The sequence below is a fragment of the Marinomonas lutimaris genome (assembly GCF_019426345.1).
Taxonomy (GTDB): Bacteria; Pseudomonadota; Gammaproteobacteria; order Pseudomonadales; family Marinomonadaceae; genus Marinomonas; species Marinomonas lutimaris.
Genome location: NZ_JAHLLW010000006.1, coordinates 1 through 57,671 on the forward strand (window position 1 = coordinate 1; position 57,671 = coordinate 57,671).

Genomic DNA, 57,671 nt, shown 5'->3' on the forward strand with positions numbered 1-57,671 from the left:
ACTGAGCCTAAAGGCTCAAGCAGAGATTCCAAGTTGAAACCGTAGTACCATCTAGAATAACACTTGCCTGTTCATCAGATCCGTCCCAACGCTCCGGTGGACATTGTTCCTCTAACCATAAAACAACCGTTGCTATTATCTTGCCTGCTGGCTCTTTACTGGTATTTTCTTTGGTATCTTCATCGTTCTTGGAACACTCCTCCATCAATATCGTTTAAATTTTTAATTCATCGCTGATTTCCATTTTCTACATTTTGAATCAATACACTTTGGGTAACTCATCCCACCTGGTCGTATACGCTGGAGATAAGTGTTCTCTTTTCATTGACCATTGTGGTGATACGCCTTGCGAGGCGAAGAAGACGTTGCCGAGGCCGCTGTGGTTGATTTTGTCCACGACGTTCATTAGGGCTTTTGAATTAATTTTCGTGTTGTCGGGTCGGAATAAATCTTGTTGGAATGCACCATGTTCGTAGAAGTCCGCCAACATCACGCCGCCTTTGGCGTAGCGGTAACCTTCACGATAAATGCGACGAAACAACACATCCGCCACTTCGAGCAAGTCTCGCGTGTCGTCGGTTGGGTTGGGCAGTTCTGCAGACAGGGTTTTCGAGTACTGCGGTTTGTTTGGAATGAACGGACTGGTACGAACGAATACACTCACTACACGGCAAAGGCGTTTTTCTCCGCGTAGTTTCTCAGCCGCTCTAGTTGTGTATTTGGCGATGGCTTCCCGCAGTTCTTGCTTGTCTGTCACTTTATGACCAAATGACCGACTGCAAATGATTTGCTGTTTGGTTGGCCTGACCAATTCCAAATCCAAACACGACACGCCATTCAACTCTCGAATGGTTCGCTCTAACAACACAGAAAACTCACTCCGAATAGATTTAGGGTCGGCATTCGCGAGATCCAACGCTGTGTTGATTCCCCTCGCCTTTAACTTCGCCGTTGTTCGACGGCCAACACCCCATACGTCACTCACATCCAACAAAGCCAGCAAACGCTTTTGTCGATCCGGGTCCATCAAATCCACCACCGAACCGGTGGCTGGGTATTTCTTCGCCGCATGGTTGGCTAGCTTCGCCAGCGTCTTGGTTGGCGCGATGCCCACGCCTACCGTAATGCCTGTCCATTGATCGACCTTCGCCTTTACCCGTTTGCCAAACGCCAGCAAATCCGTCACATGATCGACACCGGTTAAATCCATAAACGCCTCATCGATGGAATACACTTCCAGCCGTGGCGCTTCCTCTTCTAAGATGGTCATTACCCGATTCGACAGATCCGCATACAGCGCATAATTCGACGAAAAGCAGACAATGCCGTGCTTTCTGATCTCGTCCTGAACCTGAAACATCGGCACGCCCATCTTAATGCCCAGCGCCTTTACCTCTTTGGAGCGCGCGACAATACAGCCATCGTTATTCGACAACACCGCAACAGGCGTGTGTTTTAAATCTGGCCGGAACAGTTTCTCGCAACTGGCGTAAAAGTTATTGCAATCGACTAAGGCAAAAACCGTCTTAATCAACCGCGCTCGTACTTGCGAACCACACCCGTCACTACGCCGAAGATTTCCAATTCAGACTCTTCGGTAATCTGGATAGCCTTGTAGGCTTTATTCTTCGGACGAAGCAACACATTGGGCTTCAGCTCCAACGTCTTAACGGTCATTTCCCCATGAATGCAGGCAATGACGATATCCCCATGACGCGCGGTTAACGAACGATCCACCACCAACACATCACCCGAATAAATGCCTACATCGATCATCGAATCTCCCTGAGCGCGCACGTAAAATGTCGCGTTCGGGTGAGCGACACAGAACTCATTTAAGTCCAAGGATTTTTCAACAAAGTCCTGAGCGGGCGACGGAAACCCCGCCGACACCGAATCCACATACAAAGGGATTCGCACACTATTGGCCGCGATAAACGCCGCCGACTCAGACACACCAAGATAAGTCACACGCATGACCAACACCAATACACTGTATGGATATACAGTATAGTTTTAAGCAGTGGGAATGACCAAGTTGATTTTTTTATATTAATACGAATTAAGCAGCGTTTTTTGCTATTAAATGTAGAAAAACTGCTCAATTTTGTCCTTACAATAGGAACCTCATAAAATTAGTTTGAGGAAAAATAAATGATGCGTCGCCTAAAATTTTATCTAATCGTTATAGTGTGTATTCTAGCTATTGCAGCTACGCTATTTATAAAATCCGGTGGTTTGAATTGGATTAATAGCCACTGCTATAAAAACCATGCAGCGGTTGAGGCAATTGTGAAAAACAGAGGGCCACTCTGCATCTAACTGAACCAAGGGGCTTTTGCCCCTTATGTGTTCTTACCTAGATATAAAAATAGGAAAAGTTTCTTTACGGATTTTACTCAGGTTCTTGTTGAGCTATACAAAAATGAGTTGATGAGACATGACCGAGACTCAAATACTAAAAACGCGATGATCTCATGACAATGACTTATTCGCATGCTCCGTGAGTACACTCCATAGCAGATAAAGCGCAATAAAAAGCCCGCAAAAGCGAGCTATAAAACACTATTGTGCATCTCTAAACTCTTGACTCAAAGGAATCAACGAATCAACAAATTTGGTTGCATTCTCAAACTTAGCAAAAATATCATCCGCAGTAAGAGTTAACTGGAATGTAGCATAGTTTCCGTGTACCAATTTATTTCTTGTTGAGCCTAAATCCATAAAATCACGGATACTATTATTAAGGTCAGTGTCTGTAGTCAATTTTATTTTCATGAAGTCTTTAAAATCAGAACCAAATAATGAAAAAAACTGATTAGCGTTGTTTTGATCCCAGTTAAAAAGTGTATGGTACTGTCGCTTTAGTGCTTTCGTTTCCATAAAACCATGGGTTATTGAACATGAGTTCGGATTCAATATCTCAAGCATAATTTGAATAACCCTATTTTCAAAGTAGCTTGCAGTAGACAACAACATTACTTTGGAGTATTGCGATTTATAATCATTGGCAATACTGATTTGTTTTCTTTCAATCAGGAATGCATAGTTCTCGCCGTAATCTTTGAAGAGTGCGGAAATTGCTTTGCGTCCTGAGTCATTAAGCGACATTGGTAAATTCCTGTAGCAACTCCCTTGCACGGTCAGTTCTTGTTAATACACTTTCTCGACGGGTTGTTTTACCTGTACTTGCTTCTATAAAAATCTGGTCAGTCTTTAACAAAGCTAAATATTCTGAAGTTATAGTAGTTATATTTACTACTCTTTGCTCAACAGATGAGCGACATGCAGCATAAAATACAGACTCGAATAAAGTGATACTTAATCGATTTGCACCAGTTCTAAAGTCTTCTACTTTCAGACCGTCACAAGCAAGCATAAAGCCATACCAAAGCTCTTTGAAGAAGTCGGTATCTTCTTGAGAAAACGATTTAGTTGCGTTAGAAAACATATTAAGAAAACCAGAGATTGTGGTTTTGTAGTTTTCTCGACTGTTAACCATTGCTAACGTACGAAGTATAGCTTCAACATCATTAAGTCTCATATCAACGATGTCTTTGCCCAAAATAGTTTTACGCCAAACTTCATCTTCGTTTAGTTTAATTAAGCTGACATTAAACCTAGAATGATACAAACTCATTCTAATCTCTTGTGGAGTAAGATTCATACCACCACTATTTAGGCGGTTAAATATCTCAAACATAGCGCCATCTTCTTCATCATCATTTGCAACTGGCTTAATGATCATGTTTCTAATCGTCGCTAGGTTTAAAGCCATTTGGCTGTCACCTAACGTCTTGTAGTTTTTACCATTAAAACGATTAGCCTGGCCATCAACTAATCCATCTAACTTTAAGTTAAACCTTTGAAAATAATCATCATCCTGCATGATATCGTCAGGGATATGGCCATGATCATCAAAAATCGCTCTTAACTCTGAGCGCTTCTCTTTTCTAGGAAAACGACCGTTAAAAAAGTAATATAAAGTCATCAACCTCTGTTGACCATCTATAACTAAAAACTCATTCTTATCACTCTCATATAAGAATATTTGAGGGATTGGAAGACCAATCAAAAGAGACTCTATTAGCTTTGATGCCCTTTTTATGTCCCATACATAATGTCTTTGAAACGCGGGAATTTTAAAAACTTTCGAACTGATAAAAGAAATGATTGTAGATATGTTGAAGTCATTTGGTGTCGTTGTTAGTTGAAACTCGTTTATCGGATACGATTCATTTTCTTGATCTGTTATATCGTTCACATCGTTCACATCGTTCACATCGTTCATACTGAAGCTCTATAAATTGGTTTAATTTAGTTTTTGCATAATACGCTGAATTTTAATACTGACAAAGCCAAAAACCTTATCATATCCAATTTTCTTTCCAATGCAGCAAACGAAGTTACATTGTAATGGATGAGGAAAACTGAGCACTGCTTTACATGCAATTAAAATATACGTTGTTCTGAAGACAATCATACAAAAAACCAAACTCTCAGTCAGGAATCAGTAGTTTCGTTGATATCTCCATTGAGGCAGCGATATCCCACAGAGCTTTTAACGTAACATTGACTTCTCCTCGCTCTATTCGTCCCATATAACTGCGGTCTATCTTAGATTTTGCCGCTAAAGCTTCTTGAGAGATACCTCGCGCTTTGCGCTGACTCCGAATCAGCTCTCCAACCTCTTTTGCTATGTTTCTCATTTTTATATCTCAAAAATGAAATACAATCGCTAATTGCGGACTATACCTCCACGGACTATAATCCGTATTTTTTACAAATCGAGATAGTTATTTTGAGATCTAAGCCCATCGCTCACGTTGTCGAGGAGTTTTTCCAAGCAACTGTACAAAAAAAAGTCACTATAAATGAAGTACTCAAACACTATGTTGAAAAATACGGCGAAAACAACCCTATTGAAATGAAAAAAGCACGACATGCTATTTATCTGAAAATTCATCGTTTAGTTAAATCAGGTGTATTAGTCGTTGCCTCAAAGAGTGGTAAGAGTACTCATTATGCCCAAGCGAAAATTTTGCAGGAAACCAAGAATCAAAAAACTATACCCATTACCGCTGTAGCGAGTGAGAAAGAGATGCTCTTTAAACGGAAGGCTGAACTTGAGTATGAACTTGAACTATGCATTGCAGAAGCTCAAGGTTATGAAGAGATGAAATCTATATTGCCCACTCAACTTGATTTGTTGATATCTAAAAAAAGTGAAGCGAAAAAGCGAGCGATAACACTAAACGGCTTACTAACCAGCACTCAAAACATATTACATGCGCTCTCATGAAGAAAATGCAAAATCTCTCTTTACGAACTTGGCAAAAGAACTGTTTATCCAAAGCATTAGAGGTATATCAAACCGGTCAACAAAATTTCATGTGTGTTGCTGCACCAGGTGCGGGCAAAACAAGATTTTCTGCATCACTAGCAAAACACTTATTGGATGCTAGCCACATAGATTTCGTTCTTTGCTTTGCTCCCTCTGTAAGTGTACAGAACAGTATTCAAAAAACCTTCAGCAATGTATTAAATGATCGCTTTGATGGCCGCATAGGCGCAAAAGGCTTGGTTATTACCTATCAAGGAATCCAATACGCCTACCAAGAACTTGCACATGTCATTAAGAACTACCGGGTTCTAATAATCTCTGATGAAATTCATCACTGTGCTTCTGGTGTAAGTAGCACGTCTAATCAATGGGGACAGCTGTTAGTTTCTTTAATATCAGAAGGCAATCCCCTGACTCTAACTTTGAGCGGTACTCCTTGGCGATCAGACAGCACAAAGATAGCGCTCCAGAGCTATTCAGGGGAGCCTCAAGAGCTTGATACAGACTTTGTGTATGGGTTAGGCGATGCTGTTAGAGATAAGGTTTGCAGGAGGCCTAGCTTAATATTGCTCGATAACAGCTCGATTGATGTTCAGAAGAGTGATGAAACTCATAAATTTAGTAGTATTCGCCAGGCGATTGAGGCTGAAAAATTAAAATATAGCGAACTACTGACTCATCAAGACTCACTAAGTCAACTCATGACTTATTCCCATGAGGAACTAATTAGAATTAGAGAAAAACACCCTCGTGCAGCAGGGTTAGTTGTTGCATCATCAATTGATCAAGCACGGCGGATATCTCAGTTTATTACCACTAACTTTAATGAGAGCTCTATCGTAGTTAGTTATGATCAAATTGATGCTCACGATAACATCAGAGACTTTCAAGGTTCAGAAGTTGATTGGATTGTATCTATCGGCATGGTAAGTGAAGGTACAGATATTCCACGCTTACAGGTCTGTGCTTATCTTAGCAATGTTAGAACTGAGCTTTACTTTCGCCAAGTGCTTGGACGGATTCTAAGGATTAATAAAGAACCTGATGAGCCATGCTCCATGATAGCGTTTGCTGAACCAAAGCTAATTGAATATTCAGAACGAATAAACCAAGACTTACCAGAAGATTCGATGAAAATAAAAGTCATCGAAGAGCAGGCTTTAGTAAAAAAAACGGTCTCAAACACACTAGTTCGAGGCTCAGAAAAAAACAACATTATTACGATGAAAACAACGTCATCAAGCCATACAAACTCGTTTGCTAGGCTTCACGAAATAGCAACAGAAGCTTCTTACCCTGTTAAAGTGGCTTTCTGTAAAGACTCTTATAGGACAACAATTCTATCTTTATAAAATAAAGGGGAAGCCAAAAAATACTATTTTTCAAAAGTCGATTTCAGTTTTACCTTGTGATTTTTAATTTCCATACTATTGTTTAATTAATGAACAAAATTAATTTTCTAAGAGGTAGTGTACCAATGGAAACAATGCAGGAACTTTTTGAAAAAATTAAGTTAGTTTTAGTTGAGCATCCACATAGTGATTCAAGTACTTTAATTGCTAAGGCTTTAGCTTCTGCATGCAACAGCTCTTATAGTGTTAGCATGCTAGATATCGCGATTAAACTTGATAGTAAGAACAAAATCCTTATTAACTCACTTACTCATATTTACTCATTTAAAGATTATAGCAACTCTCTACAAGATGAAACTTTGCACTGGCTAAGAGAAAAGAAATATATTAAATAGATAATTTTCTAGGGTAAAATGAGAAGCTAAGTATTAGTTGCAGTCAGCTTCTCATGAAAAAATAAAAGACTATTTTTAGTATAAGAAACCAAAAGACAAGATAAAACCTTCACACTTTTTCCGTGATTAGTTTTTTTGTTTTCTATTAAAGTAGAACTATATTTTATAAAATTTATCGTTTAACTTATAATTTTATATATTACCTAAAATCTTTAAAATTGAATATTAATAAATATACCTATCCAAAGCTGCTCGCTGAGCACTACTGAGTTCGGCCAAATCATCAACAAAAATAATTCCATTTTCATCAATATGACTAACATACTTCCTGATCCATTCAGTATCCTCTGGATCAAATCCGTATTTCAATAGCCAAATTTCTACTTCATCATTAGTGCCATAGCGAATGTAGTTCTTTAAGACATTAGCCCTATCATCCTTTGTCTGATCATAATAAATATCTAAAGCTGCACAAAGTGGATCAGCTAAAGATAAACTAATAACCTTATCTAAATAATCGTATGTATCATATATTAACAAATCATAATCAAAAGCATTTACCGATGTATTACGAGGAAATAAGGGAAAGGCTCTGGCCTTAATATTCGGAAGACTTTCAGCTCGTGCTGAATATTTTATTTTTATCTTTTCAAATTCCTTATTGAAAACTTTCAAAGTTATTTTTTTATCTCTTAAATCTCTTATTAGGGTTCGTCTTACATCTCGATGTGTAAGGTATGAGTGCCTAAGAGATAAGGTTTCGCTGAATGATCTACCTTGAGCCTTCCATAATAATAGAGGAATTGAAGCACTTAAAATTGTTTGTTCTTCTTTCGTCAATGATGTTCTTCTAAGGTGAGATATGTAAACAAACTTCAATTTGTTTTTAATTTTTCTACGTTCGGAAGGGATAATTTCGTAATACTGTTGACCTCCAATTGTTCTATTACCATCAATAAGCTTGTCCAATATAAATTTAATTTTTAGTTTTAAATTCGCTTCCTTTAATCGATCAACTTGCGTATCAGTAAGGTGCAAATCATCATTAAATGTATCTGTTTTAATTGCTGTTACCAAATCAGAAAAATCTTCGGGTATATTATTTAAATCATCATCTAACTTTGAATCCGTGCTCAAAATTATTGGAGAGCTAATTCTTAAAGTAAAGGTTTCTACGTTAACTCTGTTGATAATTGTAAAGCCATAGTCAAAAGAACCTTTTAGCGAAGTTGTTCTCCCGGCTCGACCAATTAAGTTCTTTAGTGTTAACTCTTGCATGTTATGGAAATTATCAATCCAAACACAATCAAATGGCATGTTTATACCTTGAACTAAAGTCGCTGTTGCAAAACAAATTTTCGCATACCCATCACGCACAAACTGCTCAATTAGAAGCCTTGCCTTAAGTGGCATTGATCCATGATGAACTACAACACCTCGCTCCATTAAGGCAATAAAAGAGGATTGCTTTCCAAATTGTTCATCTGAAGCCCCTATGTATTTTTTCAATAATTCAATACTCACAAGGGCTTTTTTATCTTTGATTAGTGGGCATAGTTCAATATATTGACCAAAACCTTCAATGTGACCGCCTCTAAAAATTTTGCTCTTCGAAATGTAAATCAGAGCAGTCCCACCATTAAGAAGAACTTGCTTGAGCATATCTGAACTGCAAGAAACCGGATTTGATTTAAAATTTGGAGAAAAATAATTTAAGGATCCATCTTCACTTCTTGATAAATAAACCTTGCCAACATTATTCTGCTTAAAACTTTTATACTCTGACTTTTCTTTAAAATTATGTTTCAAAAGCTGGGCTTCAGGATTGGAAACAAATGGATGTGCGAATACTTTTTTAGCATCAGGAAATGATTTTTCACTACGTCTAACAAATGCATCAAACGAAATACCTCTTATAGGCTCTTCAGATATTTGAGCCTCATCGAACAGAAACATACCAATATCAAACTCATTAACATATTTAAATAGCTCTACACCTCTTTCAGGAGTAATAATAAAAATTCTTCTAGCTGCATGATGTTGGTTTATATTCTCAATAAACTGTAAAACTAAAACTTCTTTATTAACTAATTCAATAATTGACGAATAAAACTCAGCGATCAATGCACGAGACGGTACGACAATCACTATGTCTCGACTTTCTCCACTTATTAAATCTCGGAATAAATGTGATTTTCCCGTGCTAGTAGGTGCCGAAAATGAATAGAATTTCTTGCTAGATATAGACTGAAAAGCACTTGCTTGAATAGGTGAGAATGGTTTACCAAACTTATCCTCTATTGAATCACCAAAATTATGATAAATTGATTCTAGTAATGATTTCGGCTTTTCTAGTTTATAAAACAGACCCATGACGCTTAATATTTTGGACTCATATTCCGAGAATACGTCTGGATGATGAATTTTTATTAGGGTGATTTTCTCTAAAACACCCATATCAACAGGACCATTTGCATGAAAATCCTTTATAGCCCTCTCCAAAATATCCCTAATTCCTTCTCCTTGGATAATGCTACTAAGCATTTACTTTTACTCCTATCAAATACACAGCTTCAAATTCCATCAAAGCCTTTATAAATTTTGAATTTAAAGCATTATCCATTATCTCACTTACATCGTCAGACGTTATAGAGAAAGCGGCACTATAAGATTTATAACCATTAACAGCATTCTGTATTGCAGCTTCCGAAACAAATTTTCGGATATCAGGAAACTCCTGAATATCTTTTTTTCCTTCAATAAATTCTTTGATTTGTTTCAATGCACGGCCATGTGAACTAGTTACCCCACTGTACTTAGCTTCGCCAAATGCAATTAATTCTGTGGGTGCTTCTGTATGAAAGTCAAAACCTGGGTTACCCGAAATTTTTTCTTTAATGAATTCCGCCAATGGAAGACGAATATGATTTAAGTGTTCCTTTAGGGCTGTTTGCGCCACATCAGAAACCATATATTCACCAAATTCTACAGTGATATTCGAAGCCTCAACATTGGTCAAAATTTCACTAGAAATCTTTTCTATCGTTCTTTCAGATCTAGCTCTATATCCAGGTCTATCAATAACATCCAGTGGATCCAACCAACTAGTATCTAAAGCAGTGACTAGCATTTCTGCAACGCGCTGTTGAATATCAGATATTTCTAAAGCTAGTAAGAATATTTTTCCTGTTGCTGACGGCTCATAGTCCGACATGTTTTTTTCAGCGAAGTGTAATAGTTTCAAAACTATACTCCACCATAACATGTGTCTAAAAAACCTATAAACTGATTTGTTAGCCTTATTCTCATATTCCTTTGCTGGTTAACCATCATGGTTAATATCCTAGTTAAGTTAGCGCCCTGTAGTTAAAGAAAAGTGATGAGATCTAAATATTCTTGCTCTGTCAGAACTTTTACTCCCTTATTCTTCGCAGCATTTATTTTAGTTTCACCTACCTTTTCACCAGTTACTAAATAAGTTGTATTTCCTGTTACAGATTTAGCAACTTTCGCACCTAAAGATTTAGCTTGTTTCTCCATATCTCCTCGATTACCAAGCTGCATAGAGCCGGTAAAAACGACAACCGCCCCTGTAATTGGCGAGTCTGAATTTTTACTATCTGATTCTTTAGGAGTTGTAGACAGATTAAAGCCGAGTTCATAAACCTTGAAAAACTCTTCTTTAATATTTGCTAACCCTTCCACGATAGCGTCTGCACTAACCTGAGCAAAACCATCAATCTTGATCATTTCTTCAGCGGATAAGTCAAACAGTTCAACAAGAGTATGATGCTGAAGTAATTTTTCGCAATTTCCGCCACCTAAGCGACTTACACCAAAAGCCGAAAGAAAACGCCAATCTTCCACTTCAATCTCTCGACTAGCCTGCAATTGGTCAGATAAGTTCAGAGCCGTTTTGTCGCCAAATCCATAAATAACAAACTGATGGACTTTAATGCCATATATCTCATGTATGCGTTTCATACCAAAGTTACTGAGTTTTTCAATCACCTTTGGACCGAACCCGTCATTATTCCCTAAGGTTTTAAAAAAATGAATTAAGGTATTTTCAGTTTGTGCTGGGCAATCCGTTTTATTTGGACAGATTAAATGGTCTGATTCCCATAAAAGCGGCGTCTGACAGCTCGGGCACGATTCAGGTAATGTCACCTCTACTGGCTTTAAGACTTTTTCAATTTTTGGTATCACCAAACCACTTCTAACGATTTGCACAATGGCCCCAGGACCAACTCCATTAGTTTTCACCATATTGTAATGATGCACAGTCACTCGACTGATCGTTGCGCCACTTATTCTTGTTGGCACCAACTCCGCCACAGGTGAAATTCGCCCTGTTCTTGAGGTTTGAGGAATGACATTAATTACTTCAACGTCCACAGACTCTTCATTTACTTTAAATGCAATCTGCCATCTATGATTACGTCTTGTTGCACCCATGTGTTGTTTAATAGCGTCATGAGTGGTTTCTAAAATAACGCCATCAATATCAAAATCAACGGCATTCCAAATTTCTTCAATTATGACTTCAAAGTTTTCAATAACTCCTGAAAAACCAATGACTTTATTCGGGAGTAATGCAAATGGATAAAAGACACAAGCACCTTCATTGATCGCTTTCTGTACGTCCTCATCTACTTTTTTTTCTGCAATAATCGCAGCTTGCAGATTTCTTGAATTCTCAAATATGTCACTAAGCACGTCGTCAAAATAACTCTTCTTAATGACTATTTCACCTGGGCCTAAACCACGGCCACCAGATGCAGCGACTTTTAAGCCGCGCTTAAAAGCTCTCGTGATATCTTGCCCTCTAAAACCATCCCCCCTGGTGTAAAGCGTCTCTCCATCATCATATGCTGCGTACCCATCTAACTTAGGCGTAATACGTATTTGTATATCTTGTTCAGACACTTCAATTTCTTGAGCCGCTTTTGAAATTCTTTTGAGCCACTTTTCAATATCTTTAATGGAATAAGCTTTTTCTGTCGATAGCATCCTTTGTGGTAATTCGACAGTCTTTGCTTCAGCTAGTACTTCTGGCTCTACTTTATTTAAATACGGATGAAGATGATTAATATTTCTTAACATGGAAATGTAAAGGTCATATTGATTATCACTGATAACTGGTGCACCAGACCTATAAAGTGCATTGGCAGCACCTAATACTGAAACTAAATCTTGCTCTTCTAACTCTGGCTCATTAAATAAACAAACCAATTTCTGAGGATCAATTTTATCATTCCAATCATTGAGAGCTAACAATTGCTCATTAGTAAAAGAAACATTTACCATTTAAAACCACCTCAACTAGCAAAAGCAGAACAAGCATTTACGAAATATTTGGAATTAGAGCAATGTTGTTCAACCAACCTATCAGTGACAGATTTCCTATTTGAAACATTAGCTTTTAAGGTGACACCCACGTCGCCAGCACGATGCACAATCACGAAATCATTCACTTTCACACCTAAACGAGCAATCTCGTCTTTGTTGTGCAAGGTAGCATTAGAAACCGTCACACCGCCGACAAACACGGGCTCTAGTCGTGCAACCGGCGTAATAGCGCCAGTTCGACCTACTTGGAAATCAACGCCCAATACTCTGGTCATTTCTTCCTGAGCAGGAAATTTTCTGGCGATGGCCCAACGCGGCGCTCGGGCAATAAAACCCAGTTGATTCTGCAAGGCAATTTGATCAACTTTATAAACAATACCGTCGATGTCATAAGACAAACTGGCACGCTTTTCATTGAGCATTTCGTAATAATCAATACAACCTTGCGCGCCTTCAGCTGTTGCCATTAGATCATTGGTACGAAAGCCCCACTCGCTTAATTGCAACAAACCTTCGTAATGACTTTTAGGCTGATCCCAACCCTCGACATAACCAATTGAATAAGCACACATAACCAAAGGACGAGTCGCGGTAATTTTTGGATCAAGCTGACGTAAGCTGCCTGCTGCCGCATTACGAGGGTTAACAAAGGTCTTTTCACCTTGCTCAATCGCCAAGGCATTCAGTTTTTCAAAACCATCTTTTGGCATATAGATTTCACCACGAACTTCTAACACTGCTGGCGGTGTTTGAGTGCGCAGTTTCAGCGGTACAGAGTAGATCGTTTTAATATTCGACGTAATGTCTTCACCAGACAAACCATCACCGCGGGTGACACCTCGCACCAAGCGACCATCTTCATAACGCAAACTGATCGCTAAGCCATCAAGTTTCGGCTCACAGCAATATGTCACATGATCGGTATTAAGCAATTTCCGAACACGTTGATCAAAATCAGATAAGGACTCGTTATCAAAGGCATTGTCCAACGATAACATAGGGACAGTATGGGCAACGTTAGCAAAACCACTGTCAGGTTTCTCCCCAACTCGCTGGGTTGGTGAATCAGCCTGAATCCAATCTGGGTGCTTGGCTTCTATAGCTTGAAGCTGGCGATAATCACGGTCGTAAACTGCGTCAGGAACGATTGGTTCGTCTTTTACATGATAAGCATAGCTGTAATCGTTAAGCAGCTGAATCAGGTCCAGCATCTGCTGATGCGTCATGTTTGTCTCTTGGCTCATATATAAATTAACTCGAATTGAATTCTTCTAGCGGGTCTAAAGCAACCAAGGCCCCTTAGGGCCTTGGTTCGTATTACTGTTTGTTGCGCATTAACCGACGGCGCTCAAAATCGCGTATTCGCTGACGACAATGAGCAATGGTTTGATCGCTCATTGGGGTTCGACGCTCATCACGCAACTCTCCACCTAAGTTACGCACTAGAGTCTGAGCGGTCTCAAGCATGAAATCGAACGCTTTCATGCTATTCTTTGGGCCAGGCAAGCCCATGAAAAAACTCACACCAGGACAATCAGTTTCGCCCATGGTATCTAGATCGAAAGTTCCCGGCTCAATAGCATTCGCCATACTGAACTGCACTCGACCACGGTCGAAGCCATCTTCATGACGATGGAAAATATCCATTTCGCCATAGCGCATACCGCAATTCAAAATAAGCTGAAGCAACTCCATACCCGAGAAATTTTGCTCTTTAGGCGCAAAAATATTAATGACAATAACTTCTTCTATTTCAGCAACACTGTTGTCTTCTTGCTCGTCTTCATCGATAACACCATTTGGTGTCACTTGATCGATATCGATTTCAGAATAACTACGTTCATAGTCTTCGTCGATTTGAGCATCATATTGGTTCGTAGTGTCAGCAGCAAAATCTAAGTCAAGGTCATCCTGCTCATAAAAACCATCATCTGAGTAGTTTTGCTCAGAGACCGCAGAATCACCAAAATCACGTTCAGGTACCAAAGAAGCTAACTCATCAAGGTGCATTTCTTCACCTCGATCCAATGCCGGACCTGAATCTACTTTATGAGGAACATCGGCTAACGGCGCTTTGGCTGTTTTCCTAGCATTCTCGAAAGCATTAACAATAGGATCTTGTGACGATTTTACTCGTTCACTTGAAGAGACTTTGCTATACCCAACGGCAGAGCTTTGACGCACTAGTGCATCATCTGATTCATCTATATCAGAAAAGTCATTATCTGCTTGGGCATATTCCTGCCCTTTTTTGTACCGACGAAATCCATCTATGAGGATAACGACAATAATGACGACCCCAATCAAGATTAGCCACTCACGCAAGCTAAATTCCATTACTTATTCCGAATTGCATCAATTAATGTTGATCGTATTATCAAACGAAGCGGCCTAGGATTCAATTACAAGGCGACCTTGATTACGAAAATCTCTTTACGATTTGTAAGTAAACCATGCTTTGTACCGATAATTCGACCTTTTGTAAGATCATTGTCATTAATATTCGCTAATTTAACCACTAAATCAACTTTATCCGCTTCCGCCAAGGTCACAGTTGGCATTAATGAATCGAGATTGGTTAGCAAAATTGGCTGCCCCAAATCCTCTGGAAATACTCTCTGTATAGCAATTGGCATTTTTTGTCCCTTAACCACAGCATAAACCAGCAAAATATCGTCCTTTTGCCATGTCAGCTCTCTTGCATCCCACTCGATTTTCACCGCAAGCTGATCGGTAATAATAGGTGCGATTTGCTGATAATCAATTTGGCCTAATTCTCGAGCTTTCGTTATCGCTGACAATAACGCCAAGCGTTCTGTTGAATGTACGCTGTAGCGAATCGCCTCTTGCCAAGCTAATACAGCGCCTAAATAATTTTGTTGTGCAAAATCAGCCACGCCTTTCAAATCCAATGCTGTGGCTTGAGTCGGTGCAACTTGTAGAATCGCATCAACGACTTTTAGCATTTTTTCCGAACTTTGGCCGCCATTTGCATAAAAAAGAGCCTGTGCGTATTCAACCAACAAGTTGACACGATTTTCGGCATTTCTTGGTAGTTTTTCTAAGGCTGTTTCAAACGCTAAAACGGCCTCTTGATACTTTTCAGCACTGACATAATCCGTCGCTAAATAATACCAATCCTCAACTCTGTCATATCGCGCACTGCGATATTTCAAAAAATCACTCACTTTCTGCGGAGTCAGCTTCTGTGTTTGCAAATCTTGTGTAAAAGCCACTTCTTTCGCATAACCAATCCACTGGTAAAGACTCACACTCCCCAAAACCGCAACAGCAACCACACTAAGCATGATCCAACGAGCAAAGAAAATATCGTTATGAAAAAAACGCTTTTGTCGACCATCAATAGAATTCGCTTCAGAATCCACATCAAGTAATAGCTGGGAAGATTCGCTAGCAGTCAATCGTCCAGCTTCCTCTTCTTCCACGATTTCTTTTCGACGAACCTTAGAAAACGCTGACACACTTTGCTTGTCTTTATTATTTGGATGTTTATCCAAATGGTGAGTAATTGAGCCAAAAAGATAGACGAGGCTCAGCACTATCATGACGGTCATCACAAAATACGCGGTCATCATAAATCTCGCCCTCGTCGTTTACGATTAGCCACCACCACAGCAACGAAAGCTAGAAGCCCTACTCCAAGCAAAATAAATGGGCCATACCAAAGTAAAAATGTGGCCGTTGAATGCTGCGGACGATATAAAACAAAAGAGCCATAACGCGCAACCATATAATCGACAATCTCCTGATCCGTTTTACCCTGCTCTATCATTTGATGGACAAGCTCACGAAGGTCGACGGCAATACCAGAGCCAGAGTCTGCTAAGTTTTGATTTTGACATTTCGGGCAACGTAGTTCTTCGACTAAGCTTTGATAACGTGTTTTATTCAACTCTGAACTGAAGGCCATTTGCTCTTGAGCAAAAGTAGACAAGGAAAAAAGCACAGCAATAAATAAGAAAAAACCTCTAAAAAGCATCATTTCATGTAGCCTTTTATTTCAGGCCAATTTTCGGCATTAATCACACCTTGATGCCGATAAACCACAACACCAGAACGATCAACAACAAAGGTTTCAGGTGCGCCTGTGACCCCCATATCAACGCCAAAGTTGCCTATCTCATCCATCAATATGGCTTGATAAGGATTCCCCTTTTGCTCTAACCATTGCACCGCAAGATCTTTTTGATCTTTATAATCAATACCAATAATAGGCACACCAGAGTTTGCCAGTTCCATTAAAAAAGGGTGCTCAACATGACAGGCAGGACACCAGGTTCCCCAAAAATTAATCAAATAAGGCGTATTTGGTAAATCCTTGTGCGTATAAGCCTGGTCGTCTTGCAATGACACCAAGGTAAACTCAGGTACTTTTTTTCCAACTAAAGCCGAAGGCATATACTGAGCGTCTTTGCCAAGCTGCAAATAAAATACCACGCCTAGCACCAAAAAAACTGCCAACGGCATGAAAAACAGTAACTTCCGCATGGTTAAACACCTGCTCGTTTTCGATAGCGTTTATCTAGCGCAGCCAACAAACCACCAGCCATCATCATCAAACCTCCAAGCCAAATCCAACGCACAAAAGATTTCACGTAAATTCGTACGCCCCATGCGGAATCATCCAGTCGCTCCCCCAAGGAAACGTACAAATCACGAGTAAAACCAGCATCTAATGCTGCTTCCGTCATGACTTGCTGGCGAGTTGAAAAAAAACGTTTTTCTGGATGAAGAACAGCTACGGCTTTACCCGCTTTATAAGCCGTGAATTGCCCTTTGCTTGCTACGTAATTTGGCCCTTTCACTTGCTCCATTTGATCAAATTGAAATTCATAGCCTGCAATAGTTGCTCGATCCCCGGGAGATAACCGCAACATAGACTCATGGCTATTGACGCTAACTAAAACAATTCCCACCAAGGTAACGACCATACCAAGATGCGCCAATAACATACCGTAGTAATTTCTTGGTAACTGACGGGCGCGAGGAATAATGCCTTTTGTACCAGCAGAGACTTTACTAAACCAATCAGAGAAAGATAAGCACACCACCCAAAACGCCACGGTCAAACTCAGCCAAGCGATCAAACCAAACCCATAACAATAAACAACTAAGCCCGCCGATAAGGTAGCGATAAACGCTGAGATAGAGCAAACCTTAAAAAACACACTGAATTTCGTATGGTGCCATTTAGATAATGGGCCAACCGCCATAAACACCATCAGCAAGAGAGCGATTGGAGTGAAGACGCTATTAAAATACGGTGCGCCAACAGAGATTTTACCCAGTCCTAACGCATCAAATATCAAGGGATACAAGGTGCCTAATAAAACCGTTAACGTCAGAACCGTTAATAAGATGTTATTGAGTAGCAACCAAGCTTCTCGCCCTGTTGCGCCAAAAGATACAGTAGAACGCACCTCAGTCGCTCGAATGGCATACAACAGCAAACTGCCACCAACGAGAACCAAGAGCAAAGCAAGAATAAAAATACCGCGAGTAGGATCAGCGGCAAAAGAATGCACCGACGTTAACACACCAGAGCGAACCAAAAACGCCCCAAGCAAGGAAAGACTATAGGTAAAAATAGCCAGTAAGACAGTCCAGCTTTTAAACACACCGCGCTTTTCAGTGACAGCAAGAGAATGCAACAAAGCCGTTCCCGCTAACCAAGGCATAAAAGACGCGTTTTCTACTGGATCCCAAAACCACCAGCCGCCCCAACCTAGTTCGTAATACGCCCACCAACTTCCCAGAGTGATACCTAAAGTCAAAAACGCCCACGACGCTGCTGTCCAAGGTCTTGCCCAGCGCGCCCAAGAAGCGTTCAAGTTGCCTGTAATCAAAGCAGCAACAGCAAAGGCAAACGCCACAGAGAAGCCAACATATCCCATATACAAAACGGGAGGATGAACAATCAGACCAAAATCCTGCAAGAGTGGATTCAGGTCACCGCCATCGGCAGGCACATCCGGTAATAAACGAGCAAAAGGCGAAGAGGTAAAAAGTAAGAAGGATAGAAAACCAACACAGACCATACCTAACACAGCTAAAACCACGGGCCCGATATCTTCCGGTAAAGTTCTTATCTTTAACGCAACGGCGGAACACCAGCCAGACAAGATCAGTACCCACAATAATAATGAGCCTTCATGCCCGCCCCATAAGGCACTAAATTTATACCAAACAGGCAACTGGCTGTTCGAGTTCTGAGCAACATACAACACAGAAAAGTCATCAGTTAGAAACGATAAGCTCAAGATGACAAAGCTTACCAACACCAAGGCCGACATAATAAAAGTCAGTGGTCGAGCCGTTTCCAGCAAAGGTCGATTACCTTTCCAATAACCAATCAAAGGTACTAAGGCCAGCGACAAGGCAAAAAACAACGACAATATTAGCGAGAATTGACCAATTTCAGGAAACATAAACAGCCTAAATTAATAAGTAGATTGCGCGGACTCTGCGCTCTCGCCCGTCGAACGCTGGGCATTTTTCAATGCTTCAGTGATTTCTGGCGGCATGTATTTTTCATCATGTTTAGCCAAGACTTCGGTCGCTTCAAACACGCCGTCATTATTCAGCTTACCCTGAGCCACAATGCCCTGACCTTCTCGAAATAAGTCAGGCAAAATTCCGCGATATTCAATAGTGACCTTGTGCTGAAAATCAGTCACATCAAACGCAACTGCCAAGGTATCTGAATTACGTTTAACGCTGCCTTTTACCACCATGCCACCCGCGCGGATATTGGCATTTCGTGGCGCTTCACCCATGGCAATCTGGGATGGAGAGAAGAATAAATTAATATTCTGTTGCAAGGCATACATTACCAAGCCAACCGCTGCACCTAATACCAACACAATGGCGGTGATTACTAATAGGCGTTTTTTTCTTACTGGATGCATTAGCGGGTTCGATTCCTCAAAAAGCGTTTACGTAACGTATCTCGTGTTTTTCGGCGCGTCGCTAGCGTATTCCAAACCAACCAAGTCAACCCCAAAGCACTAAAACCATAAGCCGACCAAACATAGACTGCGTGCGTTCCCATCATCAAAAACTCTGACAAACTATTAAAGGCCATGTTCCGTTACCTCTTGTTTCACCCAACTAGATCTATATTCGCGCTTTAATATTTCCGACTGCATTCGCCAAATAAGCAAACCGGCCACGAAACAATACAAACCAATAACAGCAAAGAGCAAAGGCAACCACATTTCAGGAGGCATATCAGGCTTTTTGGTGAGCGTAAACGTCGGCCCTTGGTGTAAGGTTTCCAGCAACACCACCGAATACTTAATAACGGGCAAGTTAATCAACCCCACAACACTAATCACAGCGGCTGCCTTATTCGCTAGAACCTGATCGTCTAAAGAATTTTGCAACGCGATAATGCCCATATAGAGAAAAAATAACACCAATACAGAAGTAAGCCTTGCGTCCCAAACCCACCAAGTTCCCCAAGTGGGTTTGCCCCAAATAGCCCCGGAAACCAAAGCGATCAATGCCATAACCGCACCAATCGGTGCCATCGCCTTAATAAAAATAGGCGCCATTTTCATCTGCCAGACAAGGAATACAAAACCTGCCACGCCCAATGCTAAGTAACAAGACTGCGCCAACATAGCTACCGGCACATGAATATAAATAATGCGAAAACTGTTACCCTGCTGGTAATCAGCAGGGGCGAATACAAGCCCCCACACTAGACCGATAAGAAGGCTCAAACAGCCGAAACAAAACACAGGCAATGCCCAGGGTTTAGACCAAGAAAAAAACCACTTAGGTGAACCTAACTTATGAAACCATGCCCAACTCATCAGTTTACACTCGCTTTGACTACAATCGCCGTCATAAAAGGCGATATCACTAAAGATAACAAAGATATCGCCAATAACATCGCCAATAATCCAGAATAAGGCAAACCTGCTTGTGAAGCTTTAACGGCTAACGTTGAAAAAATAATCACTGGCAAATAAAACGGCAATATCAGCAACATCACCAACATGGCGCCTTGTTTTATCGATACCGTTAAAGCGGAACCAATCACACCAATAAAAAATAAGCTTGGTGTGCCTACAAGTAATGTCATGGTCAACACCCAAAAACCTGAGCTTGGTAAATACAGCATTTCACTTAATAAAGGCATCATAAGAAGCAGAGGAAGTACAACCGTCAACCATTGCGCGACGATTTTTAACAAAATCAACAAAGGTAAAGAAAGCCCACTAACCACTAACTGCTCTAAAGAACCATCGTGATAATCCTCTTTGAACATGCCTTCTACTGCCATCAAAATAGCCAATACCGTAGCACACCAGACAATACCTGCCGCCGCTGGCGCCAGAAATTCAGGTGAAGAATTAATGCCTATCGGAAACAAGACAACCACAATGACGAAAAACAACAATGCGTTAAAAACGTCTTGTTTACGACGCCATAACACTAAAAATTCAGACACTAAAAAAGAAGAATACGTCATAACAATGCCACATCACGAGAAGCAATAGACAGCAACTCCTGATGGGTGCTTAACACCACCAAGCCACCTGACAACACATGCTGCTGAATACGTCCCTCTAACAGAGCAACACCTCTGGCATCTAAAGACACAAAGGGTTCATCCAACAGCCAAAGTGTTTTCTTACTTAACCATAAACGCGCCAAAGCAACTCGGCGAGCTTGACCTACGGATAATGCTTTCACCAGCACATCGACCTGATCTACAAGGTCTAACTGAGTTAAAACCGAATACAACACACTTGAAGGAGCGTCAGGACAATACCAATGAAGGTTTTCAGCAACAGTGAGGAGACTTTTGACACCGGCAGAATGACCAAGATAGATTGCATCGTGCTGCAAAAGACTTCTATCTAAGGTGACATCCTCGCCCGAATACAATATTTGTCCTTCTAAAGGTGAAAGTATGCCGGCGATGACTTTTAACAAAGAACTCTTACCAGCCCCATTTTCTCCTAGAATACGCACAACTTCACCGGACTGAATACTCAAAGAAAGCCCTTTACATAGGTCTCTTTCTCCACGTTCAATCCAAAGGTCTGATATTGTTAACGAAGCAGAAGATTGCAAAAGATTTATCCAATTCGGCCGATATAAGGGTGAAGGTTAACATTGTTTGGCTACACTATTTAATCTATACGACTTAACTATACTAAAGTGCCCAAACATTATATGAGAAGCGTTTCCAAAAGCACAAATCAATCGGCTATCTAATCAACAGGCAGGCTACATGATCTCTGACATCCAATCTATGCTTAATGCATCATCAGGCAAGCAGAGTAATGCGACTAACAACAGTAGCAATAATATATTAGGCAACACAGGAACAATTGCGAAATTAAGCAGTGAAATCAAACTCATAGAAAATCTTAGCTTGATTAAATTTCAGGGCAGCGAGTCACTTAATTTCCTAGGCAAACCAGCCCAACTTTTGCATGCAACCAGTTCACAACAGCCATTTACTCTTATTAATACTGGCGCGCCCATCGACATTAGTGATATCCAAAATGCTAAATTATATAAAACTAATTCTCTGCAAGCTTCTCTAACTCTTCCTGTAGAGAATCAACCCAGCAAAACGGGCGTCAATCAAAATGCGCCTCAAGTTAGGCAAGCCGATAATCTTATGCTGGCATCTCGTGTCGTAAACTTAACGGTTACCTCAGTAACACCTGCGACAAACAATATTGGTAATGCTCCACTTTCTACAACAACAAACACTCAACCAACAACCGTAGCTCCAAAGACCTCCAGCACTCAAACTTCTAGCACTCAAACTTTTAGCGCTCAAGCAACAAACCCTCAACTCGCGGCGACAAACACTCAAGCTAAGACAATCAACCAACCGTTGACAGTAAATACGCCACAACTAGCTACGAGCATTCAAACAACCGCAGCAGCAGTCACCCCATCCCCTCAACGAGCAACGGTTTCTGACGGTAAGGCAGAATTCCCTATTCTTAGTCAAACACCATTGAAAAAAGGCGATGTCGTTCGCGTCATGGTCGATGCCAATAACAACATGCAAGTGCTGCCCACAAAAACCAATACAACAGCCCCTTCTGTTCAAGTAGAGGCCCTCAAACAAAGCCTACCGAAGCAGTTGTCCCTTGGGGATATGTCTCAACTCGTCAAACAGTTACACAACCTAAACGAGGCATCGAATGCGAACTTGCCACCACAAACGCAGCAAGCGCTTAAACAGCTGATACAAAATATGCCAGCTTTGGGAGCATTAACAACTTCACCGGAAGTCATGAAACAGGCAATTCAAACCAGCGGACTATTTTCTGAATCCCTACTGGCTAATGACAGCAAGACTCAAATACCAGCAGATTTAAAACTAAATCTTACTCGATTAAGAGAGGTTCAAGAAAACACAGGGGCTTTACGTCCTGCAGGTATTCCAACAGAACAAATTGCCAATGCAATCGAACGCATTACCACCAGTCAATTACGACATTTCTCTGAACCGAATCAGATCAACACTCCAACCTACCCTTTACATATAGAATTGCCAATTAAACATGGCCAATCGCCAAGTTTTGTACAAATAGAGATCAACAAAGACGCAAGTACAGCAGAGCAAGAGAAACAGGATAGGCGCTGGTTGGTGAAGCTAAAATTTGATTTTGAAGAAACAGGAAGGTTTGATGCGAGAGCCAGTATTCAAGCAAACAAAGTTGGAATACTCTTTGCCGCGGAAGATCCTAAAACAGTACAAAAATTACAGAAAAACCTGTCTACATTGAAACAACAGTTAAAAGACAAAGACATTGAAGTAGAAAGATTAGACGCTTTTCAAGCTAAACTAGATAAAGAAAAAGTCAATATAGTTAAAACCCAATCCTTAATAGATGTGAGAACCTAATGCAAAAAGCCGTCGCTTTAAAATATGACTTTAGTGCAGCGCCAACAGTCATCGCCAAAGGAAGTGGTTTACTTGCTGAAAAGATCATGGCTGTTGCCAAGGAAAACGACGTTCTACTTCACCAAAGCCCTGAGCTTGTGGAGATGCTCAGCACTTTGGAGTTAGGAGAAGAGATACCGGAGTCATTGTATCTAGCAGTAGCCGAGGTAATCGCTTTTGCGCATAGAATCAAAGATCATCAGTGGTAATCAGAGTTTCTACGTGACTCTTGCTTTAATAAACTGATCAGCTCTGCCTCAGCTCGTATGAGACCGCATTTAGATACCAAATCATCAATGGTTGCGCCCATTTCTAAAAGCTCCATAGCGCGGTTATACGAAACGCCACCCTCTTTCGATAAAATCTCAGATTGCTTTTCTACAGCAAGATTCAACTTTTTCTCAATGGCGACCAAACGGCGCCCCATCCCTATTGAGCCTGAAGCAAGCACTTGCACTTGCTTTTTTTGATTCGATTCTACTTCTGCATGATGTTGCTTCACTCGCTCTAGTCGCTTAGACAACCGAAAAGCCCAAACGACAACTGCAATCAAGATCACAAATTGAAGCATCAAGAGAAGGTTAAATAACCACTGAGATTCCATCTAGTACAACTACCTTAATTACTTACTTCAGACCATTCATCTTCTGATAACAGTTTATCTAGATCGACAAGAATCAATAAAATATCATTTTTGTGGCAAACACCTTGGATAAACTTAGATGATTCATCATTACCAACATTTGGCGATGGCTCAATCTCAGACTGACGAAGATAAACGACTTCAGATACTGCATCTACCAGAATACCAATCACATGACCTTCTACTTCAAGAATCATGATACGCGTAGAATCTGTCAGTTCGCCTGATGGCAAACCAAAGCGCTGACAAGTATCTATAACGGTTACAACCGTTCCACGCAAATGAATAATACCCAAAACATAACTAGGAGCTCCAGGAACTGGAGCGATCTCAGAATAACGCAGAACTTCTTTTACCTGCATAACATTTACACCGTAGATTTCATTCTCTAAGCGAAATGTTACCCACTGCAACATTGGGTCTTCTGACTGATTTGCATTTTTTAACGCTATGCTAGTAGTTGCCATTATTCATCTCCAAAGATCAAAAAATGATCATTACAATTATTTTTGCGCGCTTTTAAACCCATTTTTCGGGTCGTCTAACAATTCTATAAAACCCTGTACATCAAGTATGGCACACATATGATCAATTACCGTACCGGCTAACCAAGGCCGCTTACTTCTATCACTGCGCCACTTAACTTGTGATGGCTCTAAGGTAATAGCCTCTGCGACTCGCTCACAAGCAACACCCCAATCCGTACGATCAAGCTGAATGACGAATTTGAAGTTATCTTTCATTTCGCCTTCATAGTGGTTTGGCATTATCCAACGTGCAGTATCCACTGTGCGAAGGTTAAATTCCCCAACATTGGCAACCCCCATAAACCAATCTGGCTGGCCAAATATGGACGTTAATTTATCTTTTCCACTTTGAAAAATGCCACCTAATTCAACCAGTGGTACGGCAAGTTTCAAACCACCGACATAAAAGAGCAAACACTCAAATCTACCTGTCGCCCATGGTAAAGGATCTGTTCTCGAAATTTTCTTAACTGGCTCTGGCTCTGGCTCTGGCTCTGGCTCTGGCTCTGGCTCAATAGTATCGTGCTCTTCAGAATCCGATGACAAGCCATTAACTTGTGCCGATATTGCTTCTTCAAAATCTTTAAATGAAGCATCTAATGAAGACAGCTCCTCTTCACTCAAGCCTATTTCTGAAGTAACTTGTTCAGATTCAAGCGAATCAGAATCTATAAAACCTGGCTCTTCTAAATCTACGAATGAGTCGGATTCATCTACTGTAGTCTCAAGTTCATCTAAATGCTCTACAGGCGGCTCTAACGTCGCTTCTTGCAATAAGTCATCCAGATAGCGTTGAACCGCTATTTGAGGGCCTATTAGAGCCTGCTCTTTACTCTTTGTATCTTTCATAAACTGTTACTATCCCGCTGGGTTCAGCAAAGAATCCATCAGACTTGCGTAAGCCTTAATTCCTCGAGCATTAGGATCCAGCGCTGAAGGGGCAATACCTGCGGTACTGGCATCTCTTAACTTCGTATCAACTGGAATCACCGAATGCCACACCAACTCTTCATAAGTATCTTTCAGACTACGTAAGCTTTTATTAGAAGCCTGAGTACGGCGATCAAAAAGAGTGGGCACAATCAAAAATGGTACTGGACGTTTTCTTGCTCGGTTTATCATAGTCAATGTTCTGACCATTCTTTCTAAACCTTTTATCGCTAAAAATTCAGTTTGTACAGGTATCACTAGTTGCTGACAAGCCGCCAGCGCATTAATCATCAACACACCCAGTACCGGTGGACTATCGATCAACACGTAATCGTAGTCATCCCACAAAATTGCTAGTGTTTTGGAAATAACTAATCCCATACCACCTTGAGCCTGAGCATGCCGCTCCAAAGTAGCCAGCGCTGTCGATGCAGGCATCAAAGATAAATTAGGGTGACCTGTTTCTAATATTAAAGAAGCAGGCAGATCTTCTGGTATTTTACCAGTGGCCTGAAACAGGTTGTAAGCACTCTTTTCTATAGAATCTGGATCAAAGCGAAAATAACTGGTCAATGAACCATGCGGGTCAAGATCAATCATTAATACCCGATGACCAGCATCAGCCAGCAACCCTGCTAAAGAAACTACTGTGGTCGTTTTGCCAACGCCGCCTTTCTGATTCGCCACTGCCCAAATGTGCACTCTGACTCCCCTGATACCCTATGCTGTTATTTTGCTTACGAATTCCTTGCAATCATATACAGTAACACGCTATTGAAACAAGTAATCATAGAGATTATCGGCCTCACGCTTACTAATTCGTAAGATTACACGGCGATTTTGTTGACGAGCATAGTCATTGGTGTTTCTTACTTTAGGATGTTCGCTAGAAAAGCCGATTGGTGCGATCATTTTTGGATCCACACCTCTATAAACCAACTCATCGACAACAGAGGATGATCGCAAACTAGACAAATGCCAATTAGACACTAAACGCCTTGAGTTCACTGGCAAATCATCCGTATTACCTTCAACCAATATCACCGAAGGATGTGCTTTTAAAATGTTAGCGACTAGTATTAATAAAGCGACGGCTTCATTGGTTAACTCATACTCTCCCTGGCCAAACAATAAACCAGACTTTAGCTCTAAACTTACCCAGTCAGCCGACTCTGTCACAGATATTTGCCCTGATGCATGAAGCCCTGAAAATTGATTTTCTACCACCTGACTTAATAATGCGTAAACAGCAGAAGAGTTGCTTTCTTCTATTGTCGGAGGAGCTGCAGGGATAGGCTTTGTTTCAACGACTTCAATATCTTTTGGCTCTCCGACAATCGGTTCGCCAATATTGATAGGTTTAATTGACTTTTGAACAGCATCAAAAACACCATGAAGCGTTTCTTTCAAGCGCTGTTCGTCACCTGAGTTTTTTAATGAGAGGGAATACAGTGCTACAAAAAAAGCGAATAATAGAGTGATAAAATCAGCATATGAGAGAATCCATCTATCTCGACCTTGAGCGCTAGACCGTGGCGACTTAGTTACCACTCGACGACGCTTAGATGCCCGAGGCGGAGTATCACTCATAAGTATTAAGCTCTAACTCTAATCTATATGGATGCTTACCAGTGGCAATACCACAAATACCATCAATGAGCAGTTGATGATAAAGAAGTTCTTTATCAACATAGCCCGTTAATTTTTTAACGATGGGAAATATAACCAGATTAGCAAAACCTTGTCCGTATAGAGTAGAAACAAAAGCAACAGCAATACCATGCCCCAATGCTTCTGGGCTATCTAAATTGGCCATTGCTTGAATTAACCCTAGTACAGAGCCCATGATACCTAAAGTAGGTGCATACCCACCGATAGACTCAATGAAAGAGACGCTTTTCATTCGCCTATCATAAATACGAACTGCGTCATCATGAAGTCGATCTGCCAGTAAATCTGGATCAGTGCCATCAATAGCCATTTGCAAAGCTCTGCTCGAAAAACGATTATTCAACACTTCGACATCTGACTCTAAAGCAAGCAAGGATAACCTTCTAGCTTTATGGGCAAGGTTGTTTATTAAGGCGCGGGCAGAGTTAAAATCATAAACAGGTGGGAAAAGGCTCCACTTAATCAAAACAAGAGCACGAGCCGCTTCTTGGATACTACTCTGAATTAATGTGGCACCGATACTACCAACAATAACGATAATGGCAGATGGCAAGTTAAGGAGAAGGATTACCTCTCCTCCTCCTAACCAATTAGCTAGAAATACTGAACTGAAAGCAATTAATAGTCCTGCTAAGGTAACAAAATCCACTAGCCAACCTCGCGTGCAATGCGCTCACCAATATGCTCTAAATCAATAATATCATCCGCTAGGTTTGCTTTTTCCACTGCCATTGGCATGCCGTAAATCACACAAGACTCTTCACTTTGAATCCAGACTCTTGAGCCTGAACTCTTCAGCATACGAGCACCTTCGCGACCATCAACACCCATTCCTGTCATGACAACAGATAATACTTTCCCTGGATAGCATTTTGACGCTGAACCAAAAGTAACATCTACAGAAGGTTTGTAGTTTAGACGCTCATCCCCATCGAGAATACGGACACAGCCGCCATTTCGAGGGTCAATCATCATTTGCTTTCCACCAGGAGCCAATAAAGCAACACCTGCTTGTAAACGATCACCGTCTTGCGCTTCCTTTACTGTAATCTGGCAGATATTGTTTAGTCGTTCAGCAAAAGCACCAGTAAATGCTGCTGGCATATGCTGAACTAATACAAGAGGCGCTGCAAAGTCCTTAGGTAATTTACTTAATACAGCTTGCAAAGCCATTGGACCACCAGTAGATGTTCCAATGGCAACAAGACTAACTCGTTTCCTTACACGCGGAATAATAACACCGCGATCAGTTACGATAGGCTTGGGAGCCTCACGTGGAGCAAGTGCAGCAACAGGCTTTCTATCTCCAGCAAAGCGCGTTCTAGCAACCGCTAATACACGATCAACCAATGCCCGCTTTACTACCGCCGAATCACGAGAGATATCCTCAAAGTTCTTCGGCATGAAATCAACCGCACCAGCCTCTAGAGCATCTAGAGTAACTTTTGCCCCCTCATGAGTTAACGAGGAGAACATAAGCACTGGCGTTGGCTTAAGCTTCATAATGTTAACTACGGCTGCGATACCATCTAACACAGGCATCTCGTAATCCATAGTAACAACATCAGGCGATAGGGATTGAACCTTATCTATCGCCTCTCTTCCATTATTTGCAGTACCAACTACAGTTAGTCTAGGATCAGCTTCAAATATCTCAACCAAACGACGTCGAAAGAAACCAGAATCATCAACCACCAGCACCTTAACAGGCATATCACATCCCCTAAATGAACAACGTATTACCTAGATGCATAACTCTTAAGCATACTAGGCACATCCAGAATCAATGCAATACGACCATCACCAGTAATGGTTGCGCCTGCCATACCAGCAGTACCTTGCAACATTTTACCCAACGGTTTTATAACCACTTCTTCTTGACCAACCAATTGATCAACAACAAAACCCACTTCACTCATACCCACTTGAACAACAACAACATGAGCTTCGGCAGGTAAATCGTCTCGATTATTACCCTTAATTAGCCAATTCTTCAGATGAAATATAGGTAAGGTTTTGCCACGAATAACAACAACTTGCTGCCCATCAACCACGTTAGTTTTCTTCAAATTGAGATGAAAAATCTCATTAACACTCACTAGAGGAAAAGCAAACGCTTGGTCTGACAAAGTCACCATTAGAGTTGGCATGATCGCTAGCGTTAATGGCACTTTAATAATAAACCGAGACCCTTGCCCTAGGACTGATTTAATCTGCAATGTACCATTTAGCTGTGAAATTTTCGTTTTAACAACGTCCATCCCAACACCACGACCAGACACATCTGTAATTTCTACCTTAGTAGAGAAACCTGGTGCAAAGATTAAATTAAACGCTTCTTCATCAGATAACCGATCCGCAGCATCAGCATCCATCAAGCCTTTTTCAACAGCCTTCCTACGAAGCAAACTAGGATCCATACCAGCCCCATCGTCTTCGATGGACAACAAGATATGATCACCTTCTTGCTCAGCAGATAGAATCACCGTGCCCATTCTAGGCTTACCGCTAGCCTCTCGAACATCTGGCGCTTCAACACCATGGTCTACAGAGTTACGTACTAAGTGGACTAAAGGATCGGCCAAAGCTTCAACTAAATTTTTATCTAGATCTGTCTCTTCACCACGAAGAATGAGGTTAACCTCTTTCTTCATATTACGAGCAAGGTCTCGAACTACTCGTGGAAAGCGCCCGAAGACTTTTTTGATAGGCTGCATACGCGTTTTCATTACCGCGTTTTGCAAATCGCCCGTTACCACATCTAAGTTAGCAACCGCTTTACCCATCGACTCATCTTCACTTTGAAGACCCAATCGAACAAGTCGGTTTCGAACTAACACAAGCTCACCAACCATGTTCATTATGTCGTCTAGACGCTTAGTATCAACACGAACTGTTGCTTCTTGAGTAACCGGCGAATTAGCTGTTTTTTCTTTAGCACTATCCGCTTCAGGCTCTGGAGCCTTAGGTTCAGGCTTCGGAACAGGCTTAGCTGCGGGTTTAGGTGCTGCTTTTGGCTTCGCCGATGCCGCTTTTGGCTCAGTTTTAGCTTTTGGCACTTCTACCTTTTCAGCTCCACCTTTACCTTGCAGGCTATCTAAAAGGGATTCAAATTCATCGTCAGTAATCAAGTCAGATTCTGCACCAGAAGAAGCACTGATATCTGCTTTAGATTTGTCTTCTTTGTTGCCTGAAGTAGGCGTTTCACCATGAAGTTTATCAAGAAGCTCTTCAAATTCATCTTCGGTTATTTCGTCTGAAGAAATATCAGCCGATGTAGCACTGTCCGCTTGGTCATCATTAATTCCAGGCGCACCACTGCCGTGAAGTTGATTCAATAATGCATCAAATTCATCTTCTGTGATTTCATCGTCTGTTCTTGCCGCTGTGCTGCTTTTATCGGCACCACTATTAGATGGAACATCATTATCTGATGAAGTATCGCCTAATGCATCAAGCAAAGATTCGAACTCATCGTCAGAAATATCGACAGATTCATTTTCTACAGAAACGGTCTCTTCAATTTCCTCAACATCAGCATCATCTTGCTCTTCAGCGACATCTTCGACTTCATCTTCATCCGCCTCTGCAAGTTCTTCTGCAGTTGGAGCCTTTGCATATGCAGCGAGCGCTGCGATCAACTCTGGTGAAGCACGTTCTGGCTCAGCGCCTGCACGTACAGCATCGAACATTTCATTTACAGCATCAAGAGCCTGTAAAACAATATCCATTAAATCAGAATCTATTTTACGCTGACCGTTCCTTAAAATATCAAAAACGTTTTCAGCATAATGACAACAATCAACCAAGGCAGTTAATTGTAAAAATCCAGCACCACCTTTTACAGTGTGAAAACCACGAAATATCGCGTTAAGCAGTTGCTTATCATCTGGATTTTGCTCTAAATCTACTAGTTGTTCGGAAAGCTGCTCTAGGATTTCACCAGCTTCTACCAAAAAATCTTGTAGAATCTCTTCATCGACCTCGAAACTCATCCTCAGCTCCTTCTAGAAACCAAGACTTGATAGCAAGTCGTCTACTTCGTCTTGACTATTCAGTACTTCAGGGTTGTTTTGTTTATTAATAGCTGGGCCATGTCCACGAGTGTCATCGTGTTCAGACTCTTTCTCTTGGTGTTCAATCCCCGAGATACTATCAACGCGTCCAGCAACAGCAACGAGATGCACAAGTTTTTCTTCTACATCTCGAATTAAATCATTCACTCTAGCGATTACTTGACCTGTTAGGTCTTGATAACCTTGCTCTAGAAGAATTGTGTTGAGGTTTGAATGCAAGGTAGTGGCACTGTCATCTGCGTAAGACAAGAAGACATCAATACGCTTATACAAGTCTCTGAATTCTTGAGGCGTTAAGTCTCTCTGAATTAAACGACTCCAGTCTTTACGCAATTCCCTTGCTTGACTCTGTAACTCACTGGCCACAGGGACACTACTGTCCACCATGTCCATTGTTTTATTGGCAGCCGCACTAGTCGTTTCAATAACATAGTTCAGTCGATCAGAGGCGTCAGTGATTTTAGTTGCAGAATCTTTTCCGCCCTCACCAACAACTAAATCAATTGAATCAATTTGAAAATCACGAATGGCGTCATGCAGACTTCGAGTTAAAAAACCCACTTCGTTATAAAAGCTTTTATGACGAGCTTCACTTAACTCTTGGATTATTTTAATAGCGCCACTGAAATCACCAACTTCAATGTGATTTAAAAGCTCTACAGCACCGTCTTTTACTAGGTTTTCAAATTCCACTAGTCCAGATCCCAATACATTTGACATCTAAGTTCCCTATTTAGCAGCGTCTATTCGTTCGAATATTTTCTCAATTTTTTCTTTGAGAGCCACCGCAGTGAAAGGCTTAACTACATAACCGTTTACCCCAGCCTGAGCTGCAGCAATAATTTGGTCACGTTTAGCTTCTGCCGTTACCATAAGAACAGGAATGCTTTTCAACTTTTCATCAGCACGAACTGCACGAAGCAATTCAATACCTGTCATGCCGGGCATATTCCAATCGGTCACAAGAAAATCTATTGTTCCAGCTTGAAGTATAGGCAATGCAGTTGTTCCATCATCCGCTTCAACTGTATTGGTAAACCCTAAATCCCGTAATAAGTTTTTAATGATTCGTCTCATTGTCGAGAAATCATCAACAATCAGGATCTTCATGTTTTTATCCAATGCAACCTCCACACCCCAAAGGTAATATTCCACAACTCATAATTAATCTCGCCAATCACTTAATCGAGCTCGCAATCGCATAGCCGCTTGACTATGAATTTGACTGACTCTTGATTCACTGACACCTAATACAGCACCAATTTCTTTCAAGTTGAGTTCTTCATTATAATAAAGAGACAAAACCAACTTTTCTCTTTCCGGTAAATCATCAATTTCTTTTGCCAATTGATTTTGAAAACCACCCTCTTCAACTAAAGAATAAGGTGCATTTTCTACTTCAGATTCAACACTATCTAAATTACTTGTATCAGAGTCTAGCATTTCTTCATAGCTAAACAACTGAGTCGACATGGATGAATGAATCATTTCATGATATTCATCCATGCTTATATTCATATGAGATGCCACTTCCATATCGGACACCTCTCGGCCTAACTTTGCTTCTAATTCTTTAATCGCATTAGCAACCGCTCTACCGTTACGCCTAACAGAACGAGGTGCCCAATCGGTTTTTCGCACCTCATCCATAATGGAGCCGCGAATACGAATGCCTGCATAAGTTTCAAAGCTAGCACCTTTAGTAGATTCAAAACGCTTATACGCCTCAATCAGCCCCATCATGCCAGCTTGAATTAAATCATCTACATCCACACTATCAGGCAAACGCGCCAATAGATGGTAAGCAATTTTTTTTACCAAATACCCATATTGCTCAACAATCGCATCAATCGAAAGCGTCGCTTTTTTAGAGTATGTGTTATATCCGTTTTTGGTCTGCATAAAATAGTCTAAGCAACCTTTACCATTTAAGTTAGTTGCGCTAACTAACTGTACTACATAGTTTGGCGCAACGCTTTCAGTAATAACAAAATTTTACTAACTACCATACTTTAGTGACCCATAAAGCTGACTATAATGCTCTGCAGTATATACTGCCCTACTAATCAAGTTATGCGCCCGAGCTGGCTCAATATCATCTGGAATTCTTTGACCATCCGCGATATATACAACAGGAAGACCTTCTTCAATAACTACACTAATCGCTTCACCAAGTGAAGCAGATTCATCGAGTTTACTTAAAACACAACCATCTAATTGAACTTGAGAATAAACATCGACAACAGTTTTTAAAACTTGCCTTTGACTTGTACAAGGTAATACTAGCAGTTTTTTAAGACTTGCCCGAGCACGCTTCATCATTAAAAGCTGTCGCTCTAGATTTGAATCTCTTGGATTCATACCTGCAGTATCAACAAGCACTAAAGAGTAATTAGCATATTTTGACAATACTTCATTTAAATCTGAATACTCATTCACCACTTCAACAGGTACATTTAAAATACGACCAAAAGTTCGCAATTGTTCATGCGCAGCAATTCGGTAAGTATCTGTGGTAATTAAAACAACACCTTCAGAACCATGCTTCAAAACATGCTGGGCAGCAATTTTACCAATAGTTGTTGTCTTTCCAACTCCGGTAGGGCCCATAAATGCAATACAACCTTTCAGCTCAGAGGAACTTGAGCGAACAGGTATGTAGTCCGCTAGATGTGCAAGCAAGCGATTCCAGTCATCTTCACGACCTTTTAAATCAATATCATCGATAAGCCTAGACACAACAAAGTCTGATAAGCCTAAGCCTTTTAACTTTTCACGAGCACGCAATTCTACTGCGTTTTCCTTAGCCTCAACTCGACTTTCATTTTGCTGACGCTGCTCAAGCAAAGCCCGAACATTTTTCAGCTCGAGCTCCATATCTCGCAACTGTTTGGCACTCTCGCTATTACGAATAGATAAAGCCTCCTCAACAGCGGGATCTTCTTTGTCACTTGACAGGGGAGGCATTTCAAACTGTGATGTAGGGCGCTTTTCAGAATATGTAGGTGAAGTATTTTGTACAGGACCCTGCTGTTTCGCTCTCTCTATGCGCTCTAAATAGTCGGCACTGGGGTCGGCATATTGCTCAGAACGAGGCGCAGACGACCGTTTAGAGGTCATACTAGAAGGTAAGGATCCATCATAATCTAGAGCGGCGACTATCTCTATCTCACCTGTAGGCAGGCGTTGATTTGACAAAATGACCGCATCAGGGCCTACAGCATCACGAACCTTCCGTATCGCTTGCCGCATGTCAGGTGCTCGAAACCGCCTAATTTGCATGAATAACTTAATCCTTCCAGTTTATTTTTCTTACAAATCCATAGCTTACCCGAAAGATCACAATAAATATAGATACAATCCATCACGTTAATAGTTAGATCTTATTGTCCAATAACACCCACCACAGTAATGCGTTTGTGGTCTGGTACTTCTTGATATGAAAGTACCGACATATTCACCATACCATAACGCATAAAACGCGCCAACATAGGTCGTATGGGAGCCGACACAATCAAAATAGGCGTATTCCCCATCGCCTCTTGCTGCTCCGCAGACTGACGTAACGAAGCTTGCAACTGTTCAGCCATTTTCGGTTCTAAGATCAGCGCCTCTTCATTTTTAATGCCCGACTGCTGACTTTGCTGAACCGTCTGCATAAGCATTTTTTCTAGCTGCGGTTCCAGCGTTAAAACAGGAATTTCTTCTACACCATCTGCCAATGTCTGAATTATCAAACGCGACAAAGACGTTCGAACTGCCGCTGTGAGGATCATAGGGTCCTGAGTTTTTGGCTGCACACCCATAATCGACTCAGCAATAGTACGCATATCCCTTAAAGGCACACCTTCTATCAATAAATTCTGCAATACTTTAAGAAGAACACTTAAAGGTATGGTATTTGGTACTAACTCTTCGGCCAATTTAGGATTATATTGTTTCAACAAACTCAATAACTGCTGAACCTCATCATGACCGATCAACTCATAAGCGTGTTTATGCATAATCTGATTAATATGAGTTGCAACCACTGTACTCACATCAACAACCGTGTATCCGTAAGTTTGCGCCTGGTCTCTTTTCTTAGGATCAATCCACACAGCATCCAACCCAAAAGATGGATCCTTACCGGCGATCCCATCAATAGAACCAAAAACTTGACCAGGATCAATCGCCAAATCTTTATCAGGATGAACTTCAGCCTCAGCCAAACTCACTCCCATAAGGGTTACTCGATAGGCATTCGGCATTAAATCCAAGTTATCTCGAATATGTACACTCGGCACCAAAAAACCTAGATCCTGAGATAGCTTTCGACGCACACCTTTAATCCGCGCCAACAACTCACCACCTTGCGTTTTATCAACCAAAGGTATCAGACGATAGCCTACCTCTAAGCCAAGCATATCAACAGGCGCAACATCATCCCAACTCAAGTCTTTTACTTCTGCTGGCACTGGATTATCCGAAGAAGCTTTACCGGTACTTTTCGGCCCCTGCTTAGGCTTTTGTTTCTTACGATACTCAAGAAAATAAGCAAGACCACCCAAACAAGCAGCCAATGATAAGAAAGAAAAATGCGGCATTCCTGGAACAACACCCATGATCGTCATTACACCAGCTGCGACATACAAAGCCTTTGACGATCCAAACATTTGACGGACAATTTGGGATCCCATGTCACCAGACTCATTAACACGAGTCACCATGATTGCCGCCGCAGTAGACAACATTAGAGATGGAAGCTGAGCCACAAGACCATCACCGATGGTCAATAATGAATAGCGCTCAATGGCTTCCGAGAAAGAAAGATCATGCTGCGCCATACCAATGGACAAACCACCGATTATATTGATACCAAGGATCAATAATCCAGCAACTGCGTCCCCTTTTACGAATTTTGAGGCACCATCCATAGAGCCATAAAACTCAGCTTCGGATGCAATTTCAATACGACGCTGCTTAGCCTGATCGGCATCAATCATGCCTGCATTTAAATCAGCATCAATAGCCATCTGCTTACCTGGCATAGCATCCAAGGTAAAGCGCGCACTTACTTCGGATATACGACCAGCACCTTTGGTCACTACCGCAAAGTTGATAATCATTAAGATTGCAAAGACAACAAAACCAACTACGTAGTTGCCGCCAATAACCACTTCACCAAATGCTTGAATCACCTTACCTGCTGCATCACCACCTTCGTGACCATTCAATAAAACCACACGAGTCGATGCCACGTTAAGTGCCAATCGCATTAAGGTAGAAACCAGCAGAACGGTAGGAAACACAGCAAAATCTAAAGGCCGCATTGAATAAATAGCGACCAACAACACAACAATAGCTAACGCAATATTAAAGGTAAAAAGTACGTCCAATAAAAAAGCAGGAATAGGCAAGATCATCATCGCTAAAAGCGATAACAACAAGATAGGAATACCTAAATTCCCACTAAAAATCCCTTGAACCTGTCCAGCAAGTCGACCGCGGTCAAAATTCACACGTCATCCTTATTGGAAGAAAAACTACAAAACATGATTAACTACCGTCCCACTGAAATTCATCAGGCACATCTAAGTTTGGCATCGTTTCTGGTCGCGGCGCTCCCATACGAGCATTACGCAGCTGATATACATAAGCCAACAATTGAGCCACCACTTTAAACAAACCCTGCGGTATCTCATCACCAATCTCAGTATGGTGGTATATCGCCCTTGCTAATGCGGGCGATTGTATCACAGGGATGTCATAGTAATTGCCGACTTCACGAATTTTCAATGCAATAAAATCACCGCCTTTAGCAAGCAGCACTGGTGCCGCGCCACCAGCTTGATCATATTTCAACGCCACAGAGAAATGCGTAGGGTTAGTAATAATAACATCGGCACTGGGCACATCAGACATCATTCGATTCATCGCCGCTTGACGCTGCATCTGACGAATTCGCCCTCGCACTAAAGGATCACCCTCCTGCTGCTTATATTCATCTTTCACTTCCTGCTTGGTCATTTTTAGTTTTTCTTTATGTGACCAAACTTGAAAAGGCACATCAATCGCAGCAATCAGCGCTAAAGCAAGCGTAACAAAGACAAAGGACCAAATAACAATATCAATACCATGAGCAATAGCCAGCTCTATTGACTGAAAAGTTAACCCAAGCGTTTCTGGCAAAAAGTAATTCACCACCAACACAGAAATAAGACCAACTAACGTCACTTTAGCAATAGACTTTATAAGCTCTACCAAAGATTGAACCGAAAACATTCGCTTTAAACCCGCTATCGGGCTCATTTTGCTAAGCTTTGGAGTCAGCGGCTCCCACGAAAAATTCAACCCTCCCAAAGCGATACTGCCAACAATACCAGCAACCGCCAGTACAGACATAAGCAAAACCATAGAGTCCATCATAGCCACAACAGACTCGTACAGATGAAAAACCATACGACTTAAATCAAAAACATCAGCTCGCTCAACCAAAAAATTAAAATCAAACAACACAGCGAGATCACGAACAAGCAAAGTCCCCGTTCCGTAAATAGTTGCCGCAGCCACTATCAACAAAAGAGCTGAACTTAAATCTTTAGAGCGAGGGAGATTGCCTTTATTTCGAGCATCCTGAAGTTTCTTACTACTGGCACTCTCCGTCTTTTCGCTACCGTCTTCATTCTCAGCCATTTAAACGAATTCCCCACGTATCTTTCATCCAGTCAATCATTTCTCCGAAAAACAACAAATAGATGTTTAAGAAATCATCTAACATAATCCAGAAAAAGAACAAAGAAAATAGCATTATGATTGGAAAACCCAACGCAAAAACGTTCAATTGCGGCGACGCCTTAGCAACCACACCAAAAGACAAGTTAATAACCAATACTGCCACAGCTAAAGGCAATACGATAAGTAATGCTTTTTCAAACATCCAGCCACCCAGCAACACTAGCTGCCAATAACGCTGGCTGTCAAAACCACTACCTATTGGCCAATAGTTAAAACTTTCAGCCAAGTACTCTATCATCACTAGATGACCATTTGTGCCCAAAAACGCTAATGCCACCATCGACAAATAATACTGACCAAGCGTCGCAACAGAAATACCATTGGCAGGGTCATTAGACATAGCAAAACCTAAACCCGCCTTCATCGCAGCCAACTGGCCTGCCAATGAAAATAACTGAAACAAAATAGTGACAACAAAACCCAACACAAAGCCAATCACTAATTGCTCAGCAATCAGCACAATGTAGGCAGGAGAAATAGGATCGTAATTAGGGACATCAATTACAGGGGTAATAATAATGGCAACAAGAAAGGAAAACGCAATACGCACTCGTGGACTAACCAGACGACTACCAAATAAAGGCAGCGCCATAAAAAACGCCCCAATACGAAAAAAGGGCAAAAGAAAACTGATCGTTAAGTTCAGTAACTCATCTGGATGCAGCTCTAACATCAGCCGATGATCATAGGAATATTAATAAATAAATTGGTCGTAAAATCCATTAGCTTCATCAAGATCCACGGCCCCAGTTGCATGATAACTAAAATAGTCACAATCAACCTTGGCAAGAAAGACAAAGTTTGCTCGTTAATCTGTGTTGCGGCTTGAAACACACTCACTATCAAACCAACGATCAGACTGGGCACCATCACAACCCCAACGATCAAAACAATTAAGTAAAAGCCTTGCCCGTATAAATCTAACACCACTTGAGGATTCATAATTAAATCCCGAAACTCGCCGCCAAAGTACCCATAATCATAGACCAACCATCAACCATGACAAAAAGCATAATTTTAAAAGGTAACGAGATAATGATAGGCGACAACATCATCATACCCATTGCCATCAAAACACTGGCCACCACCATATCGACAATCAGAAATGGAATGAAAATCATAAAACCGATCTGAAAGGCGGTTTTAAGCTCACTGGTTACAAACGCTGGCATTAAAATAGTAAATGGCAGTGTGTCCATTGACTGAATCGTGCCTTCCTTACCTGCCAATTTAACAAAAAGAGCAATATCATCTTCTCGCGTCTGAGCCAACATAAAGTCCCTTACAGGAACAGACGCGGCCTCAACAGCCTGAATAGACGTCATCTGTTCTTTCAAGTATGGCTGCAAAGCCACTTCATTAACCCTATCCAACGTCGGCGTCATGATAAACAAGGTTAAAAATAACGCCATACCAATCATAATCTGGTTAGAAGGCGTTTGCTGCAAACCGATTGCTTGACGCAAAATAGCTAACACGACAATAATTCGAGTGAACGCTGTCATCATCATCAAAGCCGCAGGTAAAAGCGTCAGCGCAGTCATGATAAAAAGAATTTGCAACGAAACCGTATAGTCTTGACTACCATCGGCATTCGTTACAACTTTAACCGCAGGCAAACCCACCTCAGCCCATGAAAAAGCTGGAAACGTTAAAAGCAAAAGCAGGACAAAACGAATCACAGGGTATCCCCATTGCTCTTATTGTCAGCAGTATTTTTTCTATCGACCTCCTCCATCATAGAAGCAAACGATGCTGTCTTAGATGGAAAGCTTCGCAGATGACTAATCGAATGCGCAGTGACACCAATTAATAAGCGTTCCCCTTCAACTTCAACCAGCATGAGTTTCTCTTTTGCACCCAAAGACTGAACATTCACGATCTTAATATCCGACTGTCCCAACTTCATTTGAGCAAATTGAAAGCGCTTCATTAACCAAAGACACGCGGGTATAAAAGCAATAACAAAGATTAAAGAAATTACTACCTTCCAAATAGAGGAAGTCGCAGACATTTCTTGCACACCAACAGCATGCAAATAGGGAACGGCCATGCAAAGCATGGCCGTAACGACATAACGATTAAATAAAGAAAATTTCAATTGGTACTACTTCAGTCGTCTAATACGCTCACTAGGGCTTACAACATCCGTTAAACGGATACCATACTTATCATTAACCACAACCACCTCACCATGAGCGATCAATGTACCATTCACAAGTACATCCAGTGGCTCTCCGGCAAAACGATCAAGCTCAACAACAGAGCCTTGTGTTAGCTGCATCAAGTTGCGAATTGCGATTTCCGTATTACCCAATTCCATCGAAAGGACAACCGGAATATCCATAATCAAATCAAGATCAGAACCAACACCACCACTAGGTACAGAAGGATTAGTCAGCGTTTCCAGCTTTACAGGCTCAACTTTTTGCTCAGACATTGCTGCTGCCCATTCGTCTTCGATCCCTTCGCCATCTTCTGTCTCGCCCGCTTCAGACATTGCTGCAGCCCATTCGTCAGCTAAATCTTCGTCCATGCCTGCTGCATCTGGATTTTGTTCTTCTGCCATGTTACTTCGTCACCTTCGCTTTGAAACTTTCTTGCATTTGTACTGAATAGCGTTCATTACTAACGCCCAATTTGCCTTTAAAGGTTGGCACACCATTCGCTCGAACCGTTACAAACTCTGGCATTTCTATCGGAATGATATCCCCAGCTTTAAACTTTAACACCTCACCAAGTGAGATTTTACGATTCGCAACGTTGACAGATAGCCTAACAGCAATATCTTTCACGTCTTGTTCTAAGGATTTACCCCAGCGGTCATCCTTTTCATCTACGTCACTCTGAACGCCAGCATCAAGCAATTCACGTACAGGCTCAATCATAGAGTAAGGTAAAGTAATATGCAGCTCACCACCACCACCATCTAACTCAATATGGAAGGTGGAAACAACAACAACCTCGCTAGGACTCACAATATTAGCCATTGCTGGGTTTACTTCAGAACTAATATATTCAAGTTCCAATTTTAATACTGGCGCCCAAGCTTCCGTTAAGTCCTTGAAAACTTGTTCAAGCATCAACTGTACAATACGAATTTCAGTCGGAGTAAATTCTCGACCTTCAATTTTTGCATGACGCCCGTCACCACCAAAAAAGTTGTCGACTAACTTAAACACCAATTTAGCATCAAGTATAAATAGAGCTGTACTTCTTAGTGGTCGAAATTTCACCAAATTCAAACTGGTAGGCACATAAAGTGTATGAACATATTCACCAAACTTCATTACCTGTAGACCACCAGATGAAACATCTGCTGTACGACGCAGCATGTTAAACAAACTAATACGTGTGTAACGCGCAAAACGTTCGTTTATCATTTCCAGCGTAGGCATCCGCCCACGCACAATACGTTCTTGACTCGTAATGTCATAGGATGCAACGCCATTAGCATCCCGGTTATCCTCTTCTACAGGCTTTTCATCTGCACCATGTAAGAGGGCATCAATTTCATCCTGAGATAACAGATCTTGAGCTGACATAATTCTATTGCATCACAAAGTTAGTGAATAACACAGCATCAATACCGCCTTGACCAGTTTCCTGCTCTAGGATGCCATTGATTGCGTCAAGAGAAGCTTTTTTTAATGCCTCTTTACCTGCAGCTGTCTGTAAATCAACAAACGACTGGCTGGAAAATAACAAAACCAAACTATTACGAATTAACGGCATATGAAGCGTAACAGCATTAATTTGCTCTATATTTTTTGACTTAACAGACATATTAAGCTGCACATAACGCTGTTTACCATCAACCATAAAATCAACAGTAAAAGCAGGATCTAATGCCAAATAAGTAGAAGGCTCATTCGCTAAGGCAGCCTCAGCTGATTCCGCTGAATCACCGCCCTCATCAGAAGAGCCGCTAAACAAAAAGATATAAGCAGCCGCAGCACCTCCAACTAAAACCAAAACTAGAAGAATAATGATAATAAGCTTTTTCTTACCACCAGACTTTCCCTCTTCTGCACCAATATCCAAACCGTCTTCGTCAGCCATATTCACAAACCTTAGATGTATCGAATTCTTTACAAAGAACGCTGTCTACGCTCTTATGCACTAATAATCCTCTATTCTACAAAGAATCAAACATAGCACCATCAATTTCTCGTAAGTTTAAGCATAGTAATCAACACCAGATGCAGAAACATACGATAGATTTCTCGGAATCAATTCCTCATCGACATCATCGCTACCAGCAATACTACCCTGAAGCGAGCTGCCATTGCGATTATTGGCTCTGTCTTGTGCTCCAGAAGTATCTTGCTGTGAAACATCAACATCCGCTCGACTTAAATCCATACCTTGTTGAGCCAACATTTCTCTTAGCCTTCCCATCTGCCCCTCTAATAGATCTCGTGCCTGCGGTGTCGCAGCAATAAAACTTATTTGAGTATTCGAATCACTATCGACCGATACTTTAACAGTCAGACTACCTAACTCCGGCGGATCCAAGCGAATATGTGCCGTATGACCACCATCACGGGCAATCCAAGCCACCTTCTGGCTCATCTCATTAGCCCACCCTGGATGACCTGGTGGTAAGCTCATTGCCAGGTTAGCCTGAGAATTAGGATTAACAACCGCTGCATTAACCGTTGTAGCCGCAGCGGCAGTTCGGTTCGCATTATTAAGAGAACTATTTAAGCCACCCGGTGAGCTATCGTCACCCTGATTACCATCAATCTGTGCAGACATTCGACCAAGCATGGCCTCCTGTTCTTTTTTCCGCAACTCAATAGGCTCATTAATCAATATACTCTCCCCTTCTAAAAGAGAGTCAGTAGAATCTAAATTAAGTTCATCCGATGAAGCTACTGCGCTTCCGTCATTAAGCAGAGAGGCAGGCACTGGTGCTGTACGATTTTCTTTATTCATGGCGCCCGCAGCAATAACGCCGGCAGCAACAGATGCTGCAGCTTTAGTGGTATCAATTACAGCATCGCTAGTCGGAGTGACAGGAACCGCTTTCACACCAGTTCCCATCTGAGATAAAACCCAAGATAACTCACCTTTATCATCAGCAATCATTGGCTCTATAGTGCCCTCGGAAATATTCGTGTCACTTAATGTCGAATCAATATTTTTTACATCACTGGGTGCAGTCCGTCTTATCGCATCTAAACCAACAACACCGCCCCCCGAACTAAGCCCTTTAACAATATCATCTTTAGACGCCTTTTCCGTGGCGATTGGAGTAGATGTAATTGGAACTACATCACCAGCCCCCATATTGTCAGCAACTACACCCGCATTACCAGCAACTACATTATCAGCTAGTAGATTCTGCGAGACGCCTTCCTTTTGCGACTCCTGTCCAGCATCGGAATTAGGTATTAACGAAGCGGTGATCTCCGTATTTTTTAAATCTGATGGAGACACCACTACTGGAAAGTCTGAAGTTTCAGCAGAAACAGCGACAGGTGATCCATCAGCAGGAGAGACTTCGCCATCCTGCTGCAAAGCCTTGCCGCCATCTTTGGATATTACTGGCGATTCAACAGCTGCAACATCACTAGTTCCACTCAAAGATGTAGTGCCTTTTTCATTATCACTGACAGAAGCATTACTCTTATTATATGAAGCCGAGCTTTTATCAATCCCTTGAGTTGTTTTGGACGATGAATTAGAAGACAAAGGTGCTGACGAGCTAGAAGCCACTACTTTATCTGTAGTAGGTGTTTTTTTGGGGCTGACAGTTTCTTTTGCTTTATTAAAATCGTTTGCAAAAGCTGCCCCATTATTAGAATGGGCCTTAGTCAAAGCAGACTTTTTAGGTGGAACACCTGAAGGTAAAGACAATACCGTATTTGAATCTGTGCGCATAATTTCCTCCAACGATAAAGGAGACTATGCAATAGCAAGGCCAACACAGCTCAAGCTAACTAGCTAGGCCTACTTGCCAATGATAATGTGCTGTTACCGCACTACCACCTTTAGTAAATTCCAACTTAGAACACAGTTGATCCAACAGGGCTAAGCCGCGATTATAAAGCAATTCTGTATTGGATATATCATAGTTCACTCTTTGGAAATCAAATCCAGAACCGCTATCTTCAACATATAGCATTAACGATCTATTGTTATTATCAGACGTCACTTTCACTGAAATTTTAACATAACCATCACGTAAGTTGGCGAGGCGACGTTCACGCTCTTCGTAGTATAGAGAAAAGCCATCACTGGAACTCTTTTTATCAGAGCTTAACTTCAGTACACCATGCTCAAGTGCATTAGAGTACAACTCAGAGAGAATCATAAATACTTGACTAGAAAAACTACTCAACCCTGGAACAGTCGTTAGAATTTGCAAAACATAGGGCAAGGGATCTGTATTACGAAGTGAATCTGCATTTAATACGTACTCGAATGAGAAGTCTGCTGGCGCTTCATCATGCCCTCTTGACTCTTCATGCTCAGATGAATCGATACCTATGTTAGTATCCAGACGGACACTAAGACATGAAATATCATCATGAGGATTTTCCAAAACGCCTTCTTGCTCTAGCTGCTGGACAAGCCAATTAACCGAATGCTCAGCGTCAATCTCTCCCAGATAAAGCGGATTAAGAATAGACCGACAAAACATCTGCCCAGACAAGTCTAATGCCTCATAAACGCCATCAGAAAATGCCATCAACCTATCACCAGGAGCGAAAGACATAGGTTCAATTTGACATTCAAACGCATCAGCAGAAAGAACACCTAAAGGCAGGTTCTTAGAGGTAAATCGTACTGGTTTGCCTGCATTTTGAGGTAAAAATAATAAATCAGGTAATCCACCATTCCACACCTCAATACTTTTATTGTTCACTTTTATATCAATAAATGCAGCACTGCAAAACATATTCGATGGCAAAATCCCTTTTAAACGCGCATTTATCTCAGGGATAATTTGACGCATCAAAAAGCCTTTTTTTGTCCAATCAAAGAAAATATCAGCGAGAGGAAGTGCCCCGATCGCAGCGGAAAGGCCATGACCAGTAAAATCACCTAATAGTATATGCATACCGCCATTCGGCTTATAAGCGGCCAAAATGACATCACCATTAAAAGTATGCGTACCATAATGAATGGTAGAAAGCGCAGGATCTTTCAAGCAATTTGAATTAGTTATGTTTTCATAAACTACTTTCGCAACATCTTGTTCATTGAGCAATTGTTCATTATACAAGCTCATTGCATCACGCTGTTCTTCAAGCGTTTTTTGCATAACCAAAAGCCTGACTATTGCATTAAGTTTTGCAGTAATAAGCGCAGGACTATAAGGTTTAGAAATAAAATCAATACCACCAATACGTAAGCAATTTGATAAAGCAATAGGGTCTGTAACACCAGAAAGAAAAACAATAGGAACAAACACATCACCAGCAATACGCTGAATTTCGAGCGCTGCTTCCCAACCGTCTTTATGAGGCATTTTTATATCTAAGCACACTAATTGAATCGTGTGAGGATCAAACTTATCAATTGCGTCTTGCCCATCAACAGCCGAAATTACGTTGTGGCCAAATTGACTCAGAATCGCTTTTAATAAAATACGATCCGAAGGGTTATCATCCGCAATCAATATGGTTAAAACTTGTTCCATACAAAACTACTCAGTAATATCAAAAAGCCGATGAAAATTAGCAATTTTGAGAATATCAATAACAGCACTGTTTACATGAACCAAACGAATCTGCGCTTTTTCTGCGCCAGCGTGATCTCTAAGCAGTAGCAACATACCAAGAGCAGAGCTATCAAGATAAGATACTTCCGCTAAATTAATTTCATAAGACTTTACTTTGCTAACCGCAGTAAACGTTTCTTTAAACATCTTATGACAGCTGTAGTCAAAACGCCCTTTTACGAGGATCGTCAGACATTCTGTTTTTTTATCAAAAAAGCTTTCAACCACAGCCTACTCCTCGAAGATGAGTGGTAAGCTTTAAATCTCGTCCCACTCATCACTAGATTTTATTATGGACACATCATCACTTTTATTTTCTGAAATATTGTCTACCGTTTTAGACATCAAACTATGAATCCGCTCAATCATCTCGTTGACAGATTCCCTCGCTCTATCCAAACGCGCAACACCAACACTTCGATCAGATTCAAGTAATGAGAGAGTAGAAGCCGCCATAGACTTCATACCTTCTATTTGATCCTGAACTTTACTAATATCGTGTTCTATATCTACAGCAAAACGACGGCGAATTTTTTCACTTTCGCCTTCAGTTGCAGCCAAGCTTGCTAAAACTCCAGCTCTCACTTCATTGAGACAGCGATCGACATCGCCCAACAAAAACACATCAGAAGATAGGTCTTTTTCGACTAACGCTAGGCGTTGCAAAACCAACTCATAACCCAATATCAGTGAATCCCGAACCTGCTCAGAAAGCCATGCCATATCGTTTAATTCAACTTGAAGCTCTTCTTGAAGCTCTTGAAGTGGTGTTCCATCTATCACAACAACATCATTCAACGATGACTCATTGTGATCTGTTTTTTCGTCAATTAGGGATGCTATTTGTTGTAGTTTAGTAATTTTTTCAAGGGAATGTGTTTGCATCGAGGACGAATTTAATACATCAAAAAGCATAACGACTTTTTTACGCACCGACTCTAAAGACTTAGCAAAACCAGCATAAGGCGACTCTAGCCTTGATAGTCTAATAGGAGCATCCCAGACATCCTGTTCCAACAACTTCAAGCTGTGGTGTAAAACTTCGAATTCAGCAAATTCCGCTTTAGTTTGTATAGAAATAATACAATGCAAACCACTAGAACCATCATCTGGCTCGGAAGCAAAGTGATGAACGCGTAACCAATAAACACCATCAGACAAATTCAGTTTTAACTCTTGATCAGATAGCAGAATAGAATCAGCAATACGCTCACCGGTTGGATCATCTAACCCAGAATCGATACCAAACAATGACTCAAATAATGGCGTATTTCTAAACCAAAGCCTTTCCGCACCAGCACTCAACCATGTAATGTCGCCTTGAAAATTCGTTACAAAGAATGGTTCACTAACCTGAGACAATGCCTTTTCAATTAAACTAAGGCTTTCATTCTGTTGGTCAAGATCAAAATCTCGAGATGCTAATTCATTATCGACTAAGTGACTCAAGTCAGTAAGTTCATCAATTATTTTTCGGGGAGGAAGAACAGATGTATGTCCATGCTTACGATGGTCTAAGATATGATGCAAACTCAAAAAGCCAGAGCGTAATTGACGACCAAATCGAGCCGCCAGCATAATCACAATAGCTGCCAATATTAAAAAAATAGCGACTGGAACCCAGATCAACCTTTCAACAAATATTTTGCGCTCGTAATCCAGACTAACACTGATTTGCAAAAGCTCATCATCTAAAGCCTCTAAATACTCAAATGATGAGTAAGCAGATCGCCTTTCTTTATCCGTTAAAGGTAAGACGTCCAACTCCCTTAACGCAAGAGAGTCCAACAAAGCAAGCGATTCAGAAACATCAACCCCTGCCGTAAATTCAAAGTCACTAAGGTGACCTTTCATCAAGCGATACTCACTCACTAGCATCTGATGCAAATGACTAGAAGAAGGTGCTTTTGAGCTATTACTATCGCTATAAATTAAACGGTCACCAACCAATAACCATTCTAACCAATGCTCTTCTGCACTATGCACCAACCCCAAAAGTTCACTCAGCTTCTCTTGTTGAGCATTCTGTTTTTCTAAATTAACGCTCATCAACATATACATGCCGGCGAAAGCCAATAGCAATACAAACAACAAGGCTACAACACCTTTTTGCAGGCTATTAATCAGCTCTTTTCTTGGAGCACCAAACGGTGAATGCAGTGTATTCATAGTCAATAATCACTTTCAAGCTAATGATGAAGATGGCAAAAGCCAGCAATAAAGGATAAATAATTTTTCTTATTAATAACCAAACCAACATCTTGTAAGGATGTAAAACGACTCACTTTATCTTCGAAACCACGAACAGACTCAGCAGAAGATGAAGAAAGCTCCCATGTATGATTTACACCTGGCAATGAGGCAAACCAATCACAAGAAGCAAACGAGAAAACTATAGACTCCCCCATCCATTCAAGAATAACGGAAAAAGACATCTTCTCAACCGAAGAACCGGCATTTTCATAAGCAGAACTCGCCCCATCATGGAGAAGTTCAGCTGACACCCTTCTATCAAAACTACGTCCATCATGAGTAAAAAATGACGCCAGACAAGGCTTATCATCCTCAAAATACGTCACTGAAGATGTCGCTTTATAAGGTAATAACGCGAATATCAAACTAGCCTCTATGCAAAACATCCTGCCATAGGCCTTACCAAAATAATAACCATTCTTAGAAGGATATGTTGATTTATTTTTTTCCGGCCAGCCATGAACCTCAGGCAAGGTGTTCTTACTCAGCAACCATGGCTCTAATAACGACGCACCAGTCTGACTTAACCAAATATTTTTTATCCAAGAACGCGGAGCTGACATCGCAGAACATACAGCCTCCACTTCACGAATAGAAAAATAAGGTAACGCGAAATACTCCCCACCCTGCTTAACCACTAACACTTGAGTTACACCTAAAGACATTGGACAAAACGCCGAGTCGAGCCGTGAAATCAAAGGCATATTTAAAAAAACTTCCGCTCGAATATCTTCTTCAGGATGAAACCAAAGACAACCACCAACAGTTAAAAAATCACCTTCGCTAACATCGTATCGACCGACACATTCCGCTTGATCAAAGACAAATCGCCCAAAAGAAGTATCGATTTCGTACAAAAAATAGGATAAATAATCACGCCCTAAACATCTCATATAAGTCATTTTAAGCGCAGCTTCACTTAAGTCTCGACAGCCAATATAAACGGATCCGCCGTGACGCACAGGAAAATACGCTAAGCGCTCATCCGGCTCAAAAGCAGTGAAACTATGAGTTTGAGGGACAATACATCCACTTTTGTCTACCGTCGCTAAACTTGATGAAAAAAGAGCGCCGAAGTCCTGATAAAATAGCGTTTTGAACCTATCTTCAAATAGCGCCAAAAGACGGTAGCGAGAATCACGCGACATGTTCACGTTTTGAAATAGAGGCAAAAAACTCAATTCACATAAAACTCGCAATGACTCTTTTTCATTAACTGAAAGGACTTGCCATTGTAGTGAGGGAAATCGTCTCTTAAGCCAGGACAGTGATTGCACACTTATCAATAGAAAACGACCACTCAAAACAGAGTCTTTTACTGAATCTAACTGGAAGGATACCCGACCAGCACCAGCCAGCGCCTCTAAGTAAGCGTCCACACTCACACTATTACTTTGAGTTGCCTCTAATCGAGCCTCGTAATTCCGATACACTAGCGAGATATCTTTTTCATCAGCGATCGAAATCACCACAGCCCAGCAAGAACGATCTATAGCCAGAAGACGATCCGGTTGCCTAGAGAGATCATCACTAAACTGTGCTGCAATAACGACTTGGGAAAGCGCATCGGCTGCAGATAAAAATGCAGAATGATAATGACTAAAATAGGGAGAGCCAGATATTAAAAGCCCATCAACTGCAGCTAAAAAAGAATTCAGACGCTGATGATAGAAAGCATGGAGGGTGCTCAATTTAGATATTTTTTGAAGAGATAACAGAGCAGATTGAAGTTTTTCTAAACCACGCTGAGGACTGTAGACATAATCGTGCAAGGCTATTTCTATGTTGGAAATAGCCAAAGACAAATCAATTAATCCTTTATCCAGTCGCGCCATGCTTCATCCTAACAATAAGCTAAGTGGCTTTACCAAATAGCACTTAAAACGCTATCGCATATTGTCCAAAAAACGACGCATGGCAAACTCATCGCTCTGAAGCTGCTCTTGCTTTGCTTCAACGATCAATTCCGCTTTGTGGTTTTTTTCTTTTAGCCAATCCATGCTTTTGGTTTTCGAGCGAGCTTGCAACCATCGACGCATACTCATATCTGCTTGCTGCTCAGAACGACCTACAGCCGCTTCTTGCTGCACAATCGCCTGCTGAACACGATTCACAAAATGCTGATAATTGGTCGTCAAATAAGCACTCAAACCTAGTAAGTTACGCTCTGACTCATATTGGCCAGCGTACTCCCGCAATTCATTCAATTTTTGCTCATCATACTGTACTTTGGCTTTATCTCGAGCTAACTGCTGAGCAGCCGAATCCTCTTTGCGCTTAGCAAGGTCGACTAATATCTGCATTCGACGTGATTTTTTCATGCATGCCCCATTCGGAAACTCGCTAAATAGTAGACGTTTTTACCTGTAATCGTCTACTGTCCCTTGGTCATCGCTGTAACAAGAGCCTGTAAACTCTGATCAATCGTGAAACTTTCAGTAAGCGACTGCTGAAGGAAATTACGAATCTCAGGCATTTGTATGATAGCTTGGTCTAAATCCGGATCACTACCTCGAGCGTAAGCCCCCACCGAAATAAGGTCTTGATTCTGCTGAAATTTAGAATACAACTGCTTTACTCGCATCGCTCCATACAAGTGATCTTCACTAACTATATGTGGCATAGCCCGAGAAATCGAAGCTTCTATATCAATGGCTGGGTAATGCCCTTCTTCCGCCAACCGTCGAGATAGCACAATATGGCCATCAAGAATCGCTCGAGACGCATCTGCGATAGGGTCTTGTTGATCATCACCTTCGGTCAATACGGTATAAAAAGCCGTTACCGAACCACTGCCTTCACAGCCATTACCAGCCCGCTCTACCAACTGAGGAAGTTTAGAGAACACCGAAGGCGGATAGCCTTTAGTCGCAGGCGGCTCCCCCACTGACAATGCAATTTCCCGCTGCGCTTGAGCGTATCGTGTCAGGGAATCCATTAACAACAATACGTTTTTCCCCTGATCCCGATAATATTCAGCAATCCGTGTTGCCAGCATGGCGGCACGTAGACGCATTAATGCAGAATCATCCGCAGGCGACGCTACAACAACGGAGCGAGCAAGGCCTTCTTCGCCCAGTATTTGATCAATAAACTCTTTAACTTCTCGACCACGTTCACCAATTAGACCAACAACAGTAATATCTGCTTCGGTAAATTTGGTCATCATGCCAAGCAACATACTTTTGCCCACACCACTGCCCGCAAAAAGCCCCAAACGCTGACCTTTGCCAACCGTGAGCAAACTGTTAATCGCTTTTATACCAACATCTAAAGGCTCACAAATTGGCTTTCTTTGCAATGGGTTAATCACATTACCGTGTAACGTCACAGAGTCTTTGGTTTTAATCGGCCCTTTGCCATCCAAAGGCTTGCCCAGTCCATTTACCACGCGACCAAGTAACTCATCACCAACTGGCATTCTGCTATCGCCAAGCAACGGACGAACCCGCGCGCCAGGAGAAATCCCCTCAATAGCCTCTGTTGGCATCAAATAAGTTAAATCTCCGGTAAAACCCACCACTTCAGATTCCACCCAACGGTCCTTGCGAACTTGAACCGAGCAACGATCACCAAGGGCCACAACACAGCCAACTGCCTCCATAGTCAAACCGACCATACGCGTCACTTTACCTTCAATTTGAGGAGGCAAAGAAACAGAAGAGACATGACTTAATTTATTTAAACGTTCTTCAAGGGTGGACATGAGCGTTAGTCCTGCTCAGGAAGGGAAAGAAGACGAAGCTCATCGCATACGGTTTCTAGTCGCTGCTCTACTCGACCATCGATATGAAAGGACTTAGAGTCAATCACGAAGCCACCATTAATCAGCGAGTCATCTGCCTCTAGTTGAATGGTTAAACGTTCTTTAACACCAAGCTCGTCCAAAATAGTGACGTCATCAGGATGAAGACGCAAACGAACTCGCCCTTCGTATTCGCCTATTTCATCAAATACTCTAGTAAGTTGTTCTTTTAAAACTTTATGCCCATCTTCAGTCATTTTTGAAAGACAGACATTTTCAATGATTCGTGTCATCGATTGATACAATATATTTTCGACAGCAGCACGACTATCTTCTAAAGGCAATGTTATCTCTTTAACAACATTCGCCAATAGCATCTCAAGCGCTTCTAGATGAATCTGAGCTTCTGCCCTTGCCTGCGCCAGCCCTTCTTCAACGCCTATTAACCGACCTTCTTCATGACCTTTTTCAAAACCATCCACTTCCCCCTTCGCGAAGCCATCAGAATGACCTTTTGCGTGGCCTTCTTCTTCACCTTGAATAAAGCCTTCATCATAAGCCGCTGAACGAATCTCTTCTAACTGCGAAGCGGTCAAAGGCTCATAAATTAAAGAGTCTTCATCCACTTCTTCTGTCATAACAACGGTGTTTTTCTGAATAAGAAGTGCAGGACCAGAGCTGGTATTCGGCTTATTATTCTCAAGGTGAGGAAGTTCCCAACGCTCATAAGCGGTTAGCTTACGCTCGCCTTTTTCATGCTTTTGATCAGACATACTCTAACTAAACCATCTGCTCACCGCCACCACCGAGAACAATTTCTCCGTTATCAGCAAGGCGTCTAGCAACAGCCAGAATTTCTTTTTGCGCGACTTCTACTTCACTTACACGTACAGGGCCTTTCGCATCCAAATCATCTTTCAACATATCAGCAGCACGAGACGACATATTTTTGAAAACTTTTTCCTGCATGTCTGGGTCTGCCCCTTTTAATGCAAGAATTAAGGTTTCAGATTCCACTTCGCGAAGAATAATCTGAATACCACGATCATCTACATCCAACAAGTTATCAAAGACAAACATCAAATCTTGGATAGTATTTGCCAAATCCTCATCCACATCACGAATAGACTCCATCAATTCAGATTCTACCGAACTATCAATAAAGTTCATGATATTTGCTGCAGTACGAATACCACCGATGGTCGTTGACTGCGTTGAATTATTGCCCGAGAACTGACGCTCAAGAATGTTGTTTAACTCTTGTAACGCTGCTGGCTGAACCGTTTCTAAGGCCGCCACACGTAATACGATATCTAAACGCACTCGCTCATCGAAGTTGGCAAGGATATCTGCCGCCTGATCTGGGTCTAGGTAAGAAATAACAATGGCTTGAATCTGAGGATGCTCGTAACGAATAACATCTGCAACTGCACGAGACTCCATCCACTTCAGCGTATCAAGACCCGTTGTATTACCACCAAGTAGAATTCGATCAATCAAACTACCAGCTTTTTCTTCACCAAGCGCTTCTCTTAGCATATTTCGGATATAACCATCAGCCCCCAAACCTAAACCAGTTTGATCGCCGACTAATACTAAAAAATCGTCTAACACTTTTTCAACTTGATGACGCTGGATATTTGACAGCTGCGCCATCGTCTGACCGATACGCTGAACCTCTTTAGGCCCCATATGCTTTAGTATTTGTGCGGCATCAGACTCACCCAGTGACATAAGTAGCACTGCAGCTTTTTGAACCGAACTTAATTCTGCGCCTTGGCCTGTATCACTCATTTGCTTTCCATTACCCATTGTTTAACGACTTGAGCAACTCGCTCTGGTTCCTCTGCAATCAAGCCACGAATCGCATTTAATTGACGATCAATTTTTTCAGGAGAACCAGGCACCAATATGTCTTCCGCACTAACAAGAGACACTTGATCATCTGAAATTTCATCCGTTTCATCGGAGAATATCGCCGCTTCAGTATCTTCAGTAACCGCAATTTTATTCTGATCACTGAGGGTTTTCAAAATTGGACGCACTACCACCAGCAACAAGATAAGCACAAATATACCAACCAATGTAGGCTGTATTAGGCTTAGGAACCATGCCTGTTGATAGAATGGTAATTCAACAATGGGCTCTTCTGGTTCAGGCAAAGCAAAAGGTGAATTAATCACACTAACACTATCGCCACGAGATGGATCATAACCCACCGCATCACGGACCAATAAAGTTAAGCGCCCCAGCTCATCGTCATTCCAAGGCGTTCTTACAATAGCTGCCGTATCGGGATTCAAACTCATTAAATCATCAACAACAACCGCAACCGATAAACGCCTAACCATGCCTTGTTGGCGCTTGGTATAACTAATACTTCGATCTAATTCAAAATTACGTGTTGTTTCTTCGCGAGACTGTCCATTAGCAGCTGATGAACTGCCACCGATTGGCGCGCCATTTTCATCAACAGCTTCAGGGATAGTAACTGCACCCGGAGGCTGGTTTGTTAGCGCACCAGGTATGCCGCTCGCATTAGCGCCAGCGCCGCGATTTTCTTTTAACGTCTGCTCACTGCGCAAAGCGAGTAAATCTGGATTATATTGCTCATTGGTCTTTTCTACAGCAGTGAAATCAACGTCAGCAGACACTTCAGCTTTAAAGCGCCCTTGGCCTATCACAGGGCCAAGTATGTTATTCACTCGCTGCAGCAACACATCCTCTACTTTGCGAGCATAATCAAACTGCTTACCAGCCACAGACAATTCAGAGTCTGAATCTTTCTCCGTCAACAAAGTGCCGCGCTGATCAACCACAGTGACGTCTTTATCATTCAACTGAGAAATGCTAGAGGCCACTAAATTCACAATAGCCTCCACCTGACTCTTATCCAACCGTCTCCCAGGATAAAGCTCCAAAAACACAGAGGCAGAAGGTTTTCTTGTATCACGAACAAAAACAGATTCTTTTGGTATCGCTAAATGCACTCTAGCACTTTTAATACTTTGCAGACTGGAAATAGTTCGACTTAACTCACCTTCAAGACCTCGTCTATAACGTGTCGTTTCGACAAATTGAGAAGTGCCGAGGCCTTGCTCCTGATCCATTATTTCCATACCAACAATATTGTCGGAAACGATGCCAGAGCCAGCTAATTTAAGACGAGCTTGATGATAAAAATCAGATTCAACAAGCAAAGCGCCTGTATTTTGATCTAATTTAAAAGGAATATTATTAACACTGAGGATTTCTACAATTTGGTCTGCATTATAATCTGTAATACTACTTAATACAGGCTTGTAATCTGGACCATTACTCCATAAAACTGCCGCTAACCCAATTGCTATAGATGCGGCCAAACCGACCATTAATGCAAGCTGACGAATCACCGTCAGCTTATTAAAGCCGGTAACTAACTCTAAATAGAGCTTTTGCTCCGATTGTTCTGCAGGGACATTATCCATTAAAAAGCGCCAAGCGGTTTATAATGCCTAAATCGGCATATTCATGATTTTTTCATACGCGTCTACAAGTTTATTACGCACCTGAGTCATTGCCTCGAATGACACACTCGATTTTTGCAGACCAATCATAACTTGAGGTAAGTCAACCCCTTCGTCACCGCGCTCATAAGATTGGGCTAATTGTGTAGATTCCTTTTGCAAAGCATTTACATTATTAACTGCATTTTTCAACATTTCCGCGAAATCTGCACGCTCTACAGTCTGGCCTCCCTCGCTCTCACCGCCCACCTTGGCAACATTAGACACAGGAGAACTCGGCGCCTGAACCTGCGACCGCATATCCCTCATTTGGGACAACACCTGATTAATGTCTGGTCGACCAGAAATCATGTTATTCACCTAAAAAAATCACATTTATACAACTTAACATATCGCTAATACACAGCTTAGCATAAAGCTAATTAAAACAAGATACAAAAATCAATCAACGTCTATGCCACTTTCTCGCATTTTAGCGATTTTATAGCGTAAAGTTCTAGGACTAATTCCTAGTTTATCTGCAACAACTTTACGTTTGCCGTTCGCATCGACCAATGCTTGCGCAATAATGCGAAATTCATGCTGCTGAACACCTTTGCCTAAAATCGAAGCAGCGCTGTCTTCATCAGCAATAGTTTCAACAACGACAGGCGCCAAACTCATCATATCAAACGCAATATGATCCTCATTGATTTGTGCATTTGGACTTAGAATTAAAGCTCGCTGAATGACATTATCAAGTTCACGAACGTTTCCAGGCCAAGGGTGAGCTTCTAATTTACTTTGCGCTGATGGCTTTAACGTCGCGCCTGTAATTCGCATTTTGGAGGCATGTTTCGCAAGCAAATGCTGAGCGACTGGCAAAATATCACCTTTACGCTCACGAATAGGCAACCAACGCAGCGGAAAAACATTTAATCGATAATACAAATCTTCTCTAAAACCACCATCACGAACATAATCAGCAAGATCACGGTTAGTGGTTGCTATAATTCGCACATCCAAAGGAATAGATTTTTTGCCGCCAAGACGCTCAACTTCTTGCTCCTGCAAAACTCGCAGCAGCTTAGCCTGTAAACCAACATCCATCTCGGTTATTTCATCTAACAACAAAGTGCCGCCATTGGCCTGTTCAAATTTGCCCGCTTGCGAAGATACGGCTCCTGTGTAAGCCCCTTTTTCATAGCCGAACAGAATCGCTTCAAGCATATTTTCAGGAATCGCAGCGCAATTAATCGCAACAAAAGGCGCATGAGGTCGACTAGAATGCTGATGAATATAGTGAGCCAACACTTCCTTACCAGTACCACTTTCACCACAAATTAATACTGTGGAATCGGTAACAGCAACCCGTCTTGCCAATTCTAATAACGCAATACTAGAAGGGTCTTTCGCGATGGGCTGGGGGTTTGTAGATAGCGCTTCTTTGACAGTGTATTTTGCAATGGCTTTAAGTAGTTCTTCTTCTTGAAAAGGCTTCAATAAATAATCAACTGCACCATCGCGCATGGCTTCCACTGCGTGGGCAATATCCCCATAAGCTGTCATCAGCATAATAGGCAATTCTGGGTATGTATCGATAACATGATGCAGTAATCCATAGCCATCCATGCCTGGCAAGTTCACATCAGACACCACCATATCAAAGAGATTGTGCTTCAATGCAACCACGGCTTCTTCAGCACTGTAAACTATTTTGCATTGGTAACTTGCCAACATCAGCGTATCTTCCAGCGCTTCAGCAAGTCCCTTGTCATCTTCTACTATTAATAACTTAACTTCAGACATGTCATACCCTTACAAGAGGAAGCGTCAAACTGGCGGTTGTTCCAGCGCCCTCAATACTGTCTATTTCAAATTGTCCATGATGAGCTCTTGCAATGGCCTTAACAACCATCAAGCCCAACCCAGTTCCATGTTGTTTTGTTGTCACAAAGCCTTCTTGGACATACTCCAAGTGCGATTTAGACATGCCCACTCCACGATCTTTAAACGTCAGTGTCACATAGCCGTCATTATTGCGCCAATTTAGTTGAACTACGTCACCTTCTGACTGGGCATCTATGGCGTTATTCAAAAGATTCAACAAAGCACCTAATAATGTTTCTTTATTACACTGAATACAATCTGTTGCCACAAAAGAGGCACCTAACGCCTCAAACTGCATATTCTTTTGATCGCAAATTTCTTTGCAGTGATTGGTTAATTCTCTAATAAAAACAGAAACACTCACCGTTTCATCCAGCTTTATTTCACTGCGAGAAAAAATCAACATATCGCGAATTTGTTTTTCAATGTTTGCCAATCGATCCACTAGCTTATTAGCAAATGTCTGACGCATAGCAGGCGCTAGATCTGGTTTTTGTAAATGACCAGCATAAAGCGTAGCTGAAGATAAAGGCGTTCTAATTTGA

58 protein-coding genes and 1 pseudogene (1 of these 59 running past the window's edge) are annotated in these 57,671 nt (G+C 41.5%); 5 read left to right on the forward strand and 54 right to left on the reverse strand.

Annotated features, from left to right (window positions below; all coding sequences use genetic code 11):
- Positions 1 to 7 precede the first annotated feature (7 nt).
- From KPL72_RS08625 to KPL72_RS08650, 6 genes are all read right to left on the reverse strand, one after another.
- Positions 8 to 205, reverse strand: coding sequence for a hypothetical protein (locus KPL72_RS08625; RefSeq protein WP_219702476.1), 198 nt, complete (start codon positions 203 to 205; stop codon positions 8 to 10).
- 54 nt (positions 206 to 259) lie between these two features.
- Positions 260 to 1,531 carry a translesion error-prone DNA polymerase V subunit UmuC gene (umuC, locus tag KPL72_RS08630; RefSeq protein WP_219702591.1) on the reverse strand — a complete coding sequence of 424 codons (1,272 nt, stop codon included), beginning with the start codon at positions 1,529 to 1,531 and terminating at the stop codon, positions 260 to 262.
- Positions 1,531 to 1,977, reverse strand: coding sequence for a translesion error-prone DNA polymerase V autoproteolytic subunit (gene umuD / locus KPL72_RS08635; protein WP_219702477.1), 447 nt, complete (start codon positions 1,975 to 1,977; stop codon positions 1,531 to 1,533). The genes umuC and umuD overlap by 1 nt, the downstream gene beginning before the upstream one ends.
- A gap of 588 nt (positions 1,978 to 2,565) precedes the next feature.
- Positions 2,566 to 3,111 (reverse strand): HEPN domain-containing protein, encoded by a 546-nt coding sequence (locus tag KPL72_RS08640; RefSeq protein WP_012071875.1) that lies wholly within the window; start codon positions 3,109 to 3,111, stop codon positions 2,566 to 2,568.
- A complete protein-coding gene (locus KPL72_RS08645) occupies positions 3,101 to 4,291 on the reverse strand; it encodes a DUF262 domain-containing protein (RefSeq protein WP_219702478.1) in 1,191 nt (396 codons plus the stop codon). The genes KPL72_RS08640 and KPL72_RS08645 overlap by 11 nt, the downstream gene beginning before the upstream one ends.
- Before the next feature lie 208 nt (positions 4,292 to 4,499).
- Positions 4,500 to 4,709 (reverse strand): helix-turn-helix domain-containing protein, encoded by a 210-nt coding sequence (locus KPL72_RS08650; protein WP_012071877.1) that lies wholly within the window; start codon positions 4,707 to 4,709, stop codon positions 4,500 to 4,502.
- Positions 4,710 to 4,801: 92 nt separating this feature from the next.
- Here KPL72_RS08650 and KPL72_RS08655 point away from each other — a divergent pair, with 92 nt between their 5' ends.
- From KPL72_RS08655 to KPL72_RS08665, 3 genes are all read left to right on the forward strand, one after another.
- Positions 4,802 to 5,302 carry a hypothetical protein gene (locus tag KPL72_RS08655; protein ID WP_219702479.1) on the forward strand — a complete coding sequence of 167 codons (501 nt, stop codon included), beginning with the start codon at positions 4,802 to 4,804 and terminating at the stop codon, positions 5,300 to 5,302.
- A complete protein-coding gene (locus KPL72_RS08660; protein WP_219702480.1) occupies positions 5,299 to 6,696 on the forward strand; it encodes a DEAD/DEAH box helicase in 1,398 nt (465 codons plus the stop codon). Before KPL72_RS08655 ends, KPL72_RS08660 begins: the two co-directional genes overlap by 4 nt.
- A 125-nt stretch (positions 6,697 to 6,821) precedes the next feature.
- A complete protein-coding gene (locus KPL72_RS08665) occupies positions 6,822 to 7,091 on the forward strand; it encodes a hypothetical protein (protein ID WP_219702481.1) in 270 nt (89 codons plus the stop codon).
- Between the two features lie 225 nt (positions 7,092 to 7,316).
- On the opposite strand, the gene KPL72_RS08670 is transcribed toward KPL72_RS08665, so the two are convergent.
- From KPL72_RS08670 to ccmA, 14 genes and pseudogenes are all read right to left on the reverse strand, one after another.
- Positions 7,317 to 9,635, reverse strand: coding sequence for a DEAD/DEAH box helicase (locus tag KPL72_RS08670; RefSeq protein WP_219702482.1), 2,319 nt, complete (start codon positions 9,633 to 9,635; stop codon positions 7,317 to 7,319).
- Positions 9,628 to 10,335: a hypothetical protein gene (locus tag KPL72_RS08675; RefSeq protein WP_219702483.1), complete on the reverse strand. Its 708-nt coding sequence runs from the start codon at positions 10,333 to 10,335 to the stop codon at positions 9,628 to 9,630. Before KPL72_RS08675 ends, KPL72_RS08670 begins: the two co-directional genes overlap by 8 nt.
- A gap of 122 nt (positions 10,336 to 10,457) precedes the next feature.
- Positions 10,458 to 12,401 (reverse strand): BRCT domain-containing protein, encoded by a 1,944-nt coding sequence (locus KPL72_RS08680; protein ID WP_219702484.1) that lies wholly within the window; start codon positions 12,399 to 12,401, stop codon positions 10,458 to 10,460.
- A 68-nt stretch (positions 12,402 to 12,469) separates the two neighbouring features.
- Positions 12,470 to 13,669, reverse strand: a pseudogene (gene ligA / locus KPL72_RS08685) (NAD-dependent DNA ligase LigA); the annotation flags it as partial.
- Between the two features lie 91 nt (positions 13,670 to 13,760).
- Positions 13,761 to 14,780 carry a cell division protein ZipA gene (gene zipA / locus KPL72_RS08690; protein ID WP_212916134.1) on the reverse strand — a complete coding sequence of 340 codons (1,020 nt, stop codon included), beginning with the start codon at positions 14,778 to 14,780 and terminating at the stop codon, positions 13,761 to 13,763.
- Positions 14,781 to 14,845: 65 nt separating this feature from the next.
- A complete protein-coding gene (locus KPL72_RS08695) occupies positions 14,846 to 16,039 on the reverse strand; it encodes a tetratricopeptide repeat protein (RefSeq protein WP_249422164.1) in 1,194 nt (397 codons plus the stop codon).
- Positions 16,036 to 16,446, reverse strand: a complete 411-nt coding sequence (locus KPL72_RS08700) for a cytochrome c-type biogenesis protein (RefSeq protein WP_212916135.1) — start codon at positions 16,444 to 16,446, stop codon at positions 16,036 to 16,038. Before KPL72_RS08700 ends, KPL72_RS08695 begins: the two co-directional genes overlap by 4 nt.
- Positions 16,443 to 16,952: a DsbE family thiol:disulfide interchange protein gene (locus tag KPL72_RS08705; protein WP_219702485.1), complete on the reverse strand. Its 510-nt coding sequence runs from the start codon at positions 16,950 to 16,952 to the stop codon at positions 16,443 to 16,445. The genes KPL72_RS08700 and KPL72_RS08705 overlap by 4 nt, the downstream gene beginning before the upstream one ends.
- 2 nt (positions 16,953 to 16,954) lie before the next feature.
- Positions 16,955 to 18,892: a heme lyase CcmF/NrfE family subunit gene (locus KPL72_RS08710; RefSeq protein WP_219702486.1), complete on the reverse strand. Its 1,938-nt coding sequence runs from the start codon at positions 18,890 to 18,892 to the stop codon at positions 16,955 to 16,957.
- 12 nt (positions 18,893 to 18,904) lie between these two features.
- Entirely contained in the window at positions 18,905 to 19,372 is a 468-nt protein-coding gene (gene ccmE, locus KPL72_RS08715; RefSeq protein ID WP_212916138.1) for a cytochrome c maturation protein CcmE, read from the reverse strand.
- The gene (gene ccmD / locus KPL72_RS08720; RefSeq protein WP_219702487.1) at positions 19,372 to 19,548 is read right to left on the reverse strand and encodes a heme exporter protein CcmD; all 177 of its coding nucleotides are present in this window, start codon (positions 19,546 to 19,548) and stop codon (positions 19,372 to 19,374) included. The genes ccmE and ccmD overlap by 1 nt, the downstream gene beginning before the upstream one ends.
- Positions 19,538 to 20,284 (reverse strand): heme ABC transporter permease, encoded by a 747-nt coding sequence (locus KPL72_RS08725; protein WP_219702488.1) that lies wholly within the window; start codon positions 20,282 to 20,284, stop codon positions 19,538 to 19,540. The genes ccmD and KPL72_RS08725 overlap by 11 nt, the downstream gene beginning before the upstream one ends.
- Positions 20,284 to 20,946: a heme exporter protein CcmB gene (gene ccmB / locus KPL72_RS08730; RefSeq protein WP_219702489.1), complete on the reverse strand. Its 663-nt coding sequence runs from the start codon at positions 20,944 to 20,946 to the stop codon at positions 20,284 to 20,286. Before ccmB ends, KPL72_RS08725 begins: the two co-directional genes overlap by 1 nt.
- On the reverse strand, positions 20,943 to 21,554 hold the full coding sequence (ccmA, locus tag KPL72_RS08735; RefSeq protein ID WP_219702490.1) for a cytochrome c biogenesis heme-transporting ATPase CcmA: 612 nt from the start codon (positions 21,552 to 21,554) through the stop codon (positions 20,943 to 20,945). Before ccmA ends, ccmB begins: the two co-directional genes overlap by 4 nt.
- 160 nt (positions 21,555 to 21,714) lie before the next feature.
- On the opposite strand from ccmA, the gene fliK reads away from it, so the two are divergent.
- Both fliK and KPL72_RS08745 read left to right on the forward strand, forming a co-directional pair.
- The gene (gene fliK, locus KPL72_RS08740) at positions 21,715 to 23,355 is read left to right on the forward strand and encodes a flagellar hook-length control protein FliK (protein ID WP_219702491.1); all 1,641 of its coding nucleotides are present in this window, start codon (positions 21,715 to 21,717) and stop codon (positions 23,353 to 23,355) included.
- Positions 23,355 to 23,603 (forward strand): EscU/YscU/HrcU family type III secretion system export apparatus switch protein, encoded by a 249-nt coding sequence (locus KPL72_RS08745; RefSeq protein ID WP_219702492.1) that lies wholly within the window; start codon positions 23,355 to 23,357, stop codon positions 23,601 to 23,603. Before fliK ends, KPL72_RS08745 begins: the two co-directional genes overlap by 1 nt.
- On the opposite strand, the gene KPL72_RS08750 is transcribed toward KPL72_RS08745, so the two are convergent.
- From KPL72_RS08750 to KPL72_RS08915, 34 genes are all read right to left on the reverse strand, one after another.
- Positions 23,594 to 23,998: a DUF2802 domain-containing protein gene (locus tag KPL72_RS08750; RefSeq protein WP_219702493.1), complete on the reverse strand. Its 405-nt coding sequence runs from the start codon at positions 23,996 to 23,998 to the stop codon at positions 23,594 to 23,596. The two genes, KPL72_RS08745 and KPL72_RS08750, sit on opposite strands and share 10 nt — an antisense overlap.
- Positions 23,999 to 24,012: 14 nt before the next feature.
- Positions 24,013 to 24,504, reverse strand: coding sequence for a chemotaxis protein CheW (locus KPL72_RS08755; protein WP_012071089.1), 492 nt, complete (start codon positions 24,502 to 24,504; stop codon positions 24,013 to 24,015).
- Between the two features lie 36 nt (positions 24,505 to 24,540).
- On the reverse strand, positions 24,541 to 25,413 hold the full coding sequence (locus KPL72_RS08760; protein WP_219702494.1) for a chemotaxis protein CheW: 873 nt from the start codon (positions 25,411 to 25,413) through the stop codon (positions 24,541 to 24,543).
- A gap of 9 nt (positions 25,414 to 25,422) precedes the next feature.
- Positions 25,423 to 26,196, reverse strand: coding sequence for a ParA family protein (locus tag KPL72_RS08765; RefSeq protein ID WP_212916148.1), 774 nt, complete (start codon positions 26,194 to 26,196; stop codon positions 25,423 to 25,425).
- A gap of 69 nt (positions 26,197 to 26,265) precedes the next feature.
- On the reverse strand, positions 26,266 to 27,084 hold the full coding sequence (locus KPL72_RS08770; RefSeq protein ID WP_212916149.1) for an OmpA family protein: 819 nt from the start codon (positions 27,082 to 27,084) through the stop codon (positions 26,266 to 26,268).
- Positions 27,077 to 27,814 carry a flagellar motor protein gene (locus tag KPL72_RS08775; RefSeq protein ID WP_212916150.1) on the reverse strand — a complete coding sequence of 246 codons (738 nt, stop codon included), beginning with the start codon at positions 27,812 to 27,814 and terminating at the stop codon, positions 27,077 to 27,079. The genes KPL72_RS08770 and KPL72_RS08775 overlap by 8 nt, the downstream gene beginning before the upstream one ends.
- Positions 27,814 to 28,878, reverse strand: coding sequence for a protein-glutamate methylesterase/protein-glutamine glutaminase (locus KPL72_RS08780; protein WP_212916151.1), 1,065 nt, complete (start codon positions 28,876 to 28,878; stop codon positions 27,814 to 27,816). The genes KPL72_RS08775 and KPL72_RS08780 overlap by 1 nt, the downstream gene beginning before the upstream one ends.
- Positions 28,879 to 28,904: 26 nt before the next feature.
- Positions 28,905 to 31,160: a chemotaxis protein CheA gene (locus KPL72_RS08785; protein WP_212916152.1), complete on the reverse strand. Its 2,256-nt coding sequence runs from the start codon at positions 31,158 to 31,160 to the stop codon at positions 28,905 to 28,907.
- Between the two features lie 12 nt (positions 31,161 to 31,172).
- Positions 31,173 to 31,961: a protein phosphatase CheZ gene (locus KPL72_RS08790; RefSeq protein ID WP_100187085.1), complete on the reverse strand. Its 789-nt coding sequence runs from the start codon at positions 31,959 to 31,961 to the stop codon at positions 31,173 to 31,175.
- Between the two features lie 9 nt (positions 31,962 to 31,970).
- Positions 31,971 to 32,351 (reverse strand): chemotaxis response regulator CheY, encoded by a 381-nt coding sequence (locus tag KPL72_RS08795; RefSeq protein WP_012071097.1) that lies wholly within the window; start codon positions 32,349 to 32,351, stop codon positions 31,971 to 31,973.
- Between the two features lie 54 nt (positions 32,352 to 32,405).
- Positions 32,406 to 33,143 (reverse strand): RNA polymerase sigma factor FliA, encoded by a 738-nt coding sequence (locus KPL72_RS08800; protein WP_212916154.1) that lies wholly within the window; start codon positions 33,141 to 33,143, stop codon positions 32,406 to 32,408.
- A gap of 96 nt (positions 33,144 to 33,239) precedes the next feature.
- Positions 33,240 to 34,523, reverse strand: a complete 1,284-nt coding sequence (gene flhF / locus KPL72_RS08805; RefSeq protein WP_219702495.1) for a flagellar biosynthesis GTPase FlhF — start codon at positions 34,521 to 34,523, stop codon at positions 33,240 to 33,242.
- 101 nt (positions 34,524 to 34,624) lie between these two features.
- Positions 34,625 to 36,742 (reverse strand): flagellar biosynthesis protein FlhA, encoded by a 2,118-nt coding sequence (flhA, locus tag KPL72_RS08810; RefSeq protein WP_346729506.1) that lies wholly within the window; start codon positions 36,740 to 36,742, stop codon positions 34,625 to 34,627.
- A 37-nt stretch (positions 36,743 to 36,779) separates the two neighbouring features.
- A complete protein-coding gene (gene flhB / locus KPL72_RS08815) occupies positions 36,780 to 37,916 on the reverse strand; it encodes a flagellar biosynthesis protein FlhB (RefSeq protein ID WP_219702496.1) in 1,137 nt (378 codons plus the stop codon).
- Complete coding sequence (gene fliR / locus KPL72_RS08820; protein ID WP_212916157.1) at positions 37,909 to 38,691, reverse strand: flagellar biosynthetic protein FliR; 783 nt, start codon at positions 38,689 to 38,691, stop codon at positions 37,909 to 37,911. Before fliR ends, flhB begins: the two co-directional genes overlap by 8 nt.
- Complete coding sequence (fliQ, locus tag KPL72_RS08825; protein ID WP_012071103.1) at positions 38,691 to 38,960, reverse strand: flagellar biosynthesis protein FliQ; 270 nt, start codon at positions 38,958 to 38,960, stop codon at positions 38,691 to 38,693. The genes fliR and fliQ overlap by 1 nt, the downstream gene beginning before the upstream one ends.
- Positions 38,961 to 38,962: 2 nt before the next feature.
- Entirely contained in the window at positions 38,963 to 39,700 is a 738-nt protein-coding gene (gene fliP, locus KPL72_RS08830) for a flagellar type III secretion system pore protein FliP (RefSeq protein WP_212916158.1), read from the reverse strand.
- Positions 39,697 to 40,119, reverse strand: a complete 423-nt coding sequence (fliO, locus tag KPL72_RS08835) for a flagellar biosynthetic protein FliO (RefSeq protein ID WP_249422166.1) — start codon at positions 40,117 to 40,119, stop codon at positions 39,697 to 39,699. The genes fliP and fliO overlap by 4 nt, the downstream gene beginning before the upstream one ends.
- 6 nt (positions 40,120 to 40,125) lie before the next feature.
- On the reverse strand, positions 40,126 to 40,587 hold the full coding sequence (gene fliN, locus KPL72_RS08840) for a flagellar motor switch protein FliN (protein ID WP_072841262.1): 462 nt from the start codon (positions 40,585 to 40,587) through the stop codon (positions 40,126 to 40,128).
- A 1-nt stretch (position 40,588) separates the two neighbouring features.
- On the reverse strand, positions 40,589 to 41,563 hold the full coding sequence (gene fliM, locus KPL72_RS08845; protein WP_212916159.1) for a flagellar motor switch protein FliM: 975 nt from the start codon (positions 41,561 to 41,563) through the stop codon (positions 40,589 to 40,591).
- A gap of 4 nt (positions 41,564 to 41,567) precedes the next feature.
- Positions 41,568 to 42,080 (reverse strand): flagellar basal body-associated FliL family protein, encoded by a 513-nt coding sequence (locus KPL72_RS08850; RefSeq protein WP_212916160.1) that lies wholly within the window; start codon positions 42,078 to 42,080, stop codon positions 41,568 to 41,570.
- Between the two features lie 117 nt (positions 42,081 to 42,197).
- Positions 42,198 to 43,907 carry a flagellar hook-length control protein FliK gene (locus KPL72_RS08855; RefSeq protein ID WP_219702497.1) on the reverse strand — a complete coding sequence of 570 codons (1,710 nt, stop codon included), beginning with the start codon at positions 43,905 to 43,907 and terminating at the stop codon, positions 42,198 to 42,200.
- A gap of 55 nt (positions 43,908 to 43,962) precedes the next feature.
- A complete protein-coding gene (locus KPL72_RS08860; protein ID WP_212916162.1) occupies positions 43,963 to 45,672 on the reverse strand; it encodes a PP2C family protein-serine/threonine phosphatase in 1,710 nt (569 codons plus the stop codon).
- A gap of 6 nt (positions 45,673 to 45,678) precedes the next feature.
- Positions 45,679 to 45,981, reverse strand: coding sequence for an STAS domain-containing protein (locus KPL72_RS08865; RefSeq protein WP_212916163.1), 303 nt, complete (start codon positions 45,979 to 45,981; stop codon positions 45,679 to 45,681).
- Positions 45,982 to 46,011: 30 nt separating this feature from the next.
- Positions 46,012 to 47,922: a hypothetical protein gene (locus KPL72_RS08870; RefSeq protein WP_219702498.1), complete on the reverse strand. Its 1,911-nt coding sequence runs from the start codon at positions 47,920 to 47,922 to the stop codon at positions 46,012 to 46,014.
- A gap of 20 nt (positions 47,923 to 47,942) precedes the next feature.
- Positions 47,943 to 49,841, reverse strand: a complete 1,899-nt coding sequence (locus KPL72_RS08875) for a hypothetical protein (RefSeq protein WP_219702499.1) — start codon at positions 49,839 to 49,841, stop codon at positions 47,943 to 47,945.
- Between the two features lie 51 nt (positions 49,842 to 49,892).
- Complete coding sequence (fliJ, locus tag KPL72_RS08880) at positions 49,893 to 50,327, reverse strand: flagellar export protein FliJ (RefSeq protein WP_212916166.1); 435 nt, start codon at positions 50,325 to 50,327, stop codon at positions 49,893 to 49,895.
- A 53-nt stretch (positions 50,328 to 50,380) separates the two neighbouring features.
- Entirely contained in the window at positions 50,381 to 51,712 is a 1,332-nt protein-coding gene (gene fliI, locus KPL72_RS08885) for a flagellar protein export ATPase FliI (protein WP_219702500.1), read from the reverse strand.
- A gap of 5 nt (positions 51,713 to 51,717) precedes the next feature.
- Positions 51,718 to 52,524: a FliH/SctL family protein gene (locus tag KPL72_RS08890; protein WP_219702501.1), complete on the reverse strand. Its 807-nt coding sequence runs from the start codon at positions 52,522 to 52,524 to the stop codon at positions 51,718 to 51,720.
- 7 nt (positions 52,525 to 52,531) lie between these two features.
- On the reverse strand, positions 52,532 to 53,545 hold the full coding sequence (gene fliG, locus KPL72_RS08895) for a flagellar motor switch protein FliG (RefSeq protein WP_212916169.1): 1,014 nt from the start codon (positions 53,543 to 53,545) through the stop codon (positions 52,532 to 52,534).
- A complete protein-coding gene (gene fliF, locus KPL72_RS08900) occupies positions 53,542 to 55,218 on the reverse strand; it encodes a flagellar basal-body MS-ring/collar protein FliF (RefSeq protein ID WP_212916170.1) in 1,677 nt (558 codons plus the stop codon). The genes fliG and fliF overlap by 4 nt, the downstream gene beginning before the upstream one ends.
- Before the next feature lie 27 nt (positions 55,219 to 55,245).
- A complete protein-coding gene (fliE, locus tag KPL72_RS08905; RefSeq protein ID WP_212916171.1) occupies positions 55,246 to 55,608 on the reverse strand; it encodes a flagellar hook-basal body complex protein FliE in 363 nt (120 codons plus the stop codon).
- 90 nt (positions 55,609 to 55,698) lie between these two features.
- Positions 55,699 to 57,045, reverse strand: a complete 1,347-nt coding sequence (locus KPL72_RS08910; RefSeq protein ID WP_212916172.1) for a sigma-54-dependent transcriptional regulator — start codon at positions 57,043 to 57,045, stop codon at positions 55,699 to 55,701.
- Between the two features lies 1 nt (position 57,046).
- Positions 57,047 to 57,671, reverse strand: the 3' portion of a protein-coding gene (locus KPL72_RS08915) for a sensor histidine kinase (protein ID WP_219702502.1). Its footprint extends 530 nt past the window's final position; 625 of the gene's 1,155 nt are visible here — the last part of the coding sequence; the start codon falls outside the window, past its right edge — the gene reads right to left on this strand; it ends in the stop codon at positions 57,047 to 57,049.

What these genes read in the sequence shown, in the direction of transcription:
- KPL72_RS08625 (WP_219702476.1), bottom strand. Translation starts at nt 205, where the DNA reads ATGGAGGAGTGTTCCAAGAACGATGAAGATACCAAAGAAAATACCAGT.
- umuD (WP_219702477.1), bottom strand. Translation starts at nt 1,977, where the DNA reads ATGCGTGTGACTTATCTTGGTGTGTCTGAGTCGGCGGCGTTTATCGCG.
- KPL72_RS08640 (WP_012071875.1), bottom strand. Translation starts at nt 3,111, where the DNA reads ATGTCGCTTAATGACTCAGGACGCAAAGCAATTTCCGCACTCTTCAAA.
- KPL72_RS08645 (WP_219702478.1), bottom strand. Translation starts at nt 4,291, where the DNA reads ATGAACGATGTGAACGATGTGAACGATGTGAACGATATAACAGATCAA.
- KPL72_RS08650 (WP_012071877.1), bottom strand. Translation starts at nt 4,709, where the DNA reads ATGAGAAACATAGCAAAAGAGGTTGGAGAGCTGATTCGGAGTCAGCGC.
- KPL72_RS08660 (WP_219702480.1), top strand. Translation starts at nt 5,299, where the DNA reads ATGAAGAAAATGCAAAATCTCTCTTTACGAACTTGGCAAAAGAACTGT.
- KPL72_RS08665 (WP_219702481.1), top strand. Translation starts at nt 6,822, where the DNA reads ATGGAAACAATGCAGGAACTTTTTGAAAAAATTAAGTTAGTTTTAGTT.
- KPL72_RS08670 (WP_219702482.1), bottom strand. Translation starts at nt 9,635, where the DNA reads ATGCTTAGTAGCATTATCCAAGGAGAAGGAATTAGGGATATTTTGGAG.
- KPL72_RS08680 (WP_219702484.1), bottom strand. Translation starts at nt 12,401, where the DNA reads ATGGTAAATGTTTCTTTTACTAATGAGCAATTGTTAGCTCTCAATGAT.
- zipA (WP_212916134.1), bottom strand. Translation starts at nt 14,780, where the DNA reads ATGGAATTTAGCTTGCGTGAGTGGCTAATCTTGATTGGGGTCGTCATT.
- KPL72_RS08695 (WP_249422164.1), bottom strand. Translation starts at nt 16,039, where the DNA reads ATGATGACCGCGTATTTTGTGATGACCGTCATGATAGTGCTGAGCCTC.
- KPL72_RS08700 (WP_212916135.1), bottom strand. Translation starts at nt 16,446, where the DNA reads ATGATGCTTTTTAGAGGTTTTTTCTTATTTATTGCTGTGCTTTTTTCC.
- KPL72_RS08705 (WP_219702485.1), bottom strand. Translation starts at nt 16,952, where the DNA reads ATGCGGAAGTTACTGTTTTTCATGCCGTTGGCAGTTTTTTTGGTGCTA.
- KPL72_RS08710 (WP_219702486.1), bottom strand. Translation starts at nt 18,892, where the DNA reads ATGTTTCCTGAAATTGGTCAATTCTCGCTAATATTGTCGTTGTTTTTT.
- ccmE (WP_212916138.1), bottom strand. Translation starts at nt 19,372, where the DNA reads ATGCATCCAGTAAGAAAAAAACGCCTATTAGTAATCACCGCCATTGTG.
- ccmD (WP_219702487.1), bottom strand. Translation starts at nt 19,548, where the DNA reads ATGGCCTTTAATAGTTTGTCAGAGTTTTTGATGATGGGAACGCACGCA.
- KPL72_RS08725 (WP_219702488.1), bottom strand. Translation starts at nt 20,284, where the DNA reads ATGAGTTGGGCATGGTTTCATAAGTTAGGTTCACCTAAGTGGTTTTTT.
- ccmB (WP_219702489.1), bottom strand. Translation starts at nt 20,946, where the DNA reads ATGACGTATTCTTCTTTTTTAGTGTCTGAATTTTTAGTGTTATGGCGT.
- fliK (WP_219702491.1), top strand. Translation starts at nt 21,715, where the DNA reads ATGATCTCTGACATCCAATCTATGCTTAATGCATCATCAGGCAAGCAG.
- KPL72_RS08745 (WP_219702492.1), top strand. Translation starts at nt 23,355, where the DNA reads ATGCAAAAAGCCGTCGCTTTAAAATATGACTTTAGTGCAGCGCCAACA.
- KPL72_RS08750 (WP_219702493.1), bottom strand. Translation starts at nt 23,998, where the DNA reads ATGGAATCTCAGTGGTTATTTAACCTTCTCTTGATGCTTCAATTTGTG.
- KPL72_RS08755 (WP_012071089.1), bottom strand. Translation starts at nt 24,504, where the DNA reads ATGGCAACTACTAGCATAGCGTTAAAAAATGCAAATCAGTCAGAAGAC.
- KPL72_RS08760 (WP_219702494.1), bottom strand. Translation starts at nt 25,413, where the DNA reads ATGAAAGATACAAAGAGTAAAGAGCAGGCTCTAATAGGCCCTCAAATA.
- KPL72_RS08770 (WP_212916149.1), bottom strand. Translation starts at nt 27,084, where the DNA reads ATGAGTGATACTCCGCCTCGGGCATCTAAGCGTCGTCGAGTGGTAACT.
- KPL72_RS08780 (WP_212916151.1), bottom strand. Translation starts at nt 28,878, where the DNA reads ATGCCTGTTAAGGTGCTGGTGGTTGATGATTCTGGTTTCTTTCGACGT.
- KPL72_RS08785 (WP_212916152.1), bottom strand. Translation starts at nt 31,160, where the DNA reads ATGAGTTTCGAGGTCGATGAAGAGATTCTACAAGATTTTTTGGTAGAA.
- KPL72_RS08790 (WP_100187085.1), bottom strand. Translation starts at nt 31,961, where the DNA reads ATGTCAAATGTATTGGGATCTGGACTAGTGGAATTTGAAAACCTAGTA.
- KPL72_RS08795 (WP_012071097.1), bottom strand. Translation starts at nt 32,351, where the DNA reads ATGAAGATCCTGATTGTTGATGATTTCTCGACAATGAGACGAATCATT.
- KPL72_RS08800 (WP_212916154.1), bottom strand. Translation starts at nt 33,143, where the DNA reads ATGCAGACCAAAAACGGATATAACACATACTCTAAAAAAGCGACGCTT.
- flhF (WP_219702495.1), bottom strand. Translation starts at nt 34,523, where the DNA reads ATGCAAATTAGGCGGTTTCGAGCACCTGACATGCGGCAAGCGATACGG.
- flhB (WP_219702496.1), bottom strand. Translation starts at nt 37,916, where the DNA reads ATGGCTGAGAATGAAGACGGTAGCGAAAAGACGGAGAGTGCCAGTAGT.
- fliR (WP_212916157.1), bottom strand. Translation starts at nt 38,691, where the DNA reads ATGTTAGAGCTGCATCCAGATGAGTTACTGAACTTAACGATCAGTTTT.
- fliQ (WP_012071103.1), bottom strand. Translation starts at nt 38,960, where the DNA reads ATGAATCCTCAAGTGGTGTTAGATTTATACGGGCAAGGCTTTTACTTA.
- fliN (WP_072841262.1), bottom strand. Translation starts at nt 40,587, where the DNA reads ATGGCAGAAGAACAAAATCCAGATGCAGCAGGCATGGACGAAGATTTA.
- fliM (WP_212916159.1), bottom strand. Translation starts at nt 41,563, where the DNA reads ATGTCAGCTCAAGATCTGTTATCTCAGGATGAAATTGATGCCCTCTTA.
- KPL72_RS08850 (WP_212916160.1), bottom strand. Translation starts at nt 42,080, where the DNA reads ATGGCTGACGAAGACGGTTTGGATATTGGTGCAGAAGAGGGAAAGTCT.
- KPL72_RS08855 (WP_219702497.1), bottom strand. Translation starts at nt 43,907, where the DNA reads ATGCGCACAGATTCAAATACGGTATTGTCTTTACCTTCAGGTGTTCCA.
- KPL72_RS08860 (WP_212916162.1), bottom strand. Translation starts at nt 45,672, where the DNA reads ATGGAACAAGTTTTAACCATATTGATTGCGGATGATAACCCTTCGGAT.
- KPL72_RS08870 (WP_219702498.1), bottom strand. Translation starts at nt 47,922, where the DNA reads ATGAATACACTGCATTCACCGTTTGGTGCTCCAAGAAAAGAGCTGATT.
- KPL72_RS08875 (WP_219702499.1), bottom strand. Translation starts at nt 49,841, where the DNA reads ATGGCGCGACTGGATAAAGGATTAATTGATTTGTCTTTGGCTATTTCC.
- fliJ (WP_212916166.1), bottom strand. Translation starts at nt 50,327, where the DNA reads ATGAAAAAATCACGTCGAATGCAGATATTAGTCGACCTTGCTAAGCGC.
- fliI (WP_219702500.1), bottom strand. Translation starts at nt 51,712, where the DNA reads ATGTCCACCCTTGAAGAACGTTTAAATAAATTAAGTCATGTCTCTTCT.
- KPL72_RS08890 (WP_219702501.1), bottom strand. Translation starts at nt 52,524, where the DNA reads ATGTCTGATCAAAAGCATGAAAAAGGCGAGCGTAAGCTAACCGCTTAT.
- fliG (WP_212916169.1), bottom strand. Translation starts at nt 53,545, where the DNA reads ATGAGTGATACAGGCCAAGGCGCAGAATTAAGTTCGGTTCAAAAAGCT.
- fliF (WP_212916170.1), bottom strand. Translation starts at nt 55,218, where the DNA reads ATGGATAATGTCCCTGCAGAACAATCGGAGCAAAAGCTCTATTTAGAG.
- fliE (WP_212916171.1), bottom strand. Translation starts at nt 55,608, where the DNA reads ATGATTTCTGGTCGACCAGACATTAATCAGGTGTTGTCCCAAATGAGG.
- KPL72_RS08910 (WP_212916172.1), bottom strand. Translation starts at nt 57,045, where the DNA reads ATGTCTGAAGTTAAGTTATTAATAGTAGAAGATGACAAGGGACTTGCT.